The organism is Acetobacter pasteurianus, assembly GCF_009914215.2.
GTDB classification, from domain to species: domain Bacteria; phylum Pseudomonadota; class Alphaproteobacteria; order Acetobacterales; family Acetobacteraceae; genus Acetobacter; species Acetobacter pasteurianus.
On sequence record NZ_CP039846.2, the window covers coordinates 2,105,858 to 2,163,096 of the forward strand.

A 57,239-nucleotide genomic window follows, 5' to 3' on the forward strand; every position below is an offset into this window, starting at 1 on the left:
GGGTGTGAACCGTTTGCCTGGCCTGCGTAAAGCCTTTGTAAAGCACGCTATGGGATTGTAAAAATGGACGCAGCAACGCATGACGGCGCTCAGGCTGCCGTCAAAGCCAGCCATTTTGATGAAGACAGTTCAATCTGCGCGCCTCAGCTTAATGTTTTGTGGCAGCAGATGACGCAGCAGGCCTGTGTTTGCCATGATCCGTTGGTGAAAGGGTTGTTGGCGACAGGTGTGCGCAGCCATTCAGATTTTTCTTCTGCGCTGGCAGCGTTGATCGGGCGCAAGTTGGGAGATCGGTCTGTAGCGTCCGATGCTTTGGCGGAGCTTGTTAAAGAAGGCTTTGATGCAGAGCCGGATATTGTATGCGCTGCCGCTGCCGATTTGCTGGCGATTCGAGAAAGAGACCCCGCATGCCCGGATTTTGTAACGCCGTTTCTGTTCTTTAAGGGCTATCAGGCAGTTCAGACCTATCGGGTGGCACATTGGCTATGGGCGGAGGGGCGGCGCCATCTGGCGTTACACCTGCAAAGCCGTGCATCAGAACTGTTTGCTGTAGATATTCACCCATCAGCGCGGCTTGGTCGGCGTATTTTGTTTGACCACGGTACGGGCATTGTTGTGGGGGAAACCTGCATTATTGAGGATGATGTCTCCATTTTGCAGAACGTCACACTGGGTGGCACAGGCAAACATTCTGGAGACAGGCACCCTAAGGTGCGGCGTGGCGTGCTTATTGGTGCTGGCGCCAAGGTTTTGGGAAATATTGAAATTGGAGAGGGCGCTAAAATTGGCGCTGGTTCCATTGTGCTGGAGCCTGTACCGCCCTTTACAACGGTTGTAGGTAACCCGGCCCGTAAGGTGGGTGTACGCCATACCGGGCGTATGCCTGCCCTGAATATGGATCAGACTCTTCCGCCGATCGATTATATTATCTGAATGAAAATAAAAGATGATTACTGAAGGAAATGTATTTTCCTTCAGTAATGTCTTTTTAAAGTAACGTAGCGCGCGAAAACTTGATTACAGAGCACTTTCGCCAGATTCTTTTGTGCGAATACGCACTGCGCGTGAAATATCACTTACAAAAATCTTGCCATCACCAATTTTGCCAGTATGCGCTGCTGTGGCAATGGCTTCTACAACCATGTCTTCCATGTCATCTTTGATAACAATTTCAACCTTGATTTTGGGCAGAAAACTGATGCGATATTCTGCACCACGGTAAATCTCGGTCTGGCCGCGTTGCCGGCCAAAGCCTTTCACTTCAGAAACTGTTAACCCCTGAATACCTAAAGGGGCCAGAGCTTCGCGCACGTCATCAAGTTTGAAAGGCTTGATAATCGCAGTAACCAGTTTCATGCGCTCTTTACTCCATTAAATGTCCGTCTATTCCGTTTCGATAGTGACATATTAAATTGGCTTGCGCTAGGCGAATATTTGGTGAGCGTAAATGTGAATGCTAAGACTGGCATATACATGCGCGCTTTTGGTTTTTTGGGCCTCAAGCGGGCCAAAATAAAGAGCAGAAATCAAGTATTCACCTTTTCACATTGCGTATGTTGGCTGCACAGGGCATTGATGCCGCAGTTGAGTTCACCTGATGTTTGTGCATCAAGCAGGTTGTGACCTTATGGCAGGATGGGAGAGTTGCTCGTGCGTATAGCCATGATTGGTGGCGGATATGTTGGACTGGTTTCCGGTGCATGTTTTGCTGAATTTGGGCTGCATGTGGCCGTGGTGGAAACAAATCCAGACCGCCTTTCTGCTTTGCGCGAAGGTCGTATCCCCATTTATGAACCTGGTCTGGATGCGTTGGTGGAAACCAATGCACGTGCCGGACGGCTGACTTTTGGAGATGATATTGCGCAGGCGGTAGCCGGGGCAGAGGCTGTTTTTATTGCTGTGGGCACACCGCCTCGTAACGGAGATGGTGCGGCGGATCTGCAATATGTGCACGCAGCAGCTCGGCAGATTGCGCAGGCTCTTACCGGGTATGCCGTTATTGTCACCAAATCGACTGTGCCAGTCGGCAGCAGCCGCAGAATAGCAGAGATTATTCGCGCCACGCGCCCGGATCTGGATTTTGATGTGGCGTCTAACCCAGAGTTCCTGCGTGAGGGCAGCGCGATTGATGACTGTATGCGTCCGGACCGGGTGATTATCGGGTTGGATCAAAAGCAGCCAGAACGCGCACGCCGAGCAGAAGCCGTTATGCAGCGGGTTTACGAACCGCTAAAGAAGATTGATGCCCCATTGGTCTTTACCGGTCTGGAAACGGCAGAACTGACCAAATATGCATCTAACTCCTTTTTGGCCATGAAGATTTCCTTCATCAATGAAATGGCCGATCTGTGTGAAAAATTAGGGGCCAATGTGCAGGAGTTGGCCTGCGGAATGGGAATGGATGAGCGGATAGGCAGCCGCTTTTTGAATCCCGGTCCTGGTTATGGTGGTTCCTGCTTCCCCAAAGATACGCTCGCACTTTCTCGCATTGCGCAGGAAGCTCAAAGTGGGTGCCGTCTGGTAGAAACCACCGTACAAGTGAACGAAGCCCGTAAAGCGGCTATGGCTGGGCGGATTATTGCGGCGTGTGGTGGTTCGGTAAACAATAAGACCGTGGCAGTGCTGGGCCTGACCTTCAAGCCAGAAACAGATGACATGCGGGAATCTGCCTCCATCCCCATTTTGCATCGTTTGGCCGAAGCCGGGGCGCGCTTGCAGGCCTATGACCCAGTTGGCATGGATGCCGCCAAACCATTGTTGCCGCCAGAAACGATATATTGTGAAAACGCGTTAGATGCCGCGCAGGGTGCTGATGTTTTGGTGGTTTTGACGGAGTGGGAGCAATTCCGTTCCATTTCACCAGAAGCCTTGGCGCAGCGTATGCAAAACAAGATTATTGTGGATTTGCGCAATATTTTTGATCCCGCAGTTATGCGCGCTTCCGGTTTTTCGTATCTGTCGGTTGGGCGTCCATAACACCACAAAGCAGCGTACTGCTTAAAAAGCTGTGGCCTAGCGGAAGGGCCACGGCTTTTTTTGTTGGGCGGTTTTATAATTAAGCTTGCAATTTCCAAAAGAACAAATACAGAACAAAGAAAAGATGAGGAGGATCTCATGTCTTTGTCTGAACGTATTGTTTTTCAGCCGTTTGTCTGGCGTGGCACCAAGTTAGAGGGTGGGGCTGCCATTTTGTGCCGTAACCCGGAAGATGCGCATCGCCGGATAGAAAAAGTGCGAGCGGGTATTCTTTCTGTGGCCGGAGCACTGGTGGTGCGTATGCAGGTGGATGAAGAAGCTGGGGATTATGGAGAACCAGAATTTCTGGAACGCATTGGCAGCGTTCCAGAAATGGATGAGTAAGTTTGGCGTTAAATGAAAGCCCCATACCTGCAAGCAGCAAAACTTGCAGGTATGGGGCTTTATCAAAAGTGTGGTGTAAACCGTTGCGATATTACGGTGAGCCGCCAGCTCCTGTTCCCAGATAAGGTCCACTTGCCTTGGATGTATCAGGCCGGTAGCCATCATTTTCATCTAATGCCGGGCCGCCATGTGGGTTTTCGTCCTCATCCTCAATAATAGGCGGAGGAGCCTTCTGGTGCGCCTTGTCATGGAACAAGGGCGTGCTGTCTGATGCGGGCTGCTCATGGCATGCAGTAAGTGCAAGCAGAAGACCAGCAAGAACGGTAGCGGATTTCAGTTTCATATCACGGATCCACAAAAATGCGTGCCAAATGGCAAGCGCTTAACGTGTGCCAAAAAGGCGATCACCAGCATCACCCAGGCCAGGAACGATGTAGCTGTGTTCGTCCAGACCGCGATCAATAGAACATGTCATGATCTGCACATCAGGATGCGCTTTTTGCAGGCAGGCAATGCCTTCTGGGGTGGAAAGCAGGCAGGTAAACAGCAGCTTGCGCGCCCCTTTTTCCTTCAGCCGTGTAATAGCGGCTGCCGCGCTGTGCCCGGTTGCCAACATGGGATCAACAACAATACAGCGGCGGGAAGAAACCTGAGAAGGAAGCTTAAGATAATATTCTACGGCTTCCAGTGTTTCAGGGTCGCGGTACAAACCAATATGGCCAACCGGTGCAAAGGGTACCAAGTCCAGCATGCCATCTAAAAGCCCGTTGCCAGCCCGCAGGATGGAAATAAAGCAAACATCCGGGCCTGCCAGTTGTTCACCCTGCATGGGTTCCAGTGGGGTTTGAATTTCTACTGGCTCTAATGGCAGCTCACGGGTGGCTTCGTAGCACATCAGCAAGCTAAGTTCGCGCACAAGGCGACGAAAACCGGCAGTAGAGGTTTCTGCGCGCCGCAAATGGGTCAATTTGTGCTTGATAAGCGGATGATCCAGCACAAGGGGAGGGAGGGGAGTAACAGCATGACTTGTCATGCAACCCTCTATAATCATGGAAAAGCGGGTCTGCCACGTTTTCTTGCGGATGCAGAATATGTTTTATCCAGATTGTGCGGATAGAGAAAAAGGATAGCCATCATGAAGCGTATCTGGATGGATGTGGAAGATCTGTTTGCCTTTGCGCAAGCTGGTGCACGGCTTACAGGTATTCAACGCGTTGTGCTGGAAATCTGTGCAGCCTTTATGGCTGATCCGCATATGGCTGATCACGTTGGTTTTGTGCGGCATAATGTTCAGGGCACTGGTTTTGTGGTGGTGTCTTGGGCGCAAGTGCAGGCTGTGTGGCAAGCCCTAAGTGGGCAGGATACAGAGCAGCCAGAAAAAATGCGGATACGCAGCCTTTCGGTCTCACACAGTACAAACCAAAGTTTGCTGCAAAAATGTGGGCAGCATGTCCCTGTTTCTGTGCGTGTTCCTGCCGGTAAGCTTATCCGAAATAGCCAGAGTGCCTTGCAGGCCGGAAGTGCGTTGGTGCGTGGTTTGTGGGGGCTGGCGTCTCAAACTTTGCGCAAAAAAGATAATCTGAACGTGCAGGGGCAGGCTTTTTCTCCCCAAAAGGGGGATATTCTGCTTTCTCTAGGGGCTTCATGGTCTCATGCCATGTATCAAAAGCTGTTGCGGCAGTGTCGGCAGCAATACGGCATGCGTATTGGGGTTTTGGTGCATGATCTGGTGCCGCTTTTGTGGCCAGAATGGTGCCAGCCGGGTTTGCCTGCGGTATTCCGGCGTTGGTATCAACAGGTCGTGCCGGAATGCGATGTTATTTTTGCTAATTCCGAATCTACCCAGAAAGATGTGCTGACTTACGCGCAACAAAGCGGCAAGCCTCTTTCTGTTCCCGTCATTGTTGTGCCTATGGGGTGTGGGTTTTCTAAAGCAGACCCAGAAAGTGCATCTGCCTCTGTGCAAGAGCACATAAAACAGCTTGGGCCTTATGTTTTGTGCGCGGGCACGCTGGAAGTGCGTAAAAATCATGCGCTGTTAGTTAGGGTCTGGCGGCGGTTATTGCAGGAACGGCCAGCCAATGCCGTGCCAAAGCTGGTGATTGCTGGCGGGCAGGGATGGCTGGTGGACGATCTGTTGCAGCAGCTTGAAAATAGCGCGTGGCTGAATGGCCATGTTGTATGGATAGATCGGCCGTCTGATAGCTGTATGGCGCAGCTTTATAAGCAGGCGCAGTTTACGATTTTCCCCTCATTTTATGAAGGCTGGGGCCTGCCGGTGACAGAAAGCCTGTATTGGGGAAAACCCAGCCTGACCGCATCAGCGTCTTCCCTGCCAGAAGCAGGTATGGGGCTGACAGAAATGTTTGACCCTGATAACGCATCGCAGGCATTGGAGCTTGTACGTAACGTTCTGGATCAGCCGCAGGGTCTTGCCGCCATGGAACAGCAGATAAAGGCACATTTTCAGCCTACCAGCTGGAGCCAGGCAGCACAGACGCTGTGGCAGACAGTCATGTAATGGCCCGGCGGCACGACAGAAGCATTGTTTGCGGAATGGATGGAAAAGGGAACGCTTGAATGGCTGTGAATTATGCCACGGTAACATGGGATCAGCTGCACCGTGATGCGCGTGCATTGGCAGAGGCGCTGATGCCTAAAATGCCCATTAAAGGCATTGTGGCGGTAACACGCGGAGGTTTGATTCCCGCAGCCATTGCGGCGCGTGAACTGGGGTGCCGTCTGATAGAAACAATTTCTGTCGTGACGTATGATGAAGAAAATATGGGCAAGCCCCAGATTATTAAGGAACCCGTTGCCGCAGGAGATGGTGAAGGCTTTCTGATTATTGATGATCTGGTTGATTCTGGCGTAACCGCCCGTGTGGTGCGTGAAAAACTGCCCAAAGCCTTTTTTGCGTGCCTGTATGCCAAACCTGCAGGCAAGGAATTGACAGACCTGTTTATTACAGAAGTGCCGCAGGATACCTGGGTTTTGTTCCCTTGGGATACAGCTCCTTTGTTTGTGCCGCCGCTGGCAAAAAGCAAAAAAAGCACGGTTGACTGATTTTTTACAATCAGAGGGTTGCCATACTCCGAATAGGCGCTTAAACAAGCGCTCAGTTCGGGGCGTGGCGCAGCCTGGTAGCGCGCGTGTTTTGGGTACACGAGGCCCCCGGTTCGAGTCCGGGCGCCCCGACCATAAATAAAGCGGGAGGCAACATCATGCCGGCGCGTATTTATAGGCAGTCAAAGCCTGCTGGTCAGTCCGGTTTAGCTGGCACCAGAGAATGGGTTTTTGAATACGGTCAATCTGCTCCACATAAGCAGAGCGCCCTTATGGGGTGGACCGGTAGTGCAGATCCACAATCTCAAATACATTTGTATTTTGATAGCCGCGAAGCCGCAGAGGCTTATGCACAGCGCGAACATATTGCGTATGTGGTGGAAGAAACTGCACAGCGGATGCGTCGTCCAAAAGTGTATGCAGATAATTTCCGTTATGATCGCATCCAAAACTGGACGCATTGATTTTCTTGCTTTTCCCTATTATGCGTAGGGCGTAAAGCGCCCTTAGCTCAGTTGGATAGAGCAACAGCCTTCTAAGCTGTGGGTCGCTGGTTCGAATCCAGCAGGGCGCGCCACTTTTTTCCTAAAATACAGGGTGCAGTAGGCGTTTGTGTGCGCTAAAGCCGGATGTGTCTTTTTACGCTCCGTTTGAAAGTGCTGCCATGCTTACGGTTTTGCATCGTCTTATCCTGCCAACAGAAGGGCTGGAGCAATGCGATGCAATGTACGCGCGTCCTGCGTTGCCAGAGCGTGTGGCGGAGGCATCCCCCCAAGCTTTTCGGCTAAAGGCTGGGCAAGCATTTACCTTTGATACATTTTACAATGCGTTTTCTGTAAAAAAATGGAAGCAGGCGGGTGGCGTAAGTCGCTTGTCATTGAGCTTGCATATATGCGGGCAAGGTGAGGTCACACTTTTTCATCGTTCCCAAGCTGGTGTTGTCACACCTCTTTGGAGCAAGGAAATTGAAGACGAAATACGCTGCACGGAGGAAATATCGGCGTGGCCTGCATTATCTGAAGGTCTGCTGTATTTTAGTGTAACAGCCAAGGCCGAGTGCACGGTAGAAACCGCATATTTTGCAACATCCTCACCTATGGTGCAGGTGCCGCAGTTGGGCGTTGTCATCACGCATTTTAATCGGCAACAATATGTACGTAATTCCATCCAGCGGGTGCAAAAGGCGCTTTTGCAAGATCCTGCCTATCAGGATGTGATCCATTTTATTGTTATAGATAATTCAGCCAACCTTGATCCGGCGGAGGTGCCGGGGGCCAAGGTTATCAAAAATCATAATTACGGTGGCAGCGGTGGTTTTGCGCGTGGCCTTCTATACCTGCATGAGCAGGGCACATTTACCCACTGCCTATTTATGGATGATGATATTTCCTGCGAGGTTGAAGCCATTCGGCGCTGCTACGCCATGTTGGCCTACAGTGTAGATAGGCGCATAGGTTTGGCCGGCACGTTGTTGGATGATCAAAAACCATGGAGTGTGCAGGAAAAAGGTGCGGAATTCTCAGGTGGTGTGTTTCGGCCTTTGCATGAAGGCGCAGATGTCAGGCCTGTAGAAAACCTACTGCAGTTGGAGCAGGGTGTTGGTAAGCCGGTTTATGGTGGTTGGTGGTTTTTTGCGTTTCGGTTAGATGCCGTATCAGCCTACCCATTTCCTTTTTTTGTAAGGGGGGATGATGCACTTTTTGGCCTCATAAACCGTTTTAATATTGTTACGGTAAATGGTATTGCCTGTTTTTCAGAACACTTTCTGAGCAAGGAAAGCGCCTTTACCCGCTACTTGGGTATGCGTGCATCCTTGGCTATTTACCTTATGGTGGGGCAGGGGCGCACATTGCCGGCTTTAAAAATGATGGGGCTGGCCTTTTTATGGTGTGCGCTATCATGCAGGTACCAAAGCGCGCAGGCTATTTTGCTGGCTTTTGAGGATGTCAGCAAAGGGTCAAATTTTTGGCGGCAGAATCTGGACTTCATGCCTCTAGCCAAGCGTATCCAAAAAGAAGCTTCGTACAGTAAGGACCCTGCATATTTTCAAGCGGTGCCATTTTGTTATGAAGGCAAACCAGAAACACGTATGCGGAAATATATCAGGCTTTTAAGCCTGAACGGGCATTTGTTGCCGCAATGGTGTTTGCGCAAAACGCCTGCATATGTTGGGGAATATACGCGCGGGCTGCTGGGGCTAACCTTTCGCCATCGGCATATTGTGTATCGCAAATATGAAAGTCTGGATGTTTTTGAGGCTGAACTGAATAAGTTGCGGTTTTTTAGCCTTTTGGGCGCATTTATAAAAACAAGTCTTGTGTTTGTTTTGCGGGGTTCAGCTATCAGGCGCTCTTATCGTAAAAACCTGCCAATGCTGACAAGCAAAGCGTTCTGGGAAAAGGTTTATCGTGTCCAACCAGAGAATGATTCAGGCCATTAATCATTCTTTCACGGCTATTCGTGTGCTGCGGTATGGCCTCTGTTCGGTAGATTGTTTATCAAAGAGCGATAGAACAAAGTGCGGTAAGGCTAAGCGGCATTCCGCGCGGAAACACTGAGAAAAAAGGCTGTAAAACGTATGACCTTCTGTGTTGTGGGTGCTGGATTTAGTGGTGCCGTTATTGCGCGCCATTTGGCAGAGCGTGGTCATAAAGTGGTGGTTGTGGATGAACGCTCCCATATTGGTGGGAACTGTTATACTGAGCGCGATACCGAAACCGGCGTTATGGTGCACAAATATGGGCCCCATATTTTCCATACTGCAGATGAGCGGACATGGGCCTATGTGCAAAAATTTGGCACGTTCAAGCCTTATGTAAACCGCGTGAAGGCCATTTCTAACGAGCACGTTTACACGCTGCCCGTTAACCTGCTGACCATTAACCAGTTTTTCGGCACAACAATGGGGCCGAAGGAAGCACGTGCTTTTATTGAAAGTAAGGCAGATAAAAGCATTACCAACCCTCAGTCCTTTGAAGAACAGGCACTGAGCATGATTGGCCCGGAACTGTATCGGGCGTTCTTTTATGGATATACGCGCAAGCAGTGGGGGCTGGAGCCTACGCAGCTTCCCGCATCCATTCTCAAGCGCCTGCCTTTGCGCTTCAATTATGATGATAACTACTTCAATCATCCGTATCAGGGGATGCCTGAAGAAGGTTATACGGCCATTGTGCAGAATATCCTGAACGTTGAGGGTATTGATGTACGGTTGGGCTGTTCTTTTGAAAGCCTGGAAGAAGATTTTCAGCACGTATTCTATACCGGTCCGATTGATCGGTATTTTGGTTTCCGTCTGGGCCGCTTGGGTTACAGGACGTTGGATTTTGAACGCTTTGTAGATGATGGTGATCATCAGGGCACAGCCGTTATCAACTATTGCAATGAAGAAGTGCCTTACACGCGTATTTCTGAACACAAGCACTTTGCCCCATGGGAGCAGGACAAGTTCTCCAAAACTGTTTGTTTCCGTGAATACAGCCGCCTGGCAGGTGAAAACGATATTCCCTACTACCCCATCCGTCTGGTGAACGAAAAGAAGATGCTCGAAAGCTATATCGAGCTGGCACGTGCAGAAAAAGGCGTGTCCTTTATGGGGCGTTTGGGCACGTATCGTTATCTGGATATGGATGTGACCATCAAGGAAGCTCTGGCTGCGTGTGATGTAATCGATACGGCAATGCAGGCTTCAGAACTTTCACTTCCGGCGTTTTTTGTTGATCCTGCCTGATAGTAATTTTCTGTAATATTTTATGAAACGCCCATGCAATATATTTGTGTGGGTGTTTTTTTATGTGCTTTCGCAAAATTTATTCAGTTTTTATTGATAAATTTGGTGCTTTCTGTTGAAAAAGAGAAAGGTATTCCATTTTTTTTGGTCTGATATGTCAAGAAACAATAGTTTCGTTAAGAACGGTTTTTTAGCCGTTTTTTACGCTTTGCTGGTGTCGTGCTTTGTGGTGGGGATATGCGAAGTTCGCTTTCCATCCTTTTTCACCATAGATGATTCCCAGAACGAGTATCTGGGTTTTCTGCGCCAGTATGGGCAGACATGGCTATCTGGAGAAATCCCGTTCATCACCAAGAATATCTTTATTGGTGATAACGCAATGGTTGAACTGCAGCGTGGTATTTTTGCGCCGCAGAATATTCTGGCATCCTTGGTAACGTGCCTGATAGCCAACCCGCTTGTTACGGGCTGGTTCTATGCTTTGTGCAACGTTTTTATCTGCTGCATATCTGGCTACATAATTGGGCGTAGCCTGGAAATGTCGCGCGATATTTCTTTGTTGCTTGGGTTTTCCATCGCAATCAACCCCGTGTTTTTATACCAATATGCAGGGCCGTGGTGGAACGCAGCTAATGGGCATGCATGGTCTTTGCTGGCCATTGCCACATATTGCCAACTGCGCCAGCGTATAACAGCAGGGGCCGTTATAGCTAATTTCGCCACAACGCTTGTGCTTTTGGCTTCAGGCTGGCCGCACGGGTTTATTGGTTATCTGGCTGTTGTGGCAGGGTTTAGCTGTGTGGATCTGGCGTATGGAGACCCCTTAAAAGCTGTATTCCGGCGTTGCGTGCCCTTATTGTTGGCAGGCATAGCCGCCATTCCTGTGTATTCAGAATACGTGTTTCTGCATCCGCTGCTTAACCGCGCAACAGGGTGGGAAAATGCAGATAACTTTATGGTGCCAAGCCTTTCCCAACTATTGGTGACATTTTCTCCGACCTATTATGAATTCATGAATTATTTTGGTGGGTATAAGTCTGTTTTTATACCTGTCGGGTTTTCCACGCTGTTTGCATTGCCAGTTGCAATTTTCTTCCGTACTTCTGTGCGTGATCGTGTGCTGACGGCTTGTTTGGTTATTTTAGGTATGACAACGGCTTTGGCTCTTATGCCCTCGCAAATGGGTATTTTGCGCTGGCCTTTGCGCTTTGTGCCGTATGTTTCTGTTTTTGCGGCAATTACAACATTCTATGTTTTTTCAAAAAGGGATGTTGTTGAAAGCTCTTTTAGGCGGAATGTGTTTTTTGGAATCACCGCTTTGCTATTTTTTGTTTCGGCTTCCAAAAACGTATTTGAACGGCCCAAAGTTGTTGCGTTGGAGCTTTTAACAAGCATTGCACTGGTGGCTGTGTGGTTTTTGTATGCCAGAAGCAAGAAAGTAAGCGGTAAAGACATTGGGCTTATTATTCCTGCGGCCATTCCAGCATTCTCTTTGTTACTGATGCTTGCCAGCATGCCTTCTTTGGGCAGAATTTATCTGCCGGTGAATGTGCTGCCTGCTCATGTTTCTGTGCCAGCCGCAGTGAACATGCAGGGTAATCTTCTCTCATTTGTACCGTGGGGCAGGGAGCATCCGAAGGAAGCAGCAGATCTGCAATCCAGCTTGTTTGGGTATTACAATATCCGTGCAATCAATGGCTATTCTCCCAATGGGCAGGATTATACCGATGCCATTTTAACGCATGATACGTCTCATACCATTTTCAAACCGGATGATATTATTCCCAAATTGGCATCTGCAGTTATGTTGCCCGGTAACCCCTGCTTGTTTGATCTTTTTGCCGTAAGCAGCATGGTGGTATCTTCCGATACTTATCAGAAATATCATCATGATTTGTTGGCTTGTGGGTATCATAAAGTGGCTACAGCACAGTCTGGCATGCTGTATCTTTCTACGCCTAAAGCCTATCCATCCAATCTGGCGTATTCCACACAGACAGGCGTAAAAGTGGAGCGTGAGACGGCAAATAGCATGACGTTTTCTGTGCCAGCGCATACAGCGCCGGTGCAGATGGTTTTGTCCCGCCAATGGTGGCCAGGTTACACGGCACGTGGTTTGAATTGCAAAGTCAATGTAAGCAGTTTTCAGGATGTTTTGGTGCAGGTTAATGTGCCAGCAGGATGTGCTGGTAAGTTGACGGTTTCCTACTTCCCGCACACATGGCCGCTGGCTTTGGGGTGCTTGCTGGTGGGAATGTTGGGGCTGGTTATATTTTTGTGGCAGTTGAGCCGAGAACGAAAATTACAGCTTATTCTGCAAATGCGCTGATACTAAAAAAGCCCGGCAATATTTTTGCCGGGCTTTTTTGTTACATCAGATCAAGAAAAATACGTTGGTAAATTCAGCTATTTTCTTTTTCTGTTGTCAGTTCATTTTTATAAACATGGCGCCAGAAGTCTTCGGTTGTCATATTTGGCAGCGCCTTTACATAGGCTTGCTGTAGGGCGGGCATGGCGCGTGCAAATTTTGCACAAAGTGCCAGGCCTTCTTTCCACAGTTCAAAAAACAGCTTTCTGTTCTGGGTGGCTACGTAACCCGTGCGTGTGGCTTCGTGATAGTAAAGTACGTGTTTGAAACGGAAGATATCGCGGAATGCCGCATTAAAGTCTTTGAACTGGAAGCGCACATCATCACGCATCAATACGGCTGGTAGAAGTGTACCGTTTAGGGTGACAAGCCGTGCCAAACGGCGGATACGCCCATCATGATGATGATGGTGCAGAACCTCGATATCTTTCAGATCATAAGGCACCATTTTTTCACTGGGTGTCAGGGCACCAATTTGTGCGCGCACATTGGCCATATCCATGTTGCGCACAAAGAACTCTGGTCCTTCCATCACATGCTTCATCGCCAAGATCAGGGCTTTGGCGCTGGCGTAATTGTAGGAGAACAGAACGCCACGGAACCAGACCAGAAAGACATCCAGATAGGGTTTGGATTTTTCTTCTCCGTTCAGCATCATGAGTACCATGGTGGCGCGTAGGCCCAGATACCGCGTCATTGGGCTTTCCTTGACGCTGAAATCCTCTGCCATGGAGCAGATGCCGTTCATCGTCACCAGCGGGAACTTGTTCTGGAGCGAGAATTCCGCATCATCCCCACGCACAAAGAAGGGGTAGGGGAAGTGGCGTACGGCAGAAATGGGGAAGGCAAAGAACCACCAGCCACCATAGTTGGCAGCAGAATCATCCATTTCTGCAAGTAGAAGGTGGTGGACGTTGCGCATGTCCAGCATGTGCTTACGGGCAATCCACCGGCCTTTTACAAAACGCGCACCGGCTTCGTGCAGCTGCCACGGCACAGTTTCACGCAGCTGGCTGCCTACAATGGCGGCACGATCTTCCGTGCTGTAGCTCAGCAGCATGTAGGCGCGGCAAACGGCCTCAAAGTCACAACTGGCATCGTCATCCATAAACAGGCAGTGCGTAAAGCCGTGGTCTTTTGCGTAAAGCAAGCCGCGGGTAAAGCCACCCGCACCACCCAGATTACGGTTGGGTATAACCAGCGCGCTCCCTGCTTCATCCGGGGTGACGTTTTGGGAGTTATCCACCACAATAACCTGCACCCGGTCTTTCCATTGCGGTGCACTGTTCAGGCCGGCTTCAAGCTTTTGCAGGGCAGGAAGCAGGTGCGGCTTGCGGTTAAAGTGTGTGATAACAATAGCCATGCGCGCATCACGCACAGGTCGCTGGGTGGTGGAAACATTACCGCCGCGCAGATAACCGTCTTCCAGCGCTTCTACCCACATATAAAGTAGGCCACGTTCCAGCCCAGCCCAGAATGGCAGATCCAGAGAAACGGGCGTGCCTTCTTTGAGCTCTACTGTTTGTTCAAACAGCCAGCGATGGGGAAGGGCGAGCTGATGCAGCCCAAAGCGGACAATAAATTTGCCGTTGCCTTCCAGCGTCAGGTTCAGGTTCTCAATGGCGCAAAGTTCACGCCACCGTTCAACGGTAATGCCATTAAAATATGTATCAAAGGCGGCCCGCCCGCCTGCATGAAATGAAAGTGTTTCTGGCGCAGCACGAAAAAGCTCAACCTTTTCATTCAGAGCCCGAAAATACAGTTCTTCCGGGATAACGGACTGAAGAGCCGGGAAAATAATGTTCTGGAGCACCATTGGTGCACCTTTTACATTTTCTTTTAATATTTCTTGCGTGGCCATGAGGTAATATTATCCCTGAAAGAAGATATAAAGCGCCATAAGGGGCTCTTTTAGTTTCCCGCAAGCGGGATGCAAACCCGAGAATGCCGCGTGGGAAGGAATTTCCTGCACCGTGTTGCGAATTTGACAACAGGCTTCAGGCAAAATGTGTCGCACTTATATTTAAGCTTTTTGTGCTTTGGTATCTGTATAAACTGGGCACTTAAGGCAAGCTTCAAAACCTGATGACTTGCTGGGTTGAGATAGTCTTGTTCTATGCTGAATGAGAGGGAAAAAATTTGCCATCTGGTTTTTCGCCAGCGTTTAGCGTGGTTGTGCCCTGTTATAATGAACAGGAAGTTCTGCCAATTTTTCACCAGCGGTTATCTGCCGTTATGGAAGGTATTGGTGCGCCGTGGGAGGTTGTTTACGTCAACGATGGCTCGCGGGATCAAACGCTGGCGGGCATGTATGCTTTGGCAGAGCAGGATGGGCGCGTCAGTGTTGTTAATCTCTCCCGCAATTTTGGTAAGGAAATTGCTTTAACAGCAGGGTTGGATCATGCGCGGGGTACGCGCGGCATTATCGTGATTGATGCCGATTTGCAGGACCCACCAGAAGTTATTGCTGATCTGGTTGCCGCTTGGACAGATGATGTTGATACCGTTTACGCCCGCCGCAACACGCGGGAAGGGGAGAGTATTCCCAAACGGCTGACAGCATGGATGTTCTACCGAGTTATGAAGCGGCTGGGCAACAAAGTGGTTATTCCACCAGATACTGGGGATTTCCGTTTGATGAGCCGTAGGCTGGTGGACAGCCTGTTGCTGCTGCGTGAACGCCACAGATTTATGAAGGGGTTGTTTGCCTGGGTTGGTTTTCCATCCCGCGCTGTTCTGTATGATCGCGCCCCACGTTCTGCGGGAAAGAGCAGTTTCAATTACTGGTCTTTGTGGAACTTTGCGCTGGAAGGCATTACTTCGTTTTCAGTGCTGCCGCTTCAGTTAAGTACATATATGGGGCTTGGTATTTCCATACTGGCTGTGTGCTACGGTATCTGGATTGTTGGGTGCACCTTGTTATTTGGCAACCGGGTGGCAGGTTACCCCAGCCTTATGGCGGTTATCCTATTTTTAGGCGGTATTCAGCTTATGACAGTCGGCCTGATAGGCGAATATGTCGGTCGTATTTTTAATGAAACCAAAAAACGCCCGCTTTATCTGGTGGAAGCCTATCGCCCCGCGCAGGAAAAAGAGCGCACGCCTGAAGCATAAAGCCGTGCTCTGCCTATTTTGAGGCTTGACGGACAAGGCTACCCGCCGCATTGCTTCGTGCATGCGAGTAGCCGCCATTCTTTTGGCTGCCGGTACGGGCAGTCGTTATGCCGCCACCACGGGTTCTTCCATTCCCAAGCAGTACGTGCTGCTGGCTGGACAACCCGTAATCCGTCATGCAGCGCAAGCCTTATTGCCTCATGTCACCTCTATTCAGCCGGTCGGAGACCCTGCATCCTTGAACGAGGCGCTGGAAGGGCTGAAGATTCTGCCGCCAGTTGCTGGGGGTGAAACCCGGCAGGCCAGCGTGCGGGCTGGGTTGGAAGCGCTGGACAAGCTGCCAGAAGCTGAAAAGCCGGATATCGTGCTGGTGCATGATGGCGCTCGCCCATATGTGACAGCGCAGGTGATCAGCAATGTGGTTTCTGCGCTGGAGCAGCATCCGGGTGCTATTCCGGCGGTGCCGGTGGCGGATACGCTCAAGCGGGAAAAAGATGGTGTGATTGATGGCACCGTGCCGCGGGATCATCTTTATCGTGCCCAAACCCCACAGGGTTTTCGCTTTGGCCTGTTTTTAGATCTCCACCGTGGAGCGGCATCCGTAAGTGCAACGGATGATGCCAAACTGCTGGAAGATGCGGGGTTCAGCGTAGCTTTGGTGGCTGGCGATGAAGACAATATCAAGCTGACATATGAGGGTGATCTGGTGCGTCTGGAACGACTGATCGGCCCCACGCTTCTGCCGCGCGTAGGGCTGGGTTACGATGTACATGCGTTTGAGGAAGGGCGTCCGCTCATCCTGTGCGGCATTACGGTGCCACATACCAAAGGGCTGGCGGGGCATTCCGATGCTGATGTGGGCATTCATGCGCTGTGCGATGCCATTTATGGTGCGTTGGCTGAGGGCGATATTGGCCGCCACTTCCCCCCCAGCCAGAATGAGTGGAAAAACGCAGATAGCGCCCGCTTTCTGGTGCATGCAGGCCAGCGTATCCGTGAACGTGGCGGCATGCTGGTGAATGCTGATCTCACCCTTATTTGTGAGCGCCCCAAAATTGGCCCCCATTCCGAAGCCATGCGCAAGCGTCTGGCAGATTTGCTGGAAGTGGATGTAGATCGGATTTCCGTTAAGGCCACAACATCCGAACGTCTGGGCTTCACCGGGCGTGAAGAAGGTATTGCCTGCACGGCCACAGTTTCTGTTCTGGTGCCATAAGCGGGCGCCATTACAGTTTCTTATGTTGCGTAAGGCGCAAGGTGGCTGTATTTCTGCCTAAATCATAGGCAAACGGAAATAACAGTGCATACGCAACCCACCCTGCGTCCCATTAATCTGGGCGGTATTGTTTTGGATACCCCCGTCATTCTGGCCCCCATGTCTGGCGTAACAGATCTGCCGTTCCGGCGTCTGGCACGTAAGTTGGGGGCTGGCCTTGTTGTTTCTGAAATGATCGCCTCCTGGGCGATGGTGCGTGAAAACGATACCACCCTGCGTATGGCAGAGGTGGCGGATGCTGGCGGCCCCAATGCCGTGCAGCTTGCCGGGTGTGACCCGGATGCCATGGCAGAGGCCGCACGTATTGCCGTAGGCCGTGGGGCAGATCTTATTGATATCAACTTTGGCTGCCCTGTTAAAAAAGTGGCCGTTGGCCAAATGGCCGGTTCTGCCCTTATGCGGGACGAAGGTGCTGCCGAGCGTTTGTTGGCGGCGGTGGTAAAGGCTGTGCCTGTGCCGGTTACCCTTAAAATGCGCATGGGGTGGGACCATGAGCACCTGAACGCACCTGTGCTGGCCCGGATTGCACAGGATGTGGGTATCCGCATGATTACGGTGCATGGCCGTACGCGCCAGCAGTTTTACAATGGCACTGCCAACTGGGCCTTTGTAAAAAATGTAAAGGAAGCGGTAGATCTGCCCGTTATCGTAAACGGTGATATTCTTACCGTTGGAGATGCGCGGGAAGCCTTGGCCCAATCTGGTGCAGATGGGGTGATGATCGGGCGCGGCTGTTACGGGCGACCGTGGTTTTTGGCACAGGTGGCACACGCTTTACGCACGGGGCAGGAAATTCCAGACCCCGCACTGCCGGAAGAAAAAGCCATTGTGCTGGAACATTATAATATGATGTTGGAGCACTTTGGTCAGCGCCCGGGCCTGCGTCTGGCACGTAAGCACGTGTCTTGGTATTCGGCTGGGTTGCATGGCTCGGCCTCATTCCGGGCTGCGTTTAACCGGGTAGAAACGCCAGAAGAAGCCATTGCCATGATTGCTGATTTTTATGATCAGCAAATTGCGGCAGGTGCCGTGCGAGAACCACGTGTTTCTCGCCACGCTATGGCGCAACAGCAAGATCAGGTTCAGGCGGCGTGAAGCCAAAAGCAGCGCATGGGGCCAATCAGCCCGATGCGGCGCTTGTTCTGGACAGTCTGCCCGTTCCAGTTTTGGAAATAGGGCCACAAAATACAATTCTTGCTGCCAATATGGCGGCGGAAGAGTTTTTTGGCATGTCTCGCCATCAGTTGCGGCACGGCGGCTTGGCAGAGGTGGTTGCTCAGGATCACCCGGTTTATCTGCTGCTTGAACATGTGCGCACCCGTGGTGGGAGTGTGACAGAGCATGAACTGTTGTTCAGTTCCCCGCGCTTTCATCATGAGGGTGTAAGCGTTCAGGCTGCCGATGTGCCAGATTATCCAGACATCATTCTGCTGACATTTCATGAACCCTCTGCCGCCCGTATGTTGGACCAGCAGCTTGCGTATCGTTCTGCGGCGCGCAGTGTTTCCGGGCTGGCGGCCATGTTGGCGCATGAGGTGCGCAATCCTTTATCTGGCATTAAAGGGGCCGCGCAGTTGCTGGAGCAGGCCGTAACGGATGCAGACCGTGATCTAGCCACCCTGATTTGTGATGAAGTTGACCGGATTGACGCTCTGGTTGACCGCATGGGCATGTTTGGTGAAGCGCAGCTCGATTTCCGGGCGCTCAATATTCACAGAATACTGGAGCATGTGCGCCTGCTGGCCAGCAATGGTTTTGCCAAGGGTATCAAGATTGTCGAGCGTTATGATCCATCTTTGCCCCATGTATGGGGGGATAGAGACAGGTTGGTGCAGGTGTTGCTCAACTTGGTGAAAAACGCGGCCGAGGCCATACGCAACACGGGTCAGGATGGGGAGATCACGCTGCTTACCAGCTATCGCCCTGGTATTCGGGTGGCTGTGCCCGGCACAGCGCAATGGCGGCATCTTCCGCTGGTTGTCACTGTGCGGGATACGGGGCCAGGTATTTCCGAAACAGTGCGCCCACATCTGTTTGAACCATTTGTTTCCACAAAGGTAAACGGAAGTGGGTTGGGGCTGGCTTTGGTTGGCAAGGTGATGGACGACCACGGTGGCGTTATCGAAGTGGAAAGCCGCCCCGGCTGCACAGAAATCAGCTTATTTCTGCCGATTGTCGATCATATGAGTCATTCGGGGTGATGCGCCCCTTTGTTCAACAGTTCTGTTTTTCAGCTTTTTATCTGGTTTGAGACGTTATGACACCGCTGCCCACCATTCTTGTTGCTGATGATGATCGTTCTATTCGCACTGTGCTGGGGCAGGCATTGGGTCGGGCAGGCTATCAGGTGCAAACCACGCCTTCCGTCAACACGCTCTGGCAATGGGTGCAGGAAGGTGAGGGCGATCTGGTGATTACGGATGTAATCATGCCAGATGGCAGTGGGTTGGATCTGGTAACGCGCATTCGCCAATTTCGGCCCGATCTGCGCGTTATTGTCATGAGTGCTCAATCAACCCTGACAACAGCCGTAAAAGCCACGCAGCGGGGTGCGTTTGAATATCTGGCCAAACCGTTTGATTTGAAGGAACTTCTGGCGGTTGTGGCAAGAGCGCTGACAACGCCAGTGCAGGAAGCCGAAAAACCAGCAGCAGATCAACCGCCGGAAGAGCGCCTGCCTTTAATCGGGCAATCTGTTGTGATGCAGGGGATCTACCGTAGCATTGCTCGCCTGACCACGTCTGATCTCACAGTGATGATTTCGGGTGAGAGCGGCACGGGTAAGGAACTGGTAGCCCACGCATTGCATGAGTATGGGCGGCGCAGAAGCGGGCCTTTTGTGGCCGTTAATATGGCGGCTATTCCACGCAAACAGATTGAAAGTGAACTGTTTGGGTATGAACGCGGGGGCACACAGGGCCGTATGCCCGGGCGGTTTGAGCAGGCTACAGGCGGCACGCTGTTTTTAGATGAAATTGGAGACATGCCGCAGGAAGCGCAAACTCGTTTGCTGCGTGTCTTGCAGGAAGGTGAATTTACCACGGTAGGGGGCACAACGCCCTTGCGTGCAGATGTGCGCATTATAGCCGCCACGCATAGAGATTTGCGGCAGGCTATTCAGGCCGGTACTTTCCGTGAAGATCTTTATTACCGCCTGAACGTGGTGCCCTTGCGTCTGCCCCCCTTGCGGGAAAGGCTGGAAGATATTCCACTACTGGCGCGGCATTTTCTCTCCCAGTGTCGGGATGAAGGTGGAACGTATAGAATTCTGGATGAAAGTGCCATTACACGGCTTCAGGCTTGGCGCTGGCCGGGCAATGTGCGCGAGTTGGAAAACCTTATCCGCCGTATTGTGGCCCTGTATTCTCAGGAAACCATTACGGGTGATGTGATTGATGCGGAACTGGCCGAGCCTTTGGCGCATGATCCGATTCCCAATAGCGTGATGGCGGCGGAGCCTTTGTCTGAATCTGTCTCTCGCCATATCGCCCGTTATCTGGAAGCAGGGCGTGATGGCGTGCCGCTGCATGATCTGCACGCCCGGATTATTGCGGAAGTTGAACGACCGCTTATCCAGATGACATTGGCCGAAACACGGGGGAACCAGATCAAAGCCGCTGCCATGCTCGGGCTGAACCGAAATACATTGCGTAAAAAAATTCGAGACCTTGAGATTCCTGTCGTTCGTGGCGTAGTCTGAACCTCAGGCATGAAGCAGTTTCTGTTCTCCCTCAGGCACCTCCTTTCTCGCACACGCCTGCATTGGCTTTTGCGTTCTCTGGAACGTAAAACCGTTGCCATTACACTTGCTGCATTGGCTTTGTGTTTGGGGTTTGCCACGTTTGTGGTGCTTTCGGGTGGAATGTCCTTTGGGCATTATTCCCTGATCGAACCCTTGCTCCTGTTTTTAAACGGTATGGTGCTGGCCCTGCTTGTGGTGGCCTTGGCTATTCGTATCGGCCCCATGGTGCGCGAGCATCGGAAAGGGCTGGCAGGGGCACGGTTGCATGTGCGGCTGGTCACGCTGTTTGGTATTGTGGCTGTGGCCCCCACACTGGTGGTGGGTGCGTTTGCAACGCTGTTTTTCCATTACGGAATTCAGATCTGGTTTTCAGACCGGGTTAATACCGCACTGAATGAGGCCTTGCAGGCTTCTCGCGGTTATCTGGTGGAGCATAACGCCAATATCCGCACAGATGCGTTCTCGATGGCCAATTACATCATGAGCGCCCAGAACGAACTGGCAGCCAGTGGCATGGATCTGTTTCAGGATCACGATGCCTTGGCGCAGATGCTGGACAGTCAGGCCACCATGCGCGGGCTGACAGAAGCCTTGGTGTATGATCCCATCACCAACAAAGTTGTGGCGGCTGGCGGGTTGATGAGCCGCACCGGATATTTGCAGGAGCTGCCTCCTCCCGCTGCCACGGTTATGGCGCGCTCCAACGATGTAGCTATTCTGGATTCTCCAGATGAACGCACAGTGCGCGCTGTGGTGGAACTTTCCCAAACGCCAGCGCTTATGCTGGTGATTACCCGGCTGGTTGATCCAACCATTCTGGAGCATATGCACCGTACGGAAAAGGTGGTGTCGGATTACAAGCGGCTGAGCAACAACCGCGCCAAGATCCAGCTGACATTTGTCATGATCTTTGCGTTGGTGGCGTTGCTGGTGCTTGCAGCCGCAGCCTTGATCGGGCTGGCATTGGCAAACCAGATAGCCCGTCCGCTGGGTTTGCTGAGTGTAGCTGCACGCCGGGTGAGTGAGGGGGATTTGGGTGTTCATGTGCCTGAAAATGACAGGGATGATGAAGTCGCCAGTCTTTCCCGCGCCTTTAACCGCATGACAGAAGAACTGGCCAGCCAGCGTTCGGAACTGATGGCTGCATATGGGCAGATCAATGAGCGTCGGCGCTTTACGGAGGCCGTGCTTTCTGGTGTTTCAGCCGGTGTGATCGGGCTGGATGTGAAGCAGAACATCGAACTGCCAAACCGCGCCGCCTGTGTTTTGCTACAAACCGATCTAATGGATGCCATTGGTGAACCGTTGGCCCAACGTGTGCCAGAGTTTGCCGAATTCTTGCAGGAAGCGCGCACAACGCCAGACGCCGTGCTTACGCGGGAAATTCAGATCGGCCAGCAGGCCAGCCAGCGTACCTTGCTGGTGCGTTTGGGGGCAGAGCTGCGCGGTACGATTACTGAAGGGTATGTGATGACATTTGATGACATTACGGCCCTGCAACAGGCGCAACGTAAGGCCGCATGGGCCGATGTGGCGCGGCGTATTGCGCATGAAATCAAGAATCCACTCACCCCCATCCAGCTTGCAGCAGAACGGCTAAAGCGGCGTTTTCTAAAAGAAATTACTTCCGATCCCGATACATTTTCGCAATGTGCAGATACAATCGTGCGGCAAGTGGGGGATATCGGGCGTATGGTGGATGAGTTTTCGGCCTTTGCACGCATGCCGCAGCCTGTCATGAAAGATGAGGATATTTCGCGTATTGTGCGTGAGGTGCTGGTTCTGCAAAGAAACGCACACCCGGAAATCGCCTATCATCTGGATATTCCAGACAGAGGCCCCAAAGCACGATGTGATAGAAGATTGATAAGTCAGGCACTTATTAATCTTTTGCAGAATGCGGCGGATGCCATTGCCATGACAGCCAGACAAGGCGAAGCTACAGATCAGGCACCTGCAACCAAGGGTGAAGTATCGGTTCGGATTATAGAAGGGGCAGAAGATATCGCCATAGAAGTGGCAGATAACGGAGTTGGGCTTCCATCGGATGACAGAAATCGTCTGACGGAGCCTTATGTGACGCACAAAGCCAAGGGTACTGGTTTAGGTTTGGCTATTGTGAAAAAGATCATGGAAGATCATGGTGGAACAGTGCGTCTGGAAGACAAAGCGGGAGAAAGAGGAACTGTGGCTACTCTGATTTTGTCGGTGAAAGACAACCATGGCGCATGAAATCCTGATTGTTGATGATGAACCCGATATCAGAATGCTGATTGAAGGCATTCTGAGTGATGAAGGTTATGAAACGCGCGTGGCGGCCAGTGCAGATACGGCATTGGCTGCTTTTAGGGCGCGTAGGCCCTCACTGGTTATTCTGGATGTCTGGCTACAGGGTTCGGACATGGATGGCTTGGCTATCCTGCAAGCCATGAAGGCCGAGGAACCTTCTGTTCCGGTTGTCATGATTTCTGGCCACGGCACAATTGAAACAGCCGTGGCAGCGCTCCAGCATGGTGCTTACGATTTTATAGAAAAGCCATTTCAGGCAGACCGTCTGCTGGTTATTGTGCGGCGCGCGTTGGAGGCCTCGCGGCTGGCGCGTGAGAACGAAGAACTGCGCATAAAGGCCGGGCAGGATACGGAACTGTATGGAAACAGTGCCCAGATTGCCGCCGTTAGAAACCAGATAGAAAAAGTTGCGCCTACCGGTTCCCGCGTGCTGATTAGCGGAGGGCCGGGTTCTGGCAAGGAAGTTGCCGCCCGTATGATTCATGCCCGCTCTAAGCGGGAAGATGGGCCCTTTGTTGCGCTCAACTGCGCCACTCTGGCACCGGGACGTTTTGAGGAAGAACTGTTCGGGCTTGAAGGCGGCACGGAAGGTGTGGGCCGTCGCACAGGGGTTCTGGAACGTGCGCATGGTGGCACGCTGCTGCTGGATGAAGTGGCAGACATGCCGCTGGAAACACAAGGCAAGATTGTGAGAGCCTTGCAGGATCAGACATTTGAACGCTTGGGTGGTGATGCCCGCGTTAAAGTGGATGTGCGTGTATTGGCCACTACCAACCGTGATCTGCAGGCCGAAATTATGGCCGGGCGTTTCCGGGAAGATCTGTATTACCGGCTGGCAGTTGTGCCGCTGCGTATGCCCGCGCTGCGAGAAAGGCGGGATGATATTCCCGGTCTGGCTGCAATGTTTTTGCGCCGGGCGGCAGAAATGGCTGGCTTGCCCACGCGTGAACTTTCTCCCGATGCCGTTGCAGCCCTTCAGGCCTATGACTGGCCGGGCAATGTGCGTGAACTGCGCAACCTGATGGAACGCGTGCTGATTATGCAGCCTGGTAGCAGCCAGGAACCCATTCGGGCAGATATGCTACCTTCTACTGTGGGCGAAAGTGCACCCGCATTGCTGAAGTTTGATGCCTCAACAGATGTTATGGCCTTGCCTTTGCGAGAAGCCCGCGATCTGTTTGAAACCCAGTATCTGCAAGCTCAGCTTTTGCGTTTTGGTGGCAATATTAGCCGCACGGCGCTGTTTGTGGGCATGGAGCGCAGTGCTTTGCATCGCAAACTTAAGCAGCTTGGTGTAACATCTGAGGAACGAGGCGCGGGCTGACATGTTTCAAGGTTGCAGGCTTTAGGCAGGCAGTCCGGCTAAAATATAATAATGAGAACGGAATAGGGCCTCCACTGTGGAAAAAGAGAGTGCATATAACGTGCAGGATGCGTTCCTGAACCAGATCCGGCGCTCACGCGCGGCTGTTACTGTGTTTCTGGTGAACGGCGTTAAGTTACAGGGATTTATTACATGGTTTGATGATGAGGTTGTTCTTTTACGGCGTGATGAACAAACCCAGCTTATCTACAAGCATGCCATCAGCACGGTAATGCCCAGCATTCCTGTCAATATTTCCGATTCCAACACTGCCGATGCGCAGGCAGACAGGGACCTTTCTCTTGGCGACGAGTTTCTCTGAAAAGAAAAAGAAAGTAGCAACCCGTGCGGCAGTTATTCTGCCGTGGGAGCGTTCTGCCCATGGGCAGGATGTGCGGGCCGCAGAAGCACGGTTGGAAGAAGCCGTGGGGCTTACAGCCTCTATTGGGCTGGTTATTGTGCGCAAGGATGTATTGCTTCTGCGCAGCAGACGTTCCGCCACTTTGTTAGGCAAGGGGCAGGTAGATTCCCTGCGTATTGCCGTTAAGGCAGATCAGGTTGATGTGGTGGTGGTGGATGCAAAGCTCAGCCCAGCCCAGCAGCGTAATCTGGAAACAGAGTGCGGTTGTAAGGTGATAGATCGTACCGGCCTTATTCTGGATATTTTTGGTGCCCGTGCCGCCACAAAAGAAGGCACTTTGCAGGTTGAACTTGCGCATCTGGAATATCAGCGTTCCCGCCTTGTGCGGTTGTGGACCCATCTTGAACGCCAGCGCGGTGGCTTTGGCTTTCTTGGTGGTCCCGGTGAAACCCAGATTGAAGCTGACCGGCGTATGATCGGTGATCGTATCGTGCGGCTTAAAAAAGATCTGGAGCAGGTGCGGCGCACACGTGGCTTGCACCGGCAGGCGCGTAAGCGCGTGCCTTTTCCGGTGGTGGCTTTGGTGGGCTATACCAACGCAGGTAAATCCACACTGTTCAATGCGCTGACTGGTGCCACCGTATATGCGCAGGACCAGCTTTTTGCGACGCTAGACCCCACCATGCGTGCGATTGATCTGCCCTCTGGCCGCAGAGTTATTCTGTCTGACACGGTAGGATTTATCAGTGATCTGCCAACGGAACTGATTGCAGCCTTCCGTGCCACGTTGGAAGAAGTGGCAGAGGCAGACATTATTCTGCATGTGCGCGATGTGGCGCATCCAGACAGCGCATCCCAGAAAAAAGATGTGCTGGGTGTTCTGGAAGGCATGGCAAAGGATGACATGCTGGAACAGGATTGGCCGGAACGCATCATTGAAGTGCTGAACAAGGTTGATCTGCTGGGTGGCCCTGAAGCTATTCCACAAACAGAAGATACCATTGCCATTTCCGCCATTACGGGGGAGGGGCTGGAAACACTTCTGGCGCGTATTGATGCGCGTATTACCCAAGGGATGGAAACGGTACGCTATTGTTTGCCGCTGGCAGACGGAGCAGCCTCAGCTTGGCTTTACCAGCACGGTGAAGTGGTCGCGCGGGAAGACAAGGATGAACAGACAGATATTACTGTTCGTCTTTCAACAGAAGACCGCGCGCGGTTTGAGCGCCAGTTTTCCCACATCCAACCGATGATTGCTTAAAAAAGAAAAGCTCTGACATCAGGATTTTGAGAATATCTATCCTGATGTCAGACTTCTTATTCAGTCAAAATCTGTAGGCAGTTCCGGATTTGCATGATGTGCAAAAAGCCGGGCTATTTCGTGCAGTGTAATCCGTCCGGTTGAAATGTCCTGCGGGATATTCTCCTGCGCAAAAAAACCAACCTCGCTTGTTTCAATACTGGTGGTTGCTTTACCCCCAGTTATTTCCCCCAGAAAGAACAGCTTGGTGATAGAAAAAGGTTCTGGTGGCATATGCCCTTGGCGTGCCCGATCCAGCGCCATGGCCAGTTTGGTAATCTGCACTGTATAGCCAGTTTCTTCCCATACTTCTTTGGCTGCACATTCAGATGCTGTCAGGTTCACATCAGTCCAGCCGCCGGGCACGGTCCAGCGGTTGCTGTCCAGCACTTCGCGCACCATCAGCAGGCGGTTCTGCGCATCAAAAACACCAACACGCACTTCCAGCTTGGGGGTGGCGTAACCAGATTGCTGGCTAAACAGGTTTTCTATTTTCTGCACATCGATATTGCTGCCTTCGGCCATCATTTGTGCGGCCAAATTACGCAGCATTTCATAGCGTTCTTTATCGAACGGGTCTTGCACATAGGTAAGCCCTGTCTGGGCAATGGCCTGAATTTCTCTGGCCCATACCAGCCAAACAGGTTCCGACATTCTGTAGTCCTTCTATAACCAAGTTTCATAAAAAACGGGAAGGCACTGGGCCTTCCCGTTTTGTGTAACACACTCTGCCAAGGCAGAAATTACATGGCGGCTTCTGTCTGCGCTGCGGTTTTACCGTTAATCAGCAGGCCATCACCATTGGCGGAGATATTTACTGTTTCTCCATCAAGGATATTGCCTTCCAGAAGCTGTTCTGCCAGCGGGTTTTGCAGCGTGCGCTGAATCACCCTTTTAAGCGGGCGTGCGCCATAAATGGGGTCATACCCTTCATTCGCCAGCCAAGCTTCGGCCAGATTATCCAGATGCAAGGTGATCTTACGATCATCCAGCAGCTGCTGCAGGCGTGCAATCTGGATATCCACAATCTTGGTCATGTCTGCTTTCTGCAACCGCGAGAACAAGATGATTTCATCCAGACGGTTCAGGAATTCAGGACGGAAGTGCTCACGCACAACCTTCATCACCTGAGCCTGCACCATATCGGGAGATTCACCATCCGGCAGGTTGGCCAAATATTCAGAACCCAAGTTACTGGTGAGAATGATAAGGGTGTTGCGGAAATCCACCGTGCGGCCCTGACCATCGGTCAGGCGGCCATCATCCAGAACCTGAAGTAGAATGTTGAACACGTCTTCATGTGCTTTTTCTACTTCATCAAACAGGATGACCTGATAGGGGCGACGACGCACAGCTTCTGTCAGCACACCACCTTCTTCATACCCCACATAACCCGGAGGGGCACCAATCAGGCGGGCCACTGCGTGCTTTTCCATGAACTCGCTCATGTCGATACGCAGCAGGGCTTTATCATCATCAAACAGGAAGCGGGCCAGTGCTTTGGTCAGCTCTGTTTTACCAACACCCGTCGGGCCGAGGAACAGGAAGGAACCAATCGGGCGGTTGGGGTCCTGCAAGCCTGCACGGGCACGGCGCACGGCGTTGGAAACAGCTTTAAGAGCCTGTTCCTGACCAACCACGGATTTACGCAGTTCATCTTCCATCCGCAGCAGCTTGGCGCGTTCACCTTCCAGCATCCGGTCAACCGGCACACCTGTCCAGCGGGACACAACAGAAGCCACACCCTGATCTGTTACAGCTTCGGAAACCAGATCATCCTTTTTGGCGGTTTCTTCTTCTGTTTTCTGGGCTTCTGCAATCTGAGCCTGCAGGTTGGGGATAACGCCATACATCAGTTCAGATGCACGCCCCAGATCACCCTTGCGCTGTGCCACTTCCACATCAGAACGCGCCTGATCAAGCTGTTCCTGCAGTTTCTGAATGGTGTTCACACGGTTCTTTTCAGCATGCCATGCAGCGCTGAGCGTGTTGGACTTTTCTTCCAGATCCGCCAGTTCAGCTTCTACAGCTTCCAGACGATCCTTGCTGGCAGTATCATCTTCTTTGCGTAAGGCTTCACGTTCGATCTTTAGCTGAATGATGCGGCGGTCCAGCTCGTCCAGTTCTTCTGGCTTGCTGTCAATTTGCATACGCAGGCGGCTTGCGGCCTCATCAATCAGGTCAATCGCTTTATCGGGCAGGAATCGATCCGTGATGTAACGGTTGGAAAGCGTTGCCGCGGCCACCAGTGCACCATCGGTAATACGTACACCGTGATGGAGTTCGTATTTTTCCTTAATTCCGCGCAGAATAGAGATTGTATCCGCCACAGACGGCTCACCCACAAATACCGGCTGGAAGCGGCGGGCGAGGGCCGCATCTTTTTCAATATACTTGCGGTATTCATCCAGCGTGGTGGCGCCAATGCAGTGCAGTGTACCACGTGCCAGTTCCGGTTTGATGAGGTTGGAAGCATCCATCGCACCATCGGTACGGCCTGCGCCAACCAGTGTGTGCATTTCATCAATAAACAGGATGATCTGGCCTTCGGCGGATTCAATTTCTTTCAGAACAGCTTTTAGGCGTTCTTCAAATTCACCGCGATATTTGGCACCGGCAACCAGCGCGCCCATATCCAAGGAAAGCAGCTTTTTGTTTTTCAGCGCTTCAGGCACATCGCCATTTACAATGCGCTGGGCCAAGCCTTCCACGATAGCGGTTTTACCCACACCGGGTTCACCAATCAGAACCGGGTTGTTTTTGCTGCGGCGGGCCAGAACCTGAATGGCACGGCGGATTTCTTCATCACGCCCAATAACGGGGTCCAGTTTACCTTTAAGGGCAACTTCCGTGACATCACGGGCATATTTTTTAAGCGCATCAAAATTGGCTTCAGCGTTTTCGCTGGTCACTGTGCGTCCTTTACGAATGGTCGTAATAGCTTTTTCAAGTGTATCGGCCGAGGCACCGTTTTCTTTTAAAGCGCGGCCTGCTGGTGTATCGGATGCAGCAATAGCTACAAGCAGCCGATCCTGCGCAACAAAGCTGTCACCAGCTTTCTGGGCGGTCTGTTCTGCATTATCCAGAATACGCACCAGTTCCGGTGTTGCCGCGGGTTGGCCAGCACCGCTGCCCTGAACTTTTGGCAGTTTTGCCAAGGCCTGTTCGGTTGCGGCTTTTACGGCTTCCGGGTTGCCACCAGCACTGCGAATAAGTGAGGAAGCAGCACCTTCATTATCATCCAGCATGGCCTTGAGCAGATGCTCTGGCGTAAGCTGCTGGTTAAAATCACGTAAAGCTATTGTTTGCGCAGCCTGCAAAAAGCCGCGTGAACGATCTGTAAATTTTGCAATATCCATTATAATCCCTCTTGTCCCTTTTACATCAGGCGACTGAAGGCCCTGCTGGCATCCCATGCAGGCAATGTCAGCGTGGTCTCATTCTTCACAAATTGAGATTGGAATGTTGAGAGAGACAATCAAGGGGGTGTGATGCGTTTTCGTGCATGGGTGGTAGGTGGTGCGGGCAGAACATCCCTTGAAACGTCAGGGTTTCCAATAAAAAAGGCAGCACCCGTTAAGGTGCTGCCTTTTGTGTTTTTCCTATAAGGAAAAACTTATGCCGCGTTCAGCTGGGCTTCAGCGAATTCATAATTCGCCAGCTTGTCCAGGAAGTTGGTGACGTAGTCCGGACGACGGTTGCGGAAGTCCAGGTAGTAAGAATGTTCCCACACGTCCACGGTCAGCAGGGCCTTGCCCTGGCCTTCGGCCAGCGGGTTTGTGCCGTTAGGGGTTTTGGTGATGGCCAGCTTGCCATCCTTACCCAGAACCAGCCATGCCCAGCCAGAACCGAACTGAGAAACAGCAGCCTTGCGGAATTCTTCCTTGAAGGTGTCAATGCTGCCGAAATCGCTGGCAATTTTTGCAGCCAGCTTTTCTGGCATAACACCGCCGTTGGGGGAGAGGCAGTTCCAGAAGAAGGAGTGGTTCCAATGCTGGCCGGCATTGTTGAACAGGCCCGTAAGGTCTGCTTTGCCGTGAGCTGCCAGAATGATTTCTTCCAAAGACTTGCCCTGAAATTCGGGCTTGTCTTCCAGCAGCTTGTTCAGGGTGTTGACGTAGGCCAGATGATGCTTGCCATGATGGTATTCAAGCGTTTCCGGGCACATGCCACGTGGGGCCAGTGCGGTGGGAGCAAAGGGGAGGGCAGGCAGTTCAAAAGCCATTTTAATACTCCGTATTCTAAAGGCGGGGCGTGTGAGGGAACACACCTGAGTTCCAGAGCTATGGGCGCGGGGCAGATGCGTCAAGGGAAAGGCGCATGACAAGTGCCTTGCGCAGCCATACTCACGGAAACTTGCCTTGCCAGTAGGGCGCACAATAAGGGCCTTCCGTTAGGAAAGCGGGATTATTCAAACGCATGAACCATGCACAGGTTTCCCGCATATCAAGCCACGTTAGGGTTAGGGAGATACTGGGGTTAATGGCACGGCAGAAACATCAGCCTCTTGTAATGGAAGTACAAAAAGCTGTGCAGGCAGACCCAGACCGGGCGCTGTGCCTGTGGTTTTTGCCTTCATCTGTGCGTGATGCCGCTTATGTTCTTCTGGCTTTCCATAACGAGCTGATTCGCGCTTTGGCCCCGGCACGTTCTGCAGCCGTGGCAGGGCCAATGGCTGGGTATATTCGCTTGCAATGGTGGCGAGAGGTGCTGGAGGCGCAACGCAAGCCAGAGCACGTTCTGGCGCCAGCAATCATGGCGCTTGTACAATCTGGGCAAGTGCAGCGCGAAACATGCCTGAAAATGATTACTGCCCGGGAAATGGAACTGGAACCCACGCAAGATGTAGAGCGCTGGATGCAGATGATGCGAGATGGTGCGGGTGCTTTCCAGCAAGCTATCGGAGAACTGCTAGGTGTACAGGATGTAGTGATACTGCAACGCTTGGCCGCCGGAGGAGCAGCTTATGGGGCAGGCACCATGTTGCGGCATTGGCCATTGCTTGCGGGAAGTGGCCGTTTCTTGTTTCCCGGCATGCAGGAACAATTAAGGCAGGTTGGAAAGACATTTCTGCAAGAATGTCATTTTAAGGCTTTGGAACCGCGGTGCCGTAAAGCTGCGTTACCAGCCGTATTAGCAAAGCGTGATCTGGCGCGTGGGAGCGAACAAGCTGGCCTGCCCCGCGGAATAGGGGACAGGCTAGCTGTGTGTCGCGCTGGTATTCAGGCGTCGTTAGCGACAATTTTTTCCATAACGCCAATCAGAACCGAATAATCAGCATCTTCTGCCGCGCGGCGGGCAAGAGAAAGCTGTTGTGTTACAGCAGCTAAAGTTGGTGCGGGCACGGCCAGACGTGCTGCGGCATCCATGAGCAGGCGCATGTCTTTTTGCATCAGACGGGCAGGGAACTGGGGAGAGAAATCTCCAGCCTTGGCCATCTTGATCTTGCGCTTGTGGTGCGGGGAAATCACAGCCATTTCATCCAGCGCATCAAAAAGCATGGAGCGATCCAGCCCAGCGGCCAAGCCGTAAGCTATGCCTTCTGCTACAGCAGCCAGACCGGCCCCCATAATGCCATTGATAACCAGCTTGAGGCGCGCGCCGCTACCAGATGGTCCGGCATGAATGGTAATGCGGCCAATTTTATCAAAAATGGGCTGGGCGCGCGCAATCGCGGCATCATCCCCACCGGCGAGAATGACCAGATTGGCAGATTCTGCCTCCGGTGTACTGCCAGATACAGGGCAGTCTATGACGCAGATATTTTTTTCCTGCCCAGCCTTTTGCAGGGCATCTGCGGCTTCTGGAGAAACAGAGCTGGTGTTCAGCAGCAAACCATCTGCCTTTATGCCAGCCAGAACACCCTGTGGACCATACATACTGGCGGCAAGGGCTTCATCATCTGGCACGCAGGCCAGAACAATATCTGCCTTGTTGGCAACTTCTGCTGGAGTGGGCAAAAAATGGGTTACGCCATCACCACCCTTGCCAGAAGGCGTATAGGCAAGAGTGGCGTATCCAGCTTTTTCAAGATGCGCGGCCATGCGGCTGGCCATGGCACCAAACCCAATAAAACCGATTGTCTGCTGAGTTGTCATGCTGAATGAACCTTCTTGTTTGTATTAACAGAATTATAAACCTGAATAACAAGATATGTCTTGGGCAGGTTTGGGGGATGCTGTTCGCGTTTACGTGTCTGGGTGTTGCGTAATTTGTTACGATTGCACAGTATTCTTGCGCAATAAGGCTGATTTTGTAAGGGTAATCCTGCACTCAGCATGAAGCGGCTGCGGTGCTTTAAACAGTGGAGAGCAGAAAACCCCATGCCATCGCCTACCTCAGACCAAAGCCGGCGGTTTCGCCTTTCTCCCCTTACGCGGCAGGTGTTGCTGTATGTGTTGTTCATGCTGCCTGCCGTATCTTATCTGGCAGGTGCTTTTTCGGGTGATCTGGGGCCAAACCCATTCAAGACATGTTTGCATGAATTCGGGCGGTATGCGTTTCGGTTTTTGCTTGTTTCACTTATGATTTCGCCGCTCAAACGGTTTTTAAAAATTGATTTAATGGTTTACCGCCGCCCGCTCGGTCTGCTGGCTTTCAGTTACGCGGCTTTGCATGTGACTCTTTATTTCTGGTGGGCACGTGGGTTTGATATCCAGCGGATATGGAAAGACTTTTTAACGCGGCCATTCCTCACATTCGGGTTGATTGCTTTTTCTATTCTGGTGGTTCTGGCGGCAACATCCACGCGCAAATCCATCATCCGGTTGGGTAAAAAATGGGCGCGTTTGCATCGTCTGGTTTATGTTGCCATGGTTCTGGCGTGTATCCATTACGCCATTGCATTCAAGCAGTGGTACATTGAACCTTTTGTATATGCAGCCGTAGCGGCATGTGTGCTGGGTTTGCGGTTTGTGCCAAAGCCCGGGCTTAAAAAATCCTGAAATAAAAAGGAGGCATGAATTTTCTCATGCCTCCTTTTTTAATGTCATTGTGCTTTGTAAATTGTTTAGGCTAGCAATGTATCATGGCCTAGAGAGGCCAGAAGTTTTTCTGCGCGTTGATCTGCATGGATAATGGAAACTGTTTTTCCGCGTGCCTTCAGGCGAGATGCAATTTTTTCCAGCGCATCTGCTGCGCTGATATCCCAGATATGTGCGTCTTCAAGATCAATCACGATGTTTGAAGCGGTATCCTGAAAATCCACGGCATCGGCAAGAACACTGGCAGAGGCAAAGAACAGTTGCCCATGTACGTAATAGGTGCGGGTGTTGCTGTTTTCTAAAAACGTGCTGCTTACCTGAACAAGTTTCATAACCTGAAAAGAGAAAAACAACCCATTCAGCAGCACGCCACAGGCCACACCAGCTGCCAGATCATGTGTTAACACCACGACCAGAACAGTCGCCAGCATAACGGTGGAAGAAAGGCGAGGGTGCTTTACCAGATCACGCAGGGAGGACCATGAAAATGTGCTGACAGACACCATGATCATAATGGCCACCAAAGCAGCAACAGGCACTTGGGCTACAAAGCGATGCAGCACAACCAGCAACAGCAGCAAAAATGCCCCAGCCGTAAAGGTGGAAAGCCGACCACGCCCGCCATAACGCAGGTTGCCAACTGTCTGCCCAATCATGCCGCAACCGGCCATGCCGCCAAACAGCCCTACCATGATGTTGGAAAAACCAAGTCCGGTGCATTCCATACGTTTGTTGCTGTGTGTGTCTGTTAATTCATCCACCACAGTAGCTGTCATGAGAGATTCCAGAAGCCCCACCATGGCCATGGCAAATGCGTAAGGCAGCACAATTTTAAAAGTTTCTGATGAAAAAGGCACATCTGGCAAAGTCAGATGCGGCAGGCCAGAAGGTAGATCTCCCAGATCAGACACCACATGCACAGGCATGGGAACCGCAAAGGTAATGCCTGTAAGCACAAGAATGCAGATTAAAGGGGAAGGCACAGCCGTGGTAACGCGCGGCAGGAGGTAAACAATAGCTAGCCCCAGCGCGATAAGCGCATAAGTATGCCACGTAACATGCAGCATCTGCGGCACCTGCGCAGAAAAGATAAGAATACCCAGTGCGTTTACAAACCCGGTTTCCACCTCGCGCGAGACAAAGCGCATCATGCTTTGCAAACGCAGCAAACCGAAAATAATCTGGAATGCACCAGCTAGCAGTGTCGCCAGCAGCAGATATTGCAGTCCGTGGCTATGCACCAGTTCTGCCGCCACCAGAGCAACAGACCCCGCAGCCCCGGAAATCATGCCCGGCCTGCCACCGGTAATGGCAATGGCAATACTGATAACAAATGAGGCAAACAGCCCCACAGAGGGCGCAACCCCAGCCACATAAGAAAAAGCGATAACTTCTGGAATAAGTGCAAAAGTGCCCACCATGCCGGCCAGAACATTGCGGACGGGCTGGTCTGTCCATTCATGAATATAGGTTTTAACTGTCACGAGAAACCGGGTGTCCCTTGGTTGAGTGTGAGAAGGCGCATTAATCGGGCACCAAAAGCGTTTCGGGGCAGGAAAGACTTTTGAGGCATTATTTGCAAGATATACATGCCTTATGGGGGATATCCTACCGCGCGACACGGATAAGATGATTGTGCTCTGTGTGGCAGCGTTTTATGCGTGACGCATGGTTTCTCCTTCTTCCTCTCCTCTTGTCTGGATTCTGGCTGGTGAGGCCAGTGGCGATGTTTTGGGTGCACGCCTTATGCATGCCTTGCGCGCCCGCGTGCCCGATATGCGCTTTGCAGGCGTGGGAGGCGTGCGTATGCAGGAGGAAGGGTTGGTTAGCCTGTTTCCCATGCGGGATCTGGCCGTTATGGGGCTGGTGGAAGTTTTACCCCGCGTGCGCCAGCTTTCTGCCCGGTTGGATGAAGCCGCGCAGGATATTGCAGCCCAAAAGCCGGATTTGGTGATCACCATAGATAGCCCCGGCTTTGCCCTCCGGCTTCTTAAAAAAATAAGCGGTTTGGGCATTGCCCGTGTGCATTATGTGGCACCGCAGGTTTGGGCATGGCGGCAGAAAAGGGTGAAGGAATTTCCCGGCCTGTGGGAAGAATTGCTGTGCCTTTTGCCGTTTGAGGAAAAGTTTTTTGGCAAGCACGGCCTAAAAACCCGCTTTGTAGGGCACCCGGTTTTGCAATCTGGCGCCAAGGATGGAGATGCGGCCCGCTTTCGTGCCCGGCATGGGTTGCCAGATAGCGCCAAGATACTTGTGCTCATGCCCGGTAGCCGCCGCTCAGAAGCGCCGCGCTTGCTGCCAGTTTTTGGCCAGATGTTGCGCCTGCTTAAAACATCCATGCCAGACGTGGTGCCCGTGGTGCCGGTTTCTCCGGTTGTGGCGAGTGTTGTGGAGCGTGCCACGCAGGATTGGCCTATAAAGCCTGTTATCGTTACGGATATTCATGACAAACATGATGCGTTTGCTGCTGCTGGGGCTGCGTTAACCAAATCTGGCACATCTACGTTGGAACTCGCTTTGGCTGGAGTACCAATGGCTGTGACGTATCGGGTTAACCCCATAACGGCCTTTTTTGCCCGTCGGCTTATTAAAGTGCCATTTGTGGCTATGGTGAATTTGTTGGCAGGCCGTGCCGTTGTGCCTGAACTTTTGCAGGAACAGTGCCGCGCAGATGTGCTGGCGCGTGAAGTGCAGATTCTGTTTGAAAATACAGATGTGGCACAGGCCCAGAAACAGGCCTTTGCTACGGTTTTGCACGGGCTGGAAGGGCCACAGGGCCAACTGCCAGCCGATGCCGCAGCAGAAGCTGTTCTGGAGGTTCTTAACCGTAAAAATACGGCTAAGACACTCGGCTAAACGTGTTTAGTTGTGTTTGTGATAAAGCTGGTTTGGGTCAATTTCCGGCTTTGTCAGTTCTTTCAGGCCATCTGGCGTAAAGGCGCGGTAAAAGCAGCTACGACGGCCCGTGTGGCATGCCACACCAATCTGATTCACCAGCACAAGTACGGCATCTGCGTCGCAATCTATCCGAGCTTCAATAAGGTGCTGGATCTGGCCAGATGTTTCGCCCTTGCGCCAAAGCTTCTGGCGGCTGCGGGAATAATAGCAGACGCGCCCGGTTTCCAACGTTTCACGCAGGGCTTCACGCGTCATCCATGCAATCATCAGCACTTCGCCGGTATCGTGCTGCTGGGCAATGGCAGCTACCAGGCCAGAGGCATCAAATTTCACAACATCCAGCATGGCATCCAGTTCTGCCGCTGGCGGGGCAATATAAGTCATGATTTTTCCGTAGGATTAGAATCAGAAGATGTTTGAGGTTTAAGTGCAGCTTCCAGCCAAGCAGGCAGGCGTACCACCAGTGGATGTGCAGTACAGGTCAATTGGTTATTGGCAGCATCTGTTTTGAGTAATGCCAACCCAACATGATCTTGGGATGAACGAAGCATGCCTACCTCTACACCATCGCACAGCACCGGCGTTCCGGGTGCGGGGAGGGGAGATGTGGCTGCAACAGGCATCAGGCGGCGTTTTACCAGTGTGCGGTAATGCATACGAGCAGTCACTTCCTGACCCATATAGCAGCCTTTTTTCCAAGATACGCCGCCGAGCAGATCCAGATTGGCTTCGGCTGCCAGAGTGCGGCCAACCTCGCAATCCTGCACACCATCAGGCAGGCCCAGCACCAAGCGGTGTAGATTATAGTCCTGCTCTGTAGCGGTTATGGGGGTATCTGGCGCGGCATCAATCAGCCGCCACCCGGCTTCTTCTAACCGAGGGTCCCGAAAGCTGATAGCGTTTTCCAACACACTGTCCGGCGGTGGGTTTCCCCATGCGACATGCACGGGCAGAGCCGTGATATCTAGCTGCACATCAGAGCGCAGGCGGAAGCGTTGGAGAGTGGTCTTTAGGTTTTCCGCCTGTTCCGTGGCGCAATCTAGCAGCAGGCAGGTGTCATCGGGGTCTGAAACCACAAAAAAGTCTGCCTGCCAGCGGCCCTGAGGTGTCAGGCAGGCACTCCATGTCGCGTCTCCCGGTTCCAGCGCAGCAATGTCTGCCGTTACCAGACCTTGCAGAAAACGCACGCGGTCAGCGCCAGAAAGCTTGAGAACCGTGCGGTTTTCAAGCCGGGTCATATGTGTTGGGGAAGGCATTTACATTCTCCCATAAAAGAAAAAAGGTTTCCCGCAGGAAGGTAGAGGGCTTTTGGGGTAAGGAACAGAAACTGTTCAAAACCTTACTGGCTTAAGGCAGTAAACACATCGCCTTCTGGCGGAAGATTGCGAATATGTGTGCGATGCCACAGAGCATAAAACAAAAGTGCCCATGCGGCCGCACCCGTTCTGCGGTTATCTGCTGCGCGAAACAGGGCTTTTACACGGTCTGGCCGGGCAATTTCTGCAATACATTCCTGCCGCGCCACCAAGTCACCAAGATGAGCACCTTGCTGCCTGATCCATGTGCCAATCGGTACGGTAAAGCCTTGCTTGGGGGCAAAGGGGCGTGCGGCAGAATTGTGTTGCTGCAACCATTTGCGCAAAAGCCATTTTCCCTTGCCATCACGCAGGCGCATGGAATCGGGCAGGCGCCATGCTGTTTGGGCCACAACGGGGTCTAGCAACGGTGTGCGGCCTTCCAGCCCGTGTGCCATTAGGCACCGATCCAGCTTGATAAGCAGATCATTTGGCAACCATTCCGCAATATCTACAGCTTGCAGGCGTGAAAGTGGCGTTGCGGCATCTGCAGCGGCCATTTCAGCAGCGGCTATGCCATCTCGCCAATGGGCTGGGTGCTGGCGCAGAATATTCATGTTGTCAAAAATACCGCGCCGCCACATGCGCCGCTTGCCTTTCCACCACGGGCGGCTGGCAGAGCGATAACGCCCATAGCCACAAAACAGTTCATCTCCCCCTTCGCCAGAGAGAATAACGGTTACATCCTGTGCTGCTTTTTGGGCCAAAAACCATGTGGGAATAATGGCGTAATCTGCAACCGGATCATCCATACAGGCCACAATGGCGGGTAGGTGCTGCCACACCATATCTGCGGTAATGCGCAAGGTCTCATGTTCGGCGCGGGCATGCCGGGCTAAAGCATTGGCAGCTTCTGCTTCATCCGCAGCACCGGGGGCATCAAAAATGGCGGTCCATGTGCGCAAGGGCGTGGTGCGGGGCAGGCGGCTCATGGCTGTTAACAGGCAGGCACTATCTATGCCGCCAGAAAGGAACAGCCCAAATGGCACATCAGAACGTTCATGCGCATGCACGCTGTCCATCAAGGCAGCATCAAGATGGTTCAGGGCCTCAGCTTCAGAAGTAAAAAAACGAGAGTGGGCCGGAATGGGGGATTGCCGTTGCCTGTCCAGAATACGCCCTTGGTTGATGCGCAGAGTTTCCCCCGGCATGACGCGCTGAATACCGGGAAAAATTGTTTCCCACCCTGTGGTAAACTGCAGTTGCAGCAGTTCATCGCGCACAGCAGGCGCAATGGCGCGCGGGGCAAGCCCCGAGGCAATTAAAGGCGCGGGTTCGGATGCAAAAGCAATGCCGCCTGAAAATTCGGTAAAATAAAGAGGTTTGATCCCAAACGGATCGCGCGAGAGCAAAAGTTCCTGTTGGGCTTTATCATACAGGCCAATGGCATACATGCCGCGCAGCCCGCGGGTATAGGTGCAGCCGTTACGCTCCCACAAAAGCAGGGGAGATTCACAATCACTTCCGGTCTGGAAATGCTCTGGCCCGATCTGTCGGCGAATTTGCGGGTCGTTATAGATCTCACCATTGGCAACAAGCGTGCCATCGCCACTGGTTAAGGGTTGGTCTCCACCTTCCAGATCAATAATGGCAAGGCGTGTATGCACCATATCGGCACGGCCCAACCGGGCAATATGCACACCATTGGGGCCACGATGGCCCAAGGCCTGCGCCATACGTTCCAGAACCGATTCGGAACATGGCTGCGTGCCGGGCGTATAAATCAGCCCCCCAATGCCACACATTTACCCGGCCTCCACCGTGGACAAGAATTTATGCCACGCATCCAGAACGGGGGTGACAGCATAGGTTGTTTCATAATCTCTGCGGCCTGCTTGCGCCATACGGGCAGCCAGTTCTGGTGTTTCCAGTGCAGTGCAGATCTGCGCAGCCAGAGCATTTGCATCTTCTACCGGAGCCAGCAGGCCGTTTTCACCATTACGGATGAGTTCACTGGGGCCTTGAGAAGCAGCGGCAATAACCGGTTTGCAGGCCGAAAACCCTTCAATCACAACATTGCCCAATGGTTCGTGCCGGGAAGGGCAGATCATGGCGGAGCAGGCGCGTAGCAAGCCTCCGGGCTGGTTGGCCCATCCGGGCATGAATATACGTTCGGCCACACCTTCCTGCTGGGCAAGTGCTTCCAGTGCTGCGCGTTCTGGCCCTTCTCCGGCAATAACAAGCGGGATGTGTGGCACATGCTTCATGGCACGGATAAGAACATCAAAAGCTTTGTTCTTATGCAGCCGCCCCAATGCCAGCAGAAAAGGGGCGCCGTGCGGCAAAAAATCTGGCCATACGGGTGGTGTGGCCGCCAGATCCGTGGCGAAGTTGGGGAGGTAATGCACGGCATCAGCTGGCCAGCCTTGATCGCGCATCCAGCGTACCAAGCCATGCGTGTTGCCAATAAGATGAGAACAGCGGCGATAATAGGAAAGATCATAAAATCCCCCCAGCCGCCCAGCCAGCACCCAGTTACCTTGGGAAGCAAAGCGTGCGGCACGGTTCATCCATGCAACGGCAACGCGAGGAGAGAATTCTTTAAGAGCAGAACGAAGGCCCATGCGAGTGCGTATATCCAGCATGTTGCCAAAAGACAGTTCAACGGGCGCAAGGTTGCCTGCACGTAAACGTTGGGCACGCTCCGGGTTGGTGCGGATAACCGGCAGAACAGAAAGCCCTGCCGCAGCTTGTGCAATACACAGGCGTTCAAAAAACAGCTCAGCCCCACCTGTGGGAGCTCCGGCCATAATATGTGCAACTTTCAAAGGCCGCGTGTTCTGCCCGTTGGTGGTGCCATCCATCATATGCCGGTTTCCTTGAGTAGGGAGAGCGCTGCTGTGGCAACATCCGCAACATCCAGCCCAGCTATGGGGGCTTCACCCTCTGGGCCGGGGGCCGCAATCCACCGCGCGTTTTTGCCAGAAGGCGCGTATTCCGATGAACGAGATGGTCCAAAAAGCCCCAAAGTGGGCGTGCCTGCGGCTGCGGCCAGATGCATCAGGCCCGAATCATTGCCAATATACAGGCGGCAACGGGCCAGCATGGCGGCTACTTCCGTAAGGGAAAAATGGCCTCCGGCATCTATGGCGTGGGGCAATGCTTGCAAAACAGGGCGGGCGAGTGCGGCTTCCTGCTCCCCCGGACCATAGAAAATGGCAGGCCGAATCTGGGGGTACGCCGCACACAGGCGTTGCCATAGGGGCCGGTAACGCTCTGTTGGCCAGATTTTTCCTGTCCAGTTTGCTGTGGGGCCTAGAGCGATGATGGGTGAGGTATCAGGAATAATCTGCTGTGCTTTTGCACGATCAGCCGGGCTGACCCAAACAGTCGGGAGTGGAGGCGGAGAAAGGTTCAGAACATTTCCCAAATGCGTAATGCGCGCGCCAGCTCGCCGCCCGCCGCGCATAATAAACCGGCGGCCCGAACGTAGAAGAAATGTAACGGCTGAACCGCGCAGGTCTACCGTGATGTCCCATTTGAAAGGCACGCAGGCTTTCCACAGATCAAGCCAGTGCAGATCATAGGGGCGCTTTTCCATCACAATGATGCGTTCGAGTCCGGGAAAGGCGCTAAACAGTCCGGCGGCAACAGGCCCACATGCAATGGTGAACCGCGCATCTGGCCAGCGTTGGTGCAGATATGCCAGCAGGCCCGTAGAAAGCACGGCATCGCCCAGACGTGTGGCCGTGATGAAAAGAATGCGCATTATCGCGCCTATACTGTCTTCCGGTTTTTTTTCCAACCCAGTGCGCGCAGGTGTGGACATTTGCGCTGCCTGTGCAAGAAGCGTTTGCTGATGGTAAAGTTATAAACTGGGCAGAAGAAATATCTCTGCTCTGAATCGGGGATATAGGAATGATTAGGAAAGGTTTTTATCTTATCGCCGGGCTTACAGCCGCCCAGTTGTGCAGCAGTGTTGCCATACCTGCGCAGGCCGCAGACAAGATGTGGACAGCCAGCGCCTGCGGTGCAGAACCTGTACCACCTTCTGTGGAAGTGTCTTCCGTTGATAAATATAACGCCAGTGTTGATAAGGTAAGTGCTTACGAAAAAGCAGCACGCACCTATAACAGCTGTGTGGCCAAGGCTGCTGTTAAAGAAGAAACGGCTATCAGCAACGAAGCGCGTGAAAAAATTGCCCATATCCATGAAGGCAGCAGCACCGTGCAAAAGCGTATTGCCGGTAATTTCACCAAATTGACCACGGCCCTTAAGGCCGGAGGGGCCAAATTACAGAAGGCAGAGCATTAAAATTTTCGGCAGGGCGGCTGTTTTCTGGTACAGCAGTAAAAGAGCCGCCATCAGGCTGATTGCCTGCATGACTTGTATGATACCCCCGGCTGAGGCAGATAGACGGTAACACAAAGCCGTCAGGCAGAACGCCAGCAGACAGGAACAGGCCAGACCGTGGCAGAGGATCTTTTCAAGGAAGTTGATGAGGAAATGCAGGCCGAGCGTCTGCGTATGGCAGCAAAGCGCTATGCCGGTGCGGGTATTGGGCTGATTGTGGCCGTGCTTGCGGGCATTGGTGCGTGGTCTTGGCATGTTTCCAGCCAGAAATCTCAGGCATTGGAAGCTACGGGAACGTATCTTACGGCCTTGCGGCAGACAGACCATCTGCCCTCAACTCCTTCATCAGGCACGGTAGATCTCACCACTACCGCGCAGGCGGGTTTGGCCTCGTTACAGAAATTGGCATCTTCCGATGCAAAAGGCGTGGCTGTTCTGGCCCGTTTGCAGGAAGGTGGCGTGCAGGCGGCGCGGGGTGATGTAAAAGGTGCACTGGCTGCATGGGATGCCGTGCAGAAAGACCCCAACGCAGATTCTGCTCTGCGTGATCTGGCAACCTTGCTGTGGTGCCAAAAACAGTTGGATACCGGAGAGCCCGCTACACTGCGCTCCCGTCTTGCGCTGCTTACAGGCAAAGGTAAGCCGTGGAATGGTCTGGCCATGGAAGCCTTGGCTGTTCTGGATGTGCGCGAAGGGCATGTGGCAGAGGCCCGGCAGAAATTTGCAGCGCTACAGGCTGCGCAGGATGTTCCTCAGGGCGTACGCAACCGGGCGCAGGATATGATGCAGGCCCTTGATCCGACAGCAGGCTAATAGAATGAGCAGCAACAAGAAATCCAGCGCAACCAGACGTTCCGGACTTTCACGCCGTGCCCTGCTAGGAGGCGCCGCATTGGCCCCTGCGCTGGCCGGATGCACCATGTTTGAGAGTGACAGAAAGCCCATTCTGGCCGGGCACCGCACGGATATTCTGTCTTCCGGCTCTGGGCTGATGGTTGACCCGGACGATCATACGCCCATTACAATCCCTCCTACCATTAGCGTTTCGGAATGGCCTATTTGTGGGCGTGTTTCGGCCCATACCGGCAGCAATTATGCTTGGGGCGGGCTGCATAAAAGGTGGAGCAAGGATATCGGGGCCGGTATCTCCCAGCCAGATTTTATGGCATGGGCTGCACTGGGCACTTTGGGCCGCGGGCTTATTCCTGCACCACCTGTTGTGCAGGATGGCCGCCTGTTTGTTATGGATGCCCAAGGCGTTGTGCGTGCTTTTTCCTGGCCCGGCATGCGCCATATCTGGACATATAATCCACGCCCCAGAAAATCTTACTCTGCCAATATGGGCGGCGGTTTGGCTGTAGATGGCGGTGTTGTCTACATTGTAGACGGCATTTCCCAGACCATGGCGGTGGATGCCGCAACCGGCAAGGTAAAGTGGAAAACCACCAATGGCGCACCGGGGCGTTCTGCTCCAACAGTTGCTGGCGGGCGTGTTTTCTTTGGCACAATTGATGAGCGGTTTTTCGCGCTGGATTCCGCCACAGGCCGCCAGTTGTGGACGTATACGGCCACATCTGTTGAAACCACCGTGTTTGGCCAGCCTGCCCCTGCTGTAGATAACGGCATTGTGGTGGCCGGGTTTGGTGGGGGCGATCTAGTTGCTTTCCGAGTGGAAAGTGGTGAGGTTGTCTGGAGTGACATGATGGGTAACGTCAACAGTCAGGCCAGCACGCTGGATCTGTCCTGTGTGCGCGGGTTGCCTGTTATTGTTGATAGCATTGTGTATGCCGTAAGCATGGCGCAGGTGTTGGCTGCCATTGATATCCGCACAGGCCGCCGTGTGTGGGAACGCTCGGTTGCCAGCCAGAACAGCCTGCTATGTGTGGGGGATTGGCTTTTTGTGGTCTCGCTAGACCAGCAGATTGCATGTATTGACCGCCTTTCCGGCCATGTGCGCTGGATTACACAGCTACGCCGCTTCCGGCGGGTGGATGTGCACAAAGATATCGTAACCTGGTTTGGCCCCATGCTGGTGGGCAGCGAACTGGTTTGTCTGAGTTCTCTGCCAGAAAATGGTATGGTGCGGATTAACCCGACAACAGGTGCAATTATATCAGTAGACAGCATGGATGCCGTTTCTTTCGTGCCGCCAATTATCGTAGATAACCAGATGCTGATCGTGACAAACGACGGGAACCTTTGCTCTTATGGCTGATCGCCGCAAATCCATGCGCCCACCTCCGCCGCTTCCTACGGGGGATATGCCTGTTGTTGTTATTGCAGGTCGGCCAAACGTTGGTAAATCCACGCTGTTTAACCGCCTTGTTGGGCGCAGGCAGGCACTTGTGGCAGATACGCCCGGTGTAACCCGAGACCGCAAGGAAGGTGTGGCCCTTATTCGTGGGCGCTACGTGCGGTTGATTGATACAGCAGGGTTGGAAGAAGCAGCACCCGAAAGCCTGTTTGGGCGGATGCGCTTTTCTTCTGAAAGTGCCGTGCGTGAAGCAGACCTAGTGCTGTTTTGCGTAGATGCGCGTGCCGGTATTACGCCAGCAGATGAGCATTTTGCACAGTGGATCCGGCGTCAGAACCGCCCTGTGTTGTTGATTGCCAATAAATCCGAAGGGCGCCTTGGCGCAGCTTCCGCAATGGAAGCCTATGCTCTGGGTTTGGGTGAACCTCTGGCACTTTCTGCCGAACACGGTGAAGGTGTGACGGATCTGATGTGGGAAATTGCCGATAGGCTGCCCGCAGAGCCGGAACATGAGGCAGAACCTGAAATTGAAGCAGCAGATGATTTTGCTGTGGAAGAAGGGGAAGAACCTCCGCGCCCAACAGGCCCATTGCGTGTGGCTATTGTGGGCCGCCCCAATGCTGGCAAATCTACGCTCATGAATGCCCTGTTGGGTGAAGAGCGTATGATTACCGGCCCAGAAGCAGGACTTACGCGTGATTCCATTGCCGTTACGTTGAAAGATGGCGATGATACGTTTGAAATTGTAGATACGGCTGGTTTGCGCAAAAAAGCGCGCATTGATGAATCTCTGGAAAAAATGTCCGTTTCAGCCGCTATCGAAGCACTGAAAATGGCAGAAGTGGCCGTGCTGGTGCTGGATGCCACATTGGGCGTGCATGAGCAGGATTTGCAGATTGCCCGTTTGATTGAGCGTGAAGGCCGTGCCTGCGTATTGGCCCTGAACAAATGGGATGCCGTGCAGGATCGGACAGCCACGCGCAATGCGATTTTGGACCGTTTGAGCATTTCTCTGGCCCAGATGCGTGGCGTACCAGTTGTTACTTTTTCCGCACTTACCGGCGCTTCCATTCACAAGCTGCTGCCAGCAGTGCGTGATGCATGGACAGTCTGGAACGCACGTGTGCCCACAGGTGCCCTCAACCGTTGGTTTGAGGAAATGCTGGAACGCCATCAGCCGCCATTGGTACAGGGGCGCAGGCTGAAACTGCGGTATATCACGCAGGTTAAATCTCGCCCGCCAACGTTTGTTATTTTCGGCACACGGGCTGAGCAACTGCCGGATGATTACAAGCGCTACCTTGTAAACGGCCTGCGTGAAACGTTTGATCTGCCGGGTGTGCCTATTCGCTTGCAAACGCGCGGCACCAAAAACCCTTACGCAGATTCCTGATCTGGTAAGTGCGGTTTCGTCTTCCTACCAGAGCACTATTGCCAGTGATGACAGGGGTGCTCTGGCGGTAAAGGAGATGAGCATAGGTTTTTTGTGTGGGCACTGCATCAGGTAGTGCCCATATTGTTTTGCCTATGGCGTATAAATTGGCGTGCGCGGTTACGGCCCATACATTGGCTGTGCAAGGTGGGTGGCAGAAACAGGCCTGCGTGCGTTCTGGATTTCCAGAAAAAGCAGGCATGTAACGCCTTGCAGACAGAAGGACGTTTTGCTCCATGACACAGCTCCCCACTTCTCAGTCTGCACCCGTGGTGGATGGGCTTCATGGAGCGGCCCGCAATATGGCCATGCTGGCTGTGGCGCTTTCTGTTTTTCTGGCATTGCTGGATTACGCCATTGCAAACGTTGCGCTGCCCGATATTGCGCGGGATTTAAACGCTTCCTCATCTTCGTCCATCTGGGTTGTAAATGCCTATCAGATGGCCAGTCTGGTTTCTCTGCTACCGCTGGCAGCGTTGGGTAGCCGGGTGGGGTTTGCCCGGCTTTGTCAGGTTGGGATCATCATTTTCATGGTGTCATCCCTGTTCTGCGCCACGGCCACCAGCTTGCCTATTTTGGCGGGTGCGCGTGTGTTGCAGGGTATTGGCGGCGCCTGCATTATGAGTGTGAATATTGCACTGGTGCGGTTTATTTACCCTCATGCAGAAATTGGGCGCGGTATTGCTCTCAATGGCGTTGTGGTGGCGCTTGGGGTGGCCTTGGGGCCAACGGCTGCTGCGGCTATTCTCACCATAGGGTCTTGGCCGTGGCTGTTCTGGATTAACCTGCCATTTGGGGCTTTGGCTTTGGGCATGGCCTTTTATGCGCTGCCTAAAGTGCCGCGCACTTCTGGCTCGTTGGATATTACAGGCAGTATATTGTGCATGCTGGCTTTTGGGGCCTCCGTAATGGGGGGGGATGGGCTGGCACATTCCCAAAATACAGCCATTTCTTGTGCATTACTGTTGGCAGGGCTTGCCGCCGGAGTGCTGCTGGTGCGGCGTGAGGCAGAAGCTCCTCAGCCCATTTTGCCTGTTGATCTGCTGAAAAATCCAGAATTCGCAGTGGCCTTTATCACCGGGTTCTGTGGCTTTGTAGCCTCTAATTTTTACATCGTTTCCATGCCGTTTACATTGCACAACACTCTTGGCCTCAGCTCAGCCGCCACGGGTTTGCTTATTACGCCGTGGCCGTTGGGCATTATGTGTGCGGCGCCATTGATCCGGCGCGTGGCAGATAAGGTTTCTGCAGGTGTGTTGTCCTCCATTGGCTTGAGTACAACGGCACTGGGTTTCTTTTTGCTGTGGCTTCTGCCTGCTCATCCTTCTGTGTGGGATATTGCATGGCGCACAGGCGTAGCGGGTTGGGGGTTTGGTTTTTTTCAGCCCCCTAATAATCGGGCCATGATGGTGGCTGCGCCTCATACACGGGCTGGTGGTGCCAGTGGCATGGTGCAGGTTGCACGCCAAGCTGGGCAGACTTTGGGGGCTATGGGGGTTGCGGCCTTTTTTACGTGGTTTGCACAAGGGGCCACACAAAAGTGCTTGCTTATGGCCGGATGTGTGGCGTTGTTTGCAGCCACGCTAAGTGCAAGCCGTTTGTTTCTGAATACAAAAAAAGCAGCCTGAGGCTGCTTTTTTATTGGTCGCATTATGTGCGGTTGTTCAGACTTCCGCTTCAAGGAAGATGCGGCTGACATCCCCCATCCACGCGCCATAATAACGTTCCAGCCAACGTTCAGCCTGTGTGGGTGCGCCTGCCACCAAAGAGGTGAGAGGGGCAAGATAAACCCATTCTGTCTGTCCGCTTTCATCCGTCATGTCCCGGCCCTGTAGGCCGTCCATGGCAATGGCAATCATCTGTGCGGCCAGATCGCGCACAGTGCCTTCACCCCAAGGCGTATCCAGCCCCATAAGTGGCACAATCTCGCGCAGCTTTACGTAGTCTTCCCATGGATGGGATTTTACGAGCTCCCAAGCGGATTCCAGCGCAGCATCATCATACAAAAGGCCCGTCCACAAAGTGGAAAGAGCCAGCATCATTTCTGGTGAGCCTGCATCTGCACCGCGCATTTCCAAAAACTGCTTGAGCCGCACATCGGGGAAGGCTGTTGTAATGTGGTCTTCAAAATCCCCAATGGTGGGGGTTACATCTTCCAGCCCGTCCTGCCGTTCACCATTCATCCATGCGCGGAAGGAGCGGCCAGCCACGTTGCGCATTTTGCCATCACGCATAATGAAATACATGGGCACATCCAGCACCCATTCCACATAGCGTTCAAAGCTGAAGTCATCTTCAAACACACATGCGGGCATGCCAGAACGTGCGTTATCCGTATCTGTCCAAACCTGTGCGCGGTTGGAGAGGATGTTGTTGGGCTTGCCTTCCACAAAAGGAGAATTGGCAAACAGGGCTGTGGCTACAGGTTGCAGCGCCATGGAAACACGCATTTTGCGCACCATGTCCTGCTCAGACCCAAAATCCAGATTAACCTGCACAGTGCAGGTACGCTGCATCATGTCCAAGCCCATTGACCCAACTTTGGGCATGTATTCGCGCATAATGGCGTAGCGGGATTTGGGCATCCACGGCAGTTCTGCCCGCGTGGCAGTGGGGTGAAAGCCCAAGGGTGCAAAGCCCAGCCCCAGTTCACGCGCAATGGGGCGCACGGCATCAAAATGCGCTGTCAGTTCTTCTGCTGTTTCGTGCAGGGTGCGCAAGGGGGCGCCAGAAAGTTCAAACTGCCCAGCAGGTTCAAGGGAGATAGCAGCACCTGCGGCATCACCACGCCCCTTCAGGCCGATGATGTTGTTATTGTCGAGAACAGATGTCCAATCATCTGGCTCAAACTTCTGCAGACCTTTGAGCAGGGCTTCAATGCCATTGGGGGCATAAGGTGGGGCAGAATAGGCTTTCTGCCCTTCCTTTACGGCTTCTGGGCGCAGAAAGCCGAATTTTTCGTGTTCCGTGCCAATCCGCCATGCGTCACGCGGCTTGCATCCCTGCGCAAGCACTTCGGCCAGCTGTGCAACGGTGCGGGCAGGGGTTTCATCTGATGCGCCGGGGTTGGACATGGGGTATCACAGATCCTTGAAAAACAGAGAAATCGCACTCTGCGCCAGCAAAGCGAAGATATGAAGCGTTATTGTGACAAAACAGCAGCCGAACGCAAGCCGCAGCCTATAAGTGCCAGCCCGGCAGCCACGGCTGTATCGGCCCGCAACACCAATGGGCCTAGGGATATTGGGGTGATGCAGGAATATTTTAGCATCATCTGGCATTCCCTATCACTTAGGCCCCCTTCAGGGCCAACCAAAAAACCATCACCTGCATGCGCATTGGGTAGCAGGGAGGGGGTATGAATGGCCCGGTCCTCTCCGCGCTCTACGGCAGCAAACAGCCGATGTTCCTGCGGCCAGCTTGCCAGAAAATCTGTGAACGATTGCGGAGACTCTATTTGCGGCACATCAAAGCGCTCACATTGTTCTGTGGCTTCGGTGGCGATGGCATGCAGGCGGTCGGGGTTGATGCGGTGTGTATTGGTGCGTTCGGTAATAAGGGGCATAAAGTGCGTGACCCCCAGCTCCGTGCCCATACGTAAGACCAGATCAGTGGCATCGCGCTTGAGCAAGGCAAAAGCCAGAACCAAGGCAGGCTGTTGCGTTGGTGCGCGGAGTTGGCGTTCCAGCTCAAAAAAGCCTTTGTCCTTCCGGATTTCCGTAATGCGTGCCAGCCATTCCCCACTGTTTGCGTTGAAGATACGCACGTGGTCTCCAGCTTTTTTGCGTAGCACAGTGCCTAGATAGCGGGCCTGATCTGGCGCAATTTGCAGCGTGAGGCCCGTGTGGGCATCCCCCAGTATTTCTGAGGCATTATAAAGGCGCGGAAGGTGCGCGGAGGCATCTGTTACAACCATGGTTACCGGGTCTGTCTGAGCTGAAAGGTGTAAGTGGTTTCCGCTTTGTGGCATAGAACACCAGCCCTTAACACCATATGCCTTTCTGAACAGGATACGTGAGCCGCCGTGTCAGTTTCTTCCAGCCATACAGATATCCGTATTACAGGGTGGATCGCCCATCTACCGCCAGCATTGCAGGCCTATGCTTTGCTTGCGCGGTTGGATAGGCCCATAGGCACGTGGCTTTTATGGCTGCCGGGCATGTGGGGTATTTTGCTGCCTCAGGGCGTTGCCACTTCCGAACGTATTCGGCTGATTGTGCTGTTTGGTATTGGCAGCCTTGTGATGCGGGCCGCAGGCTGCGTTGTAAACGATATGTGGGACAGGGACATAGACCGGCAGGTGGCGCGCACGGCGGGGCGGCCATTAGCCTCTGGCGCGTTGAGCATGAAGCAGGCCACGTTGTTCCTGCTGCTGCTTTTGCTGGCAGGCTTGGTTGTTCTGGTGCAATTGAACAGCCTTTCATGGGTGTTGGGTGTGTCATCCCTGCTGTTGGTGGCGCTGTACCCATTGGCCAAGCGGTTTACGTGGTGGCCGCAGCTTGTCATGGGGTTTACCTTCGGGTTTGGCGCACCCATGGGGTATGCGGCGGCAGCGGGGCATTTGTCTTGGGCGCAAGCCGCTTTGTATGCAGCTACCATTGTGTGGCAGTTGGGGTTTGATACCATTTACGGCTTTCAGGATATGGAAGATGATGCCCGTATTGGTGTGAAATCCACATCTCGCCTCATGGTGGGGCGGGCACGTGGGTTTATTGGCACCTGTTATGGGCTGATGCTTGTTTTGCTGGCTGTGGCGGCTGTTATGGCGGGGTCTGGCCCGCTTTTCTGGGTGGCTTTGGTGTTGCCTGCCATATTGTTGTGGCAACAGGCCCGTAAGGTAGATCCTACAAGCCCCGCTTTGTGCCTGGCCCAGTTTCGGGCTAATCGAGAAATTGGCTTGGCCGTAGCGCTGGCGCTGGTTGCCGGGTTGATAGCTGTATAAGCCTGCATGCTTCAGATGAAAGAAACCACGTTCATGAAATCCATTTTCCGGGTTGTTCTGCCAGCGGCTATGGGGTTGGTTCTGGCTGGCAGCCAGGCTTATGCACAGGACGATACCGGTGAAACGGCTATTCCCGTAGCATCTTCTTCCGCTCCGGTTCCTGTGGCGCTTTCTGCATCCGATAAGGCATGGCTGAAGCGGATTGAGCAGGCGCTTAACCAGTCCAAAACTTTTCAGGCCCGCATTCAGCAGCTTGATGCAGAAGGAAAACGCACAACCGGCACCGTGTGGATGAAGCGCCCCGGCCAGATGCGCTTGGCGTATGATCCGCCTTCACCGCTGCTGCTGGTAGCCAACGGGGGCAAGGTTGTGTTCCGAGATAATCAGTTGGACCAAACCACGGTTATTCCCATTGAGCGTACACCTCTGGGCCTTCTGCTGCGCCCTCATGTCAGCCTGACAGATGATGTCACGGTAACGGGCTTTCAGCATGATAACGGGCTGGTGCAGGTTACGCTTGTGCGCACATCCTCCCCCGGTGATGGCAGCCTGACACTGGTTTTTTATGAAACGCCAGTTGCTCTGCGGTCATGGAGTGTGCTGGACGCGCAAGGGCGCGAAACCCGCGTAACCTTGTTTGATGTGCATGCGGGTGCAGACATTCCGGCAAGCACGTTCGTCCTGCCTGCCGAGGACAACTAAACTGTGTTGAAAGCAGCTTTTTCCGCGCTTCTTCTGGAAAAAGCTGCCGTGCAGGCCGATATATTTACACAGATTGAGACAGATTGAAGTGAGGCACGCAGGCTATGGCCGCAGAGCGTGAACCCCCGGTAATGGGTGATGATCTTTTTGGGCTTCCTCCCGAGCCATCGCAGGGAAGAAATGCGGACGCACGCAAAAAGCCAGCGCCCATGCAGCCGTTGGCGGACCGTCTGCGCCCACAGCGTTTGGAAGATGTTGTTGGGCAGGCGCATTTGCTGGGGCCAGAAGGTGCGCTTACGCGTATGCTGGAACGTGGCTCACTTGCCAGCTTGATTCTGTGGGGCGGCCCGGGTGTTGGTAAAACTACTATTGCCCGCCTTCTGGCACAGGCTGCTGGGCTGAAATTTGTACAGCTTTCGGCTGTGTTTTCTGGCGTGGCGGATCTGAAAAAAGCCTTCGAGAATGCACGCAGGCAGGCAGAAGTGGGTGGCGGCACGCTGCTGTTTGTAGATGAAATTCATCGCTTCAACCGTGCACAACAGGATGGTTTTTTGCCGGTTGTAGAAGATGGCACCGTTGTACTGGTTGGTGCCACAACAGAGAATCCATCCTTCGCGCTCAATTCGGCTTTGCTGTCACGCTGTCAGGTCATGGTGCTCAACCGGCTGGATGATCCAGCTTGTGAAGCTCTGTTGGTGCGGGCGGAGGAAGAAACAGGCAGGCCCTTGCCGCTTACGGAAGATGGGCGTGTAACCCTCCGCGCCATGGCAGATGGTGATGGCCGCTATCTGCTCAACATGGTGGAGCAGCTTTTAAGCCTGAAAACAGAAAAGCCGCTGGATGCGCAGGCACTTTCCCGCCTGTTGGCAAAACGCGCCATTTTGTATGATCGGGATAGGGAAGAGCATTACAACCTGATTTCCGCTCTGCATAAATCCATGCGCGGGTCAGACCCGGATGCGGCTCTCTATTGGTTTGCCCGTATGCTGGAAGGCGGGGAAGACCCGCGTTATCTGGCCCGCCGCATGACACGCTTTGCCGCAGAAGACGTAGGCATGGCAGACCCGCATGCCCTGCCATTGGCCGTGGCCGCGTGGGAAACGTATGAGCGTTTGGGTTCACCGGAGGGTGAATTGGCTTTGGCGCAGCTTGTGGTGCATCTGGCCACAGCCCCCAAATCCAACGCGGTTTATAAAGCCTATGGCGCTGCCCGCCGTGCCGCCAAGGCCACAGGCAGCCTAATGCCGCCTGCACATATTCTAAACGCGCCCACCAAACTGATGCAGGATATTGGTTACGGTAAGGGGTACCAGTATGACCATGATGCGGAAGAAGGCTTTTCTGGCCAGAACTATTTTCCCGACGGCATGAAGCGGCAGAACTTCTATAATCCAACGGGCAGGGGCTATGAACGGGAGGTTCGTCACAGGCTAGAAACATGGTCCCGCTTGCGGGATCGGCGTTAGTCGTGAATATCGGCGCATGAGTGTTGTCAATCGTACCGTAAGCGAAGACGAAGCTGGTATTCGTCTGGATCGCTATTTTCGCCGCCATTACCCGCATCTTACGCAGGGGGCGCTTCAAAAACTGTGCCGCACGGGCCAGATTCGTGTTGAGGGCAAAAGGGTAGAAGCCTCCACCCGGCTAGAGCCGGGGCAAACGGTGCGCGTGCCGCCCATACCCATGGCTGCCAAACCCGCGCGCGATGTGCCGCGCCCGCTGGATGAAAAACTGGCGCGCGAAATCCGCAAGATGGTGGTGTATCAGGACAAGCACGTGATTGTCCTTAACAAGCCCGCAGGGCTTGCCGTGCAGGGTGGCCCCGGCATTACCAAGCATGTTGACATGATGCTGGATGGCTTGCGGGAAGAAGATGATCCGCGCCCACGGCTGGTGCATCGGATTGATAAAGATACCTCCGGCCTTCTGCTGCTGGCACGCACCCCCGGTGTGGCCGCCAAGCTGGCGGCATCTTTCCGTGGCCGGGATGTAAAAAAAATCTACTGGGCAGTTGTGGTCGGGCGGCCTGATCCGCTTTCGGGCGAGATAGATCAGCCGTTGGCCCGTTTGGGTGCTGGCCCCGGTTCCATTACCGTGGCGGCGGACCGTAAGGATGCCGATGCGCAATCTGCACGGTCTGTTTATGAAGTGCTGGATTCGGCTGCGCGCAAGTTTTCTTGGCTGGAGCTTTCACCGCTTACTGGGCGCACGCATCAGCTCCGTGTGCATTGCGAATCTTTAGGCACACCTATTTTGGGTGATCCCAAATACGGTGGAGCGGCAGCCCATCCTTCTGGCTTTACAGACAGGTTGCATCTGCATGCCCGTATGCTGGATATGCCGCACCCAGCAGGTGGGCGTTTAACTGTAAGTGCCGAATTGCCGCCTCATATGCGTGAAACCTTCCGAACTCTTGGGTTTGTGCCGGGCACCACACCGCCACCTTCACGCCGTGGTGGCCAAGGATAAGGACGGTTTAAGTTGAAACAGGAGAAACGCACATGCGTCTGAAATGGAAAATCGGCCTGCTGGCGGGGGCCGCTGTTCTGGCGCTGGGCGGTGGCACAATTATATCTGCCACGCAGGATGCAGACTGGCTGAAAACACGGTTGGCCGATGCCGTGGAAAGCAGCACAGGCCGCCACCTGAGCATTGGCCAGTTGCATGTGTGGATTCTGCCTTTTCCGTGGGTGGAAGCAAAGGACGTAAAACTTTCCAGCGTGGCGGAAGATGGCGTGAACATGCTGGATATCGGGCAGGTGCGTGCCCGGCTGGCATTGTTGCCACTGTTTTCTCATCGCATTGCGTTTGAAGATGTCAGCCTCATCAGCCCACAGGTGCAGTTGCGCCGTTTGGCAGATGGGCGGGCAGACTGGCATTTCACACCGCAGGAACGCCAGAGCAGCATCGGGGGCTCTTCGTCTGCCAGTTCCGGCAAGATGCACTGGAATCTGACGGTTTCAGATCTTTCGCTCACACAGGCGCAAGTTGCTTGGGATGATGCGGTGCACCATCGTTCTGGTGCATTTCAGGTTGCCGAAGGCAAGGTGAAGGGGCTTTCGGGTAACGCGCCTGATTTTGACGTAAAACTGCGTAAAGGGGCTGGGCAGTTAGCACTTACAGGGCAAACAGGGCCTTTGTTGCCAATGTCTGCCCAGTTGCCAATGCAGCTGAGAATTTCCCTTACCGTTAATGGGCATCCTGCCGGGTTGGCCCATATAGATGGGTCCATTACGGATCCGCAGGGCCAAAAAGTCTATGCGTTGCAGATTGGTGGTTCTGTTGCGCAACTGCGTGATTTGAATGTCTTTTTCCCACATGCAAATCTGCCAGAAGGCCGGAATGTTTCTGTAGATATGGCTGTTGGCGGGCAGGGTGCGCAGCCTGCGCCACAAAGCCTGCACGTGCGTGCTGAAAATGTGGATGTAGGCGCGTGGTTGCCACAGGCCGCATTAACACGGGTGGTTATAGATACGGCGGCCCCTACAGACCCGGTAACGGCACAAATTGATGGCCAGGTTGGTGCGCAGGTGTTGAGCTTGCGTGGCACGGTAGGGACAATGCAGCAGTTGGCTGCGTCCGAACACGTTGCGCAGCAGATTGTGCCGGTGGATTTAACGCTTACACAGGGTGAATCCAGCATACACGGCACAGGTACCTTAAGTGCAGGCGCTTCTGCGCTGGATGTGCACGGCCAGCTTGCGCATGTGGTGCCGGGTGGGGATCTGCCAGCCGCCAATGATCTTAAAGTGGATGGGCACATAGATGTTGCTGATACGGCATCTGTTGCGCGGCACCATGCCGTGCCGGATGTGCTGCGTGGCGCACGAGGTGCCATGGATGTGCAAGCGCAGAGCGTAAACTGGCAGGGTGTCACATGGGCGCATGTCAGCACGCATGCCACGTTGCAAAACAGCAGGCTGACACTTGAGCCTGTGCAGGCCGAAGGCAATGGTTTCCAGCAAGTCGGCCGCTTGGTGTATGACGTGGCGGGTGCTTTGCCTCAGATTGAATTGGCGGCGCATCCTGTGTTTTTGCCCCTGCCTGTTGTTGAGCGCTGGCTTGGCCTTTCTTCTTCACTCTCCGGCACAGTGCAGCTTGTAGGCGCAGTTTCCACGCAAGGGGAAACGCCGGAAGATCGGCGCAATAATCTGGACGGGCATCTTGGGGTTTCAGTTGTTGATGGCAGCATAAGTGGTGCTGCTATTCGCACGCTTCTGGGGCCGCAGGTGCCGGTTAAAGGCAAGATGCCCGTAAGGTGCTTTGGCAGTCATATGCAGTTTGCACAGGGTAACGCGAATATTGATATGTTGGGGTTGGAAACGCCGTTTCTGGTTCTGCATGGTCATGGCACGGTGGGGCTGGGCTCTCAGGCGCTGGATATGCACCTTTCTCCACGCGTGTTGCTGGGTGGGGCTTCGGCTTCTTCCGATGTTGCGGTTACAGGTACATTGTCAGACCCCAAACCGCGTATGGATCCGGCTTATGAAGGCCGATACGGCATAAGCATTGGCGGAAATGATGGAGAGGGAGATAACTGCCCCTCCATGCTTTCTGCCGCGCGTGAGGGTGTGGCGGGGCCAGATGCGCCGCAGAAAAAAGCGGGTAAGGAAGGAAAGGTCATGAACATGTTGCGTGGCTTGGGGCTGTTCCAATGAAAATGGCATCTACCGAACATAATGTTTCTGGCAATGCGCCTGCTGGCCGCAAACGGTTCTGGAAGCAGGCAGATGTTGTGCCGGAAGGGCAGGGCTTTGTCGTGCAACTTGATGGGCGCAGTATCCGTCTGCCACGCAAGACCCCATTATGCGTGACGTCTCGTGCATTGGCAGATGCATTGGCGGCAGAATGGCAGGCCGCCGGGCAAAATGCCGATGGCCGTTTTTCACCGGCTGATTTGCCCCTTACAGGCATTGCTGGTTCCATGATCGAGCGTATTCCTGCAGAGCGGGAAGGGGTTTTGCGTAGTCTTCTGGCTTATGCGGGCAGCGATCTGCTGTGTTACCGGGAGCCGGGGGAAGGCAAGCTGGCGCAGGCCCAACGTAAGGAATGGGACCCGTGGCTGGAGTGGCTGCGTAAGCAATACGGGGCTATCCTGCACACATCATCTGGTGTCATGCCGATTGTGCAGCCCGAAGAGTCTTTGCAGAAGCTCTACGATGCCATGGAAAAGCTGAACCCGGCGGAATTGGCTGTGCTTGCTGTTTCCGTGCCAGCATTGGGGAGCCTTGTGCTGGGTTTGGCGCTGGTAAATGGTGCTGGTTCTGTAGATGATCTGGTGGCCAGCGCAACGCTGGATGAACGTATGCAGATGGCTGTGTGGGGTGAAGATACGGAAATAACGGACCGTATTGCCGGTATACAGCGGGAAGTGGCCGATGCGGCCCGTTTTCTGGAATTGGCGCGCAAGCCTGCAGCTTGATGTCAACCCGCATACCCAAGGATTTATATGCGGCGTCACTCTTGGCAAGTTTGAAATCTTCCCCAAGTATGAAGCAGTTCAAGCTTTAAGGAGCATAGACATTATGAAAATCAAAAAGACCCTTCTGGCAGCAATTGTGGCTGCAGGTGTTTCTGTTGCAGGCGTAAGCGCACATGCAGAACCCGGTAATGGATTTAATGGAAACGGCTTTGGCCCCGGCATTCCGGGCGCTGGGCTGAATGCTCTGGACGGCATTGATCTTACCAAAAAGCAGCGCAAGCAGATTCAGACCATTCTGCAGGAAGCACACCGTCAGGATCAGGCGCAGGATCTCCGTGGTGATTTCGACAAAATCCACCGCCAGATTGAAGATGCGCTGACATCTCCGGGCCCGGTGGACAAAGACAAGGTTGCAACGCTGCAGCAGGAAATGGCTACGCTGCGCGCCCAGCGTGAATCTCAGCATCTGGAAACGGCTTCCCGCATCCATGATGTGCTGACGGCTGATCAGTTGGCCCAGATTCATGCACGTCAGGTCAAGATTCATGATCTGCTGGACCAGCTTCATGCTGTTGAACATCCTGCTCCGGCAGCCGATGCAGATAAATCTGGCAAGTAAACCGCCAGAAGGTTCTTGACTCTCGCAGGGGTATCCCGTAACCCCTGCAACAAATCAGGCCCGCCACTCCGCGAGTGTTCGCGCAGTGGCGCGTCTTGTTATGGGGTGTGATACTTTTGTTCGAAGCTCTTTCAGGCAAGCTTTCCGGCGTTTTTGATGGCCTCGCTAAACAGGGAGCGCTGTCTGAAGCCGATGTTCTGGAGGCAATGCGGGAAGTCCGTCTGGCCATGCTGGATGCGGACGTTGCACTGCCTGTTGTTAAAGACTTCGTTAATAAAGTTAAGGAACGTGCTGTTGGGCATGAAGTGCTGGAAAGCATTTCTCCCGGTCAGGCTGTCGCTAAAATCGTCAATGATGCTCTTATTGATGC

Annotated in this window: 52 protein-coding genes and 2 tRNA genes (2 of these 54 running past the window's edge); 38 read left to right on the top strand and 16 right to left on the bottom strand. The window is 53.4% G+C overall.

The window, feature by feature from the left end:
• Both FCN51_RS23315 and cysE read left to right on the top strand, forming a co-directional pair.
• Positions 1 to 61 carry the end of a UbiH/UbiF/VisC/COQ6 family ubiquinone biosynthesis hydroxylase gene (locus tag FCN51_RS23315; protein ID WP_160256998.1) on the top strand. Its footprint begins 1,190 nt before the window's first position, so the window shows 61 of its 1,251 coding nt (coding positions 1,191–1,251); the start codon falls outside the window, past its left edge; its stop codon occupies positions 59 to 61.
• A gap of 2 nt (positions 62 to 63) precedes the next feature.
• Positions 64 to 933 carry a serine O-acetyltransferase gene (gene cysE / locus FCN51_RS23320; protein ID WP_003625733.1) on the top strand — a complete coding sequence of 290 codons (870 nt, stop codon included), beginning with the start codon at positions 64 to 66 and terminating at the stop codon, positions 931 to 933.
• Positions 934 to 1,017: 84 nt separating this feature from the next.
• On the opposite strand, the gene FCN51_RS23325 is transcribed toward cysE, so the two are convergent.
• Entirely contained in the window at positions 1,018 to 1,356 is a 339-nt protein-coding gene (locus FCN51_RS23325) for a P-II family nitrogen regulator (RefSeq protein WP_003625731.1), read from the bottom strand.
• A gap of 279 nt (positions 1,357 to 1,635) precedes the next feature.
• Here FCN51_RS23325 and FCN51_RS23330 point away from each other — a divergent pair, with 279 nt between their 5' ends.
• Positions 1,636 to 2,976, top strand: a complete 1,341-nt coding sequence (locus FCN51_RS23330) for a UDP-glucose dehydrogenase family protein (RefSeq protein WP_160256999.1) — start codon at positions 1,636 to 1,638, stop codon at positions 2,974 to 2,976.
• A 138-nt stretch (positions 2,977 to 3,114) separates the two neighbouring features.
• Positions 3,115 to 3,360: a hypothetical protein gene (locus FCN51_RS23335; RefSeq protein ID WP_014457032.1), complete on the top strand. Its 246-nt coding sequence runs from the start codon at positions 3,115 to 3,117 to the stop codon at positions 3,358 to 3,360.
• Positions 3,361 to 3,451: 91 nt separating this feature from the next.
• Here the strand turns inward: FCN51_RS23335 and FCN51_RS23340 are convergent, their stop codons facing one another.
• Entirely contained in the window at positions 3,452 to 3,703 is a 252-nt protein-coding gene (locus FCN51_RS23340) for a hypothetical protein (RefSeq protein ID WP_014457031.1), read from the bottom strand.
• Positions 3,704 to 3,742: 39 nt separating this feature from the next.
• A complete protein-coding gene (gene upp / locus FCN51_RS23345; protein ID WP_019088284.1) occupies positions 3,743 to 4,411 on the bottom strand; it encodes a uracil phosphoribosyltransferase in 669 nt (222 codons plus the stop codon).
• Between the two features lie 84 nt (positions 4,412 to 4,495).
• Between upp and FCN51_RS23350 the strand changes: the two genes are divergently transcribed.
• The 8 genes from FCN51_RS23350 (at position 4,496) to FCN51_RS23385 (ending at position 12,485) form a co-directional block, all read left to right on the top strand.
• The gene (locus tag FCN51_RS23350; protein WP_160257000.1) at positions 4,496 to 5,881 is read left to right on the top strand and encodes a glycosyltransferase family 4 protein; all 1,386 of its coding nucleotides are present in this window, start codon (positions 4,496 to 4,498) and stop codon (positions 5,879 to 5,881) included.
• Positions 5,882 to 5,940: 59 nt separating this feature from the next.
• Positions 5,941 to 6,426 (top strand): xanthine phosphoribosyltransferase, encoded by a 486-nt coding sequence (gpt, locus tag FCN51_RS23355; protein WP_003629580.1) that lies wholly within the window; start codon positions 5,941 to 5,943, stop codon positions 6,424 to 6,426.
• A gap of 58 nt (positions 6,427 to 6,484) precedes the next feature.
• A tRNA-Pro gene (locus FCN51_RS23360) sits at positions 6,485 to 6,561 on the top strand.
• Positions 6,562 to 6,584: 23 nt separating this feature from the next.
• Complete coding sequence (locus FCN51_RS23365; protein WP_088364919.1) at positions 6,585 to 6,890, top strand: ETC complex I subunit; 306 nt, start codon at positions 6,585 to 6,587, stop codon at positions 6,888 to 6,890.
• A gap of 36 nt (positions 6,891 to 6,926) precedes the next feature.
• Positions 6,927 to 7,003: transfer RNA gene (locus FCN51_RS23370), tRNA-Arg, on the top strand.
• Between the two features lie 87 nt (positions 7,004 to 7,090).
• Positions 7,091 to 8,866: a glycosyltransferase family 2 protein gene (locus FCN51_RS23375; RefSeq protein ID WP_201762631.1), complete on the top strand. Its 1,776-nt coding sequence runs from the start codon at positions 7,091 to 7,093 to the stop codon at positions 8,864 to 8,866.
• Positions 8,867 to 9,004: 138 nt separating this feature from the next.
• Positions 9,005 to 10,156: a UDP-galactopyranose mutase gene (gene glf / locus FCN51_RS23380; protein WP_160257002.1), complete on the top strand. Its 1,152-nt coding sequence runs from the start codon at positions 9,005 to 9,007 to the stop codon at positions 10,154 to 10,156.
• 154 nt (positions 10,157 to 10,310) lie between these two features.
• Positions 10,311 to 12,485, top strand: coding sequence for a hypothetical protein (locus FCN51_RS23385; protein WP_160257003.1), 2,175 nt, complete (start codon positions 10,311 to 10,313; stop codon positions 12,483 to 12,485).
• Between the two features lie 73 nt (positions 12,486 to 12,558).
• On the opposite strand, the gene FCN51_RS23390 is transcribed toward FCN51_RS23385, so the two are convergent.
• Positions 12,559 to 14,385 carry a glycosyltransferase gene (locus FCN51_RS23390; RefSeq protein WP_003624026.1) on the bottom strand — a complete coding sequence of 609 codons (1,827 nt, stop codon included), beginning with the start codon at positions 14,383 to 14,385 and terminating at the stop codon, positions 12,559 to 12,561.
• A gap of 278 nt (positions 14,386 to 14,663) precedes the next feature.
• Between FCN51_RS23390 and FCN51_RS23395 the strand changes: the two genes are divergently transcribed.
• The 9 genes from FCN51_RS23395 to hflX all read left to right on the top strand — a co-directional run bounded on the left by FCN51_RS23395 (position 14,664) and on the right by hflX (position 25,930).
• On the top strand, positions 14,664 to 15,638 hold the full coding sequence (locus tag FCN51_RS23395; protein ID WP_014457022.1) for a glycosyltransferase family 2 protein: 975 nt from the start codon (positions 14,664 to 14,666) through the stop codon (positions 15,636 to 15,638).
• Positions 15,639 to 15,699: 61 nt separating this feature from the next.
• Entirely contained in the window at positions 15,700 to 16,854 is a 1,155-nt protein-coding gene (locus FCN51_RS23400; protein ID WP_003629590.1) for a bifunctional 2-C-methyl-D-erythritol 4-phosphate cytidylyltransferase/2-C-methyl-D-erythritol 2,4-cyclodiphosphate synthase, read from the top strand.
• An 84-nt stretch (positions 16,855 to 16,938) separates the two neighbouring features.
• Positions 16,939 to 18,009, top strand: a complete 1,071-nt coding sequence (dusB, locus tag FCN51_RS23405) for a tRNA dihydrouridine synthase DusB (protein WP_003624021.1) — start codon at positions 16,939 to 16,941, stop codon at positions 18,007 to 18,009.
• On the top strand, positions 18,006 to 19,115 hold the full coding sequence (locus FCN51_RS23410; protein ID WP_014457020.1) for a two-component system sensor histidine kinase NtrB: 1,110 nt from the start codon (positions 18,006 to 18,008) through the stop codon (positions 19,113 to 19,115). The genes dusB and FCN51_RS23410 overlap by 4 nt, the downstream gene beginning before the upstream one ends.
• Before the next feature lie 56 nt (positions 19,116 to 19,171).
• Positions 19,172 to 20,614 carry a nitrogen regulation protein NR(I) gene (ntrC, locus tag FCN51_RS23415; RefSeq protein WP_003624017.1) on the top strand — a complete coding sequence of 481 codons (1,443 nt, stop codon included), beginning with the start codon at positions 19,172 to 19,174 and terminating at the stop codon, positions 20,612 to 20,614.
• Between the two features lie 9 nt (positions 20,615 to 20,623).
• Complete coding sequence (locus tag FCN51_RS23420; RefSeq protein ID WP_020944175.1) at positions 20,624 to 22,888, top strand: sensor histidine kinase NtrY-like; 2,265 nt, start codon at positions 20,624 to 20,626, stop codon at positions 22,886 to 22,888.
• Positions 22,878 to 24,269 carry a nitrogen assimilation response regulator NtrX gene (ntrX, locus tag FCN51_RS23425; RefSeq protein WP_003624013.1) on the top strand — a complete coding sequence of 464 codons (1,392 nt, stop codon included), beginning with the start codon at positions 22,878 to 22,880 and terminating at the stop codon, positions 24,267 to 24,269. The genes FCN51_RS23420 and ntrX overlap by 11 nt, the downstream gene beginning before the upstream one ends.
• Positions 24,270 to 24,345: 76 nt before the next feature.
• The gene (gene hfq, locus FCN51_RS23430) at positions 24,346 to 24,630 is read left to right on the top strand and encodes an RNA chaperone Hfq (RefSeq protein WP_003624011.1); all 285 of its coding nucleotides are present in this window, start codon (positions 24,346 to 24,348) and stop codon (positions 24,628 to 24,630) included.
• Positions 24,584 to 25,930, top strand: coding sequence for a GTPase HflX (hflX, locus tag FCN51_RS23435; protein WP_020944174.1), 1,347 nt, complete (start codon positions 24,584 to 24,586; stop codon positions 25,928 to 25,930). Before hfq ends, hflX begins: the two co-directional genes overlap by 47 nt.
• A 60-nt stretch (positions 25,931 to 25,990) precedes the next feature.
• Here hflX and FCN51_RS23440 read toward each other — a convergent pair whose 3' ends face one another.
• The 3 genes from FCN51_RS23440 to FCN51_RS23450 all read right to left on the bottom strand — a co-directional run bounded on the left by FCN51_RS23440 (position 25,991) and on the right by FCN51_RS23450 (position 30,194).
• On the bottom strand, positions 25,991 to 26,623 hold the full coding sequence (locus FCN51_RS23440; RefSeq protein WP_160257004.1) for an NUDIX hydrolase: 633 nt from the start codon (positions 26,621 to 26,623) through the stop codon (positions 25,991 to 25,993).
• 89 nt (positions 26,624 to 26,712) lie between these two features.
• Positions 26,713 to 29,328 carry an ATP-dependent chaperone ClpB gene (clpB, locus tag FCN51_RS23445; protein ID WP_003624005.1) on the bottom strand — a complete coding sequence of 872 codons (2,616 nt, stop codon included), beginning with the start codon at positions 29,326 to 29,328 and terminating at the stop codon, positions 26,713 to 26,715.
• A gap of 257 nt (positions 29,329 to 29,585) precedes the next feature.
• Positions 29,586 to 30,194, bottom strand: coding sequence for a superoxide dismutase (locus tag FCN51_RS23450; protein WP_003629595.1), 609 nt, complete (start codon positions 30,192 to 30,194; stop codon positions 29,586 to 29,588).
• Positions 30,195 to 30,388: 194 nt separating this feature from the next.
• Between FCN51_RS23450 and FCN51_RS23455 the strand changes: the two genes are divergently transcribed.
• Positions 30,389 to 31,243 (top strand): squalene/phytoene synthase family protein, encoded by an 855-nt coding sequence (locus tag FCN51_RS23455; RefSeq protein ID WP_160257005.1) that lies wholly within the window; start codon positions 30,389 to 30,391, stop codon positions 31,241 to 31,243.
• Here the strand turns inward: FCN51_RS23455 and FCN51_RS23460 are convergent.
• Positions 31,192 to 32,067, bottom strand: coding sequence for an NAD(P)-dependent oxidoreductase (locus FCN51_RS23460; RefSeq protein ID WP_003629596.1), 876 nt, complete (start codon positions 32,065 to 32,067; stop codon positions 31,192 to 31,194). The two genes, FCN51_RS23455 and FCN51_RS23460, sit on opposite strands and share 52 nt — an antisense overlap.
• Before the next feature lie 180 nt (positions 32,068 to 32,247).
• Here FCN51_RS23460 and FCN51_RS23465 point away from each other — a divergent pair, with 180 nt between their 5' ends.
• Positions 32,248 to 32,913 (top strand): protein-methionine-sulfoxide reductase heme-binding subunit MsrQ, encoded by a 666-nt coding sequence (locus tag FCN51_RS23465; protein WP_003629599.1) that lies wholly within the window; start codon positions 32,248 to 32,250, stop codon positions 32,911 to 32,913.
• Positions 32,914 to 32,978: 65 nt separating this feature from the next.
• Here the strand turns inward: FCN51_RS23465 and FCN51_RS23470 are convergent, their stop codons facing one another.
• Positions 32,979 to 34,436: a SulP family inorganic anion transporter gene (locus tag FCN51_RS23470; RefSeq protein ID WP_160257006.1), complete on the bottom strand. Its 1,458-nt coding sequence runs from the start codon at positions 34,434 to 34,436 to the stop codon at positions 32,979 to 32,981.
• 184 nt (positions 34,437 to 34,620) lie between these two features.
• Between FCN51_RS23470 and lpxB the strand changes: the two genes are divergently transcribed.
• Positions 34,621 to 35,808 carry a lipid-A-disaccharide synthase gene (lpxB, locus tag FCN51_RS23475; RefSeq protein WP_160257007.1) on the top strand — a complete coding sequence of 396 codons (1,188 nt, stop codon included), beginning with the start codon at positions 34,621 to 34,623 and terminating at the stop codon, positions 35,806 to 35,808.
• Between the two features lie 6 nt (positions 35,809 to 35,814).
• On the opposite strand, the gene hisI is transcribed toward lpxB, so the two are convergent.
• From hisI to FCN51_RS23500, 5 genes are all read right to left on the bottom strand, one after another.
• A complete protein-coding gene (hisI, locus tag FCN51_RS23480; protein WP_160257008.1) occupies positions 35,815 to 36,234 on the bottom strand; it encodes a phosphoribosyl-AMP cyclohydrolase in 420 nt (139 codons plus the stop codon).
• Positions 36,231 to 37,106: a CAF17-like 4Fe-4S cluster assembly/insertion protein YgfZ gene (gene ygfZ, locus FCN51_RS23485; RefSeq protein ID WP_160257009.1), complete on the bottom strand. Its 876-nt coding sequence runs from the start codon at positions 37,104 to 37,106 to the stop codon at positions 36,231 to 36,233. The genes hisI and ygfZ overlap by 4 nt, the downstream gene beginning before the upstream one ends.
• An 83-nt stretch (positions 37,107 to 37,189) precedes the next feature.
• On the bottom strand, positions 37,190 to 38,950 hold the full coding sequence (gene asnB / locus FCN51_RS23490; protein WP_160257010.1) for an asparagine synthase (glutamine-hydrolyzing): 1,761 nt from the start codon (positions 38,948 to 38,950) through the stop codon (positions 37,190 to 37,192).
• Positions 38,951 to 40,012 carry a glycosyltransferase gene (locus tag FCN51_RS23495; protein WP_160257011.1) on the bottom strand — a complete coding sequence of 354 codons (1,062 nt, stop codon included), beginning with the start codon at positions 40,010 to 40,012 and terminating at the stop codon, positions 38,951 to 38,953.
• Positions 40,009 to 40,914: a glycosyltransferase family 9 protein gene (locus tag FCN51_RS23500; RefSeq protein ID WP_201762632.1), complete on the bottom strand. Its 906-nt coding sequence runs from the start codon at positions 40,912 to 40,914 to the stop codon at positions 40,009 to 40,011. Before FCN51_RS23500 ends, FCN51_RS23495 begins: the two co-directional genes overlap by 4 nt.
• Positions 40,915 to 41,063: 149 nt before the next feature.
• Between FCN51_RS23500 and FCN51_RS23505 the strand changes: the two genes are divergently transcribed.
• The 6 genes from FCN51_RS23505 (at position 41,064) to FCN51_RS23530 (ending at position 46,812) form a co-directional block, all read left to right on the top strand.
• The gene (locus FCN51_RS23505; RefSeq protein ID WP_160257013.1) at positions 41,064 to 41,459 is read left to right on the top strand and encodes a hypothetical protein; all 396 of its coding nucleotides are present in this window, start codon (positions 41,064 to 41,066) and stop codon (positions 41,457 to 41,459) included.
• A 156-nt stretch (positions 41,460 to 41,615) separates the two neighbouring features.
• Entirely contained in the window at positions 41,616 to 42,311 is a 696-nt protein-coding gene (locus FCN51_RS23510; protein WP_003623976.1) for a tetratricopeptide repeat protein, read from the top strand.
• Positions 42,312 to 42,315: 4 nt separating this feature from the next.
• Positions 42,316 to 43,713: a PQQ-binding-like beta-propeller repeat protein gene (locus FCN51_RS23515; RefSeq protein WP_014457008.1), complete on the top strand. Its 1,398-nt coding sequence runs from the start codon at positions 42,316 to 42,318 to the stop codon at positions 43,711 to 43,713.
• Between the two features lie 13 nt (positions 43,714 to 43,726).
• Positions 43,727 to 45,145: a ribosome biogenesis GTPase Der gene (gene der / locus FCN51_RS23520; protein ID WP_035362253.1), complete on the top strand. Its 1,419-nt coding sequence runs from the start codon at positions 43,727 to 43,729 to the stop codon at positions 45,143 to 45,145.
• A gap of 95 nt (positions 45,146 to 45,240) precedes the next feature.
• Positions 45,241 to 45,390 (top strand): hypothetical protein, encoded by a 150-nt coding sequence (locus FCN51_RS23525; RefSeq protein WP_003629610.1) that lies wholly within the window; start codon positions 45,241 to 45,243, stop codon positions 45,388 to 45,390.
• A 30-nt stretch (positions 45,391 to 45,420) separates the two neighbouring features.
• Positions 45,421 to 46,812 carry an MFS transporter gene (locus tag FCN51_RS23530; protein WP_003629611.1) on the top strand — a complete coding sequence of 464 codons (1,392 nt, stop codon included), beginning with the start codon at positions 45,421 to 45,423 and terminating at the stop codon, positions 46,810 to 46,812.
• 36 nt (positions 46,813 to 46,848) lie between these two features.
• Here the strand turns inward: FCN51_RS23530 and FCN51_RS23535 are convergent, their stop codons facing one another.
• Together FCN51_RS23535 and FCN51_RS23540 are read right to left on the bottom strand one after the other, a co-directional pair.
• The gene (locus FCN51_RS23535) at positions 46,849 to 48,258 is read right to left on the bottom strand and encodes a glutamate--cysteine ligase (RefSeq protein ID WP_003623971.1); all 1,410 of its coding nucleotides are present in this window, start codon (positions 48,256 to 48,258) and stop codon (positions 46,849 to 46,851) included.
• Positions 48,259 to 48,326: 68 nt separating this feature from the next.
• Positions 48,327 to 49,154, bottom strand: a complete 828-nt coding sequence (locus FCN51_RS23540; protein ID WP_003623970.1) for a 16S rRNA (uracil(1498)-N(3))-methyltransferase — start codon at positions 49,152 to 49,154, stop codon at positions 48,327 to 48,329.
• A gap of 54 nt (positions 49,155 to 49,208) precedes the next feature.
• On the opposite strand from FCN51_RS23540, the gene ubiA reads away from it, so the two are divergent.
• From ubiA to ffh, 8 genes are all read left to right on the top strand, one after another.
• Entirely contained in the window at positions 49,209 to 50,126 is a 918-nt protein-coding gene (gene ubiA, locus FCN51_RS23545) for a 4-hydroxybenzoate octaprenyltransferase (RefSeq protein WP_160257014.1), read from the top strand.
• Positions 50,127 to 50,132: 6 nt separating this feature from the next.
• Positions 50,133 to 50,828: a LolA family protein gene (locus FCN51_RS23550; protein ID WP_160257015.1), complete on the top strand. Its 696-nt coding sequence runs from the start codon at positions 50,133 to 50,135 to the stop codon at positions 50,826 to 50,828.
• A 104-nt stretch (positions 50,829 to 50,932) separates the two neighbouring features.
• Positions 50,933 to 52,294, top strand: coding sequence for a replication-associated recombination protein A (locus FCN51_RS23555; RefSeq protein ID WP_160257016.1), 1,362 nt, complete (start codon positions 50,933 to 50,935; stop codon positions 52,292 to 52,294).
• Between the two features lie 16 nt (positions 52,295 to 52,310).
• Positions 52,311 to 53,297: an RluA family pseudouridine synthase gene (locus FCN51_RS23560; protein ID WP_003623964.1), complete on the top strand. Its 987-nt coding sequence runs from the start codon at positions 52,311 to 52,313 to the stop codon at positions 53,295 to 53,297.
• Between the two features lie 32 nt (positions 53,298 to 53,329).
• On the top strand, positions 53,330 to 55,486 hold the full coding sequence (locus FCN51_RS23565) for an AsmA family protein (protein WP_160257017.1): 2,157 nt from the start codon (positions 53,330 to 53,332) through the stop codon (positions 55,484 to 55,486).
• A complete protein-coding gene (locus FCN51_RS23570) occupies positions 55,483 to 56,250 on the top strand; it encodes an ATP12 family chaperone protein (RefSeq protein ID WP_160257018.1) in 768 nt (255 codons plus the stop codon). The genes FCN51_RS23565 and FCN51_RS23570 overlap by 4 nt, the downstream gene beginning before the upstream one ends.
• Positions 56,251 to 56,353: 103 nt before the next feature.
• The gene (locus FCN51_RS23575; protein ID WP_003623960.1) at positions 56,354 to 56,869 is read left to right on the top strand and encodes a Spy/CpxP family protein refolding chaperone; all 516 of its coding nucleotides are present in this window, start codon (positions 56,354 to 56,356) and stop codon (positions 56,867 to 56,869) included.
• Between the two features lie 116 nt (positions 56,870 to 56,985).
• Positions 56,986 to 57,239 carry the 5' portion of a signal recognition particle protein gene (gene ffh, locus FCN51_RS23580; RefSeq protein WP_014456997.1) on the top strand. It continues 1,150 nt past the right edge of the window, so the window shows 254 of its 1,404 coding nt (coding positions 1–254); it begins with the start codon at positions 56,986 to 56,988; the stop codon falls past the right edge of the window.

Excerpts from the sequence above, each read along its gene's own strand:
- cysE (WP_003625733.1), top strand. The coding sequence starts at position 64 with ATGGACGCAGCAACGCATGACGGCGCTCAGGCTGCCGTCAAAGCCAGC.
- FCN51_RS23325 (WP_003625731.1), bottom strand. The coding sequence starts at position 1,356 with ATGAAACTGGTTACTGCGATTATCAAGCCTTTCAAACTTGATGACGTG.
- FCN51_RS23330 (WP_160256999.1), top strand. The coding sequence starts at position 1,636 with ATGGGAGAGTTGCTCGTGCGTATAGCCATGATTGGTGGCGGATATGTT.
- FCN51_RS23335 (WP_014457032.1), top strand. The coding sequence starts at position 3,115 with ATGTCTTTGTCTGAACGTATTGTTTTTCAGCCGTTTGTCTGGCGTGGC.
- FCN51_RS23340 (WP_014457031.1), bottom strand. The coding sequence starts at position 3,703 with ATGAAACTGAAATCCGCTACCGTTCTTGCTGGTCTTCTGCTTGCACTT.
- upp (WP_019088284.1), bottom strand. The coding sequence starts at position 4,411 with ATGATTATAGAGGGTTGCATGACAAGTCATGCTGTTACTCCCCTCCCT.
- FCN51_RS23350 (WP_160257000.1), top strand. The coding sequence starts at position 4,496 with ATGAAGCGTATCTGGATGGATGTGGAAGATCTGTTTGCCTTTGCGCAA.
- gpt (WP_003629580.1), top strand. The coding sequence starts at position 5,941 with ATGGCTGTGAATTATGCCACGGTAACATGGGATCAGCTGCACCGTGAT.
- FCN51_RS23365 (WP_088364919.1), top strand. The coding sequence starts at position 6,585 with ATGCCGGCGCGTATTTATAGGCAGTCAAAGCCTGCTGGTCAGTCCGGT.
- FCN51_RS23375 (WP_201762631.1), top strand. The coding sequence starts at position 7,091 with ATGCTTACGGTTTTGCATCGTCTTATCCTGCCAACAGAAGGGCTGGAG.
- glf (WP_160257002.1), top strand. The coding sequence starts at position 9,005 with ATGACCTTCTGTGTTGTGGGTGCTGGATTTAGTGGTGCCGTTATTGCG.
- FCN51_RS23385 (WP_160257003.1), top strand. The coding sequence starts at position 10,311 with ATGTCAAGAAACAATAGTTTCGTTAAGAACGGTTTTTTAGCCGTTTTT.
- FCN51_RS23390 (WP_003624026.1), bottom strand. The coding sequence starts at position 14,385 with ATGGCCACGCAAGAAATATTAAAAGAAAATGTAAAAGGTGCACCAATG.
- FCN51_RS23400 (WP_003629590.1), top strand. The coding sequence starts at position 15,700 with ATGCGAGTAGCCGCCATTCTTTTGGCTGCCGGTACGGGCAGTCGTTAT.
- ntrC (WP_003624017.1), top strand. The coding sequence starts at position 19,172 with ATGACACCGCTGCCCACCATTCTTGTTGCTGATGATGATCGTTCTATT.
- FCN51_RS23420 (WP_020944175.1), top strand. The coding sequence starts at position 20,624 with ATGAAGCAGTTTCTGTTCTCCCTCAGGCACCTCCTTTCTCGCACACGC.
- ntrX (WP_003624013.1), top strand. The coding sequence starts at position 22,878 with ATGGCGCATGAAATCCTGATTGTTGATGATGAACCCGATATCAGAATG.
- hflX (WP_020944174.1), top strand. The coding sequence starts at position 24,584 with ATGCGCAGGCAGACAGGGACCTTTCTCTTGGCGACGAGTTTCTCTGAA.
- FCN51_RS23440 (WP_160257004.1), bottom strand. The coding sequence starts at position 26,623 with ATGTCGGAACCTGTTTGGCTGGTATGGGCCAGAGAAATTCAGGCCATT.
- clpB (WP_003624005.1), bottom strand. The coding sequence starts at position 29,328 with ATGGATATTGCAAAATTTACAGATCGTTCACGCGGCTTTTTGCAGGCT.
- FCN51_RS23450 (WP_003629595.1), bottom strand. The coding sequence starts at position 30,194 with ATGGCTTTTGAACTGCCTGCCCTCCCCTTTGCTCCCACCGCACTGGCC.
- FCN51_RS23455 (WP_160257005.1), top strand. The coding sequence starts at position 30,389 with ATGAACCATGCACAGGTTTCCCGCATATCAAGCCACGTTAGGGTTAGG.
- FCN51_RS23460 (WP_003629596.1), bottom strand. The coding sequence starts at position 32,067 with ATGACAACTCAGCAGACAATCGGTTTTATTGGGTTTGGTGCCATGGCC.
- FCN51_RS23465 (WP_003629599.1), top strand. The coding sequence starts at position 32,248 with ATGAAGCGGCTGCGGTGCTTTAAACAGTGGAGAGCAGAAAACCCCATG.
- lpxB (WP_160257007.1), top strand. The coding sequence starts at position 34,621 with ATGGTTTCTCCTTCTTCCTCTCCTCTTGTCTGGATTCTGGCTGGTGAG.
- hisI (WP_160257008.1), bottom strand. The coding sequence starts at position 36,234 with ATGACTTATATTGCCCCGCCAGCGGCAGAACTGGATGCCATGCTGGAT.
- ygfZ (WP_160257009.1), bottom strand. The coding sequence starts at position 37,106 with ATGCCTTCCCCAACACATATGACCCGGCTTGAAAACCGCACGGTTCTC.
- asnB (WP_160257010.1), bottom strand. The coding sequence starts at position 38,950 with ATGTGTGGCATTGGGGGGCTGATTTATACGCCCGGCACGCAGCCATGT.
- FCN51_RS23495 (WP_160257011.1), bottom strand. The coding sequence starts at position 40,012 with ATGATGGATGGCACCACCAACGGGCAGAACACGCGGCCTTTGAAAGTT.
- FCN51_RS23500 (WP_201762632.1), bottom strand. The coding sequence starts at position 40,914 with ATGCGCATTCTTTTCATCACGGCCACACGTCTGGGCGATGCCGTGCTT.
- FCN51_RS23505 (WP_160257013.1), top strand. The coding sequence starts at position 41,064 with ATGATTAGGAAAGGTTTTTATCTTATCGCCGGGCTTACAGCCGCCCAG.
- FCN51_RS23515 (WP_014457008.1), top strand. The coding sequence starts at position 42,316 with ATGAGCAGCAACAAGAAATCCAGCGCAACCAGACGTTCCGGACTTTCA.
- der (WP_035362253.1), top strand. The coding sequence starts at position 43,727 with ATGCGCCCACCTCCGCCGCTTCCTACGGGGGATATGCCTGTTGTTGTT.
- FCN51_RS23530 (WP_003629611.1), top strand. The coding sequence starts at position 45,421 with ATGACACAGCTCCCCACTTCTCAGTCTGCACCCGTGGTGGATGGGCTT.
- FCN51_RS23535 (WP_003623971.1), bottom strand. The coding sequence starts at position 48,258 with ATGTCCAACCCCGGCGCATCAGATGAAACCCCTGCCCGCACCGTTGCA.
- FCN51_RS23540 (WP_003623970.1), bottom strand. The coding sequence starts at position 49,154 with ATGCCACAAAGCGGAAACCACTTACACCTTTCAGCTCAGACAGACCCG.
- FCN51_RS23550 (WP_160257015.1), top strand. The coding sequence starts at position 50,133 with ATGCTTCAGATGAAAGAAACCACGTTCATGAAATCCATTTTCCGGGTT.
- FCN51_RS23555 (WP_160257016.1), top strand. The coding sequence starts at position 50,933 with ATGGCCGCAGAGCGTGAACCCCCGGTAATGGGTGATGATCTTTTTGGG.
- FCN51_RS23560 (WP_003623964.1), top strand. The coding sequence starts at position 52,311 with ATGAGTGTTGTCAATCGTACCGTAAGCGAAGACGAAGCTGGTATTCGT.
- FCN51_RS23565 (WP_160257017.1), top strand. The coding sequence starts at position 53,330 with ATGCGTCTGAAATGGAAAATCGGCCTGCTGGCGGGGGCCGCTGTTCTG.
- FCN51_RS23570 (WP_160257018.1), top strand. The coding sequence starts at position 55,483 with ATGAAAATGGCATCTACCGAACATAATGTTTCTGGCAATGCGCCTGCT.
- FCN51_RS23575 (WP_003623960.1), top strand. The coding sequence starts at position 56,354 with ATGAAAATCAAAAAGACCCTTCTGGCAGCAATTGTGGCTGCAGGTGTT.